This is a genomic window from Streptomyces sp. NPDC001714, from assembly GCF_042892755.1.
Lineage (GTDB): Bacteria > Actinomycetota > Actinomycetes > Streptomycetales > Streptomycetaceae > Streptomyces.
In genome coordinates this window covers 1-55,352 of the sequence record NZ_JBIAUL010000032.1, presented here as the reverse complement: position 1 = coordinate 55,352, position 55,352 = coordinate 1, and the positions used below count along the sequence as shown (strand labels likewise).

At 71.6% G+C, this 55,352-nt stretch carries 54 protein-coding genes and 5 pseudogenes (1 of these 59 running past the window's edge); 38 read left to right on the top strand and 21 right to left on the bottom strand.

Annotated features, from left to right (window positions below; all coding sequences use genetic code 11):
• Together ACFY0P_RS47190 and ACFY0P_RS47185 are read left to right on the top strand one after the other, a co-directional pair.
• Positions 1-191, top strand: the 3' portion of a protein-coding gene (locus ACFY0P_RS47190) for an ATP-binding protein (protein WP_388928647.1). The gene continues 2,344 nt to the left of window position 1, outside the view; the window shows 191 of its 2,535 coding nt (coding positions 2,345-2,535); its start codon lies off the left edge, out of view; it ends in the stop codon at positions 189-191.
• 174 nt (positions 192-365) lie between these two features.
• A complete protein-coding gene (locus ACFY0P_RS47185) occupies positions 366-2,189 on the top strand; it encodes a potassium channel family protein (protein WP_388928645.1) in 1,824 nt (607 codons plus the stop codon).
• Here the strand turns inward: ACFY0P_RS47185 and ACFY0P_RS47180 are convergent.
• A complete protein-coding gene (locus ACFY0P_RS47180) occupies positions 2,167-2,685 on the bottom strand; it encodes a hypothetical protein (RefSeq protein ID WP_388928643.1) in 519 nt (172 codons plus the stop codon). The genes ACFY0P_RS47185 and ACFY0P_RS47180 overlap by 23 nt on opposite strands.
• A 314-nt stretch (positions 2,686-2,999) precedes the next feature.
• Here ACFY0P_RS47180 and ACFY0P_RS47175 point away from each other — a divergent pair, with 314 nt between their 5' ends.
• The 7 genes from ACFY0P_RS47175 (at position 3,000) to ACFY0P_RS47145 (ending at position 12,913) form a co-directional block, all read left to right on the top strand.
• Entirely contained in the window at positions 3,000-4,841 is a 1,842-nt protein-coding gene (locus tag ACFY0P_RS47175; RefSeq protein ID WP_388928641.1) for an APC family permease, read from the top strand.
• A gap of 243 nt (positions 4,842-5,084) precedes the next feature.
• Positions 5,085-5,174, top strand: a complete 90-nt coding sequence (kdpF, locus tag ACFY0P_RS47170; protein WP_016434100.1) for a K(+)-transporting ATPase subunit F — start codon at positions 5,085-5,087, stop codon at positions 5,172-5,174.
• Between the two features lie 7 nt (positions 5,175-5,181).
• Positions 5,182-6,882, top strand: coding sequence for a potassium-transporting ATPase subunit KdpA (gene kdpA, locus ACFY0P_RS47165; RefSeq protein WP_388928639.1), 1,701 nt, complete (start codon positions 5,182-5,184; stop codon positions 6,880-6,882).
• Between the two features lie 29 nt (positions 6,883-6,911).
• A complete protein-coding gene (gene kdpB / locus ACFY0P_RS47160; protein ID WP_388928683.1) occupies positions 6,912-9,005 on the top strand; it encodes a potassium-transporting ATPase subunit KdpB in 2,094 nt (697 codons plus the stop codon).
• A gap of 5 nt (positions 9,006-9,010) precedes the next feature.
• Positions 9,011-9,679 (top strand): potassium-transporting ATPase subunit C, encoded by a 669-nt coding sequence (locus ACFY0P_RS47155; RefSeq protein ID WP_388928637.1) that lies wholly within the window; start codon positions 9,011-9,013, stop codon positions 9,677-9,679.
• A gap of 8 nt (positions 9,680-9,687) precedes the next feature.
• Entirely contained in the window at positions 9,688-10,371 is a 684-nt protein-coding gene (locus ACFY0P_RS47150) for a response regulator (protein ID WP_388928635.1), read from the top strand.
• Between the two features lies 1 nt (position 10,372).
• Entirely contained in the window at positions 10,373-12,913 is a 2,541-nt protein-coding gene (locus ACFY0P_RS47145) for an ATP-binding protein (RefSeq protein WP_388928633.1), read from the top strand.
• Positions 12,914-12,939: 26 nt separating this feature from the next.
• Here ACFY0P_RS47145 and ACFY0P_RS47140 read toward each other — a convergent pair whose 3' ends face one another.
• On the bottom strand, positions 12,940-13,473 hold the full coding sequence (locus tag ACFY0P_RS47140) for a universal stress protein (protein ID WP_388928631.1): 534 nt from the start codon (positions 13,471-13,473) through the stop codon (positions 12,940-12,942).
• A 347-nt stretch (positions 13,474-13,820) separates the two neighbouring features.
• Here ACFY0P_RS47140 and ACFY0P_RS47135 point away from each other — a divergent pair, with 347 nt between their 5' ends.
• From ACFY0P_RS47135 to ACFY0P_RS47100, 8 genes and pseudogenes are all read left to right on the top strand, one after another.
• Positions 13,821-14,168: an SAV_915 family protein gene (locus tag ACFY0P_RS47135; protein ID WP_388928629.1), complete on the top strand. Its 348-nt coding sequence runs from the start codon at positions 13,821-13,823 to the stop codon at positions 14,166-14,168.
• 47 nt (positions 14,169-14,215) lie between these two features.
• Positions 14,216-14,359 (top strand): annotated as a pseudogene (locus ACFY0P_RS47130) (diaminopimelate decarboxylase); the annotation flags it as partial.
• Positions 14,360-14,439: 80 nt separating this feature from the next.
• Positions 14,440-16,257, top strand: a complete 1,818-nt coding sequence (locus ACFY0P_RS47125; protein WP_388928627.1) for an APC family permease — start codon at positions 14,440-14,442, stop codon at positions 16,255-16,257.
• 114 nt (positions 16,258-16,371) lie between these two features.
• Positions 16,372-17,889, top strand: coding sequence for a glycoside hydrolase family 43 protein (locus tag ACFY0P_RS47120; RefSeq protein ID WP_388928681.1), 1,518 nt, complete (start codon positions 16,372-16,374; stop codon positions 17,887-17,889).
• A gap of 148 nt (positions 17,890-18,037) precedes the next feature.
• The gene (locus ACFY0P_RS47115) at positions 18,038-19,333 is read left to right on the top strand and encodes an extracellular solute-binding protein (protein ID WP_388928625.1); all 1,296 of its coding nucleotides are present in this window, start codon (positions 18,038-18,040) and stop codon (positions 19,331-19,333) included.
• Between the two features lie 8 nt (positions 19,334-19,341).
• Complete coding sequence (locus ACFY0P_RS47110) at positions 19,342-20,337, top strand: carbohydrate ABC transporter permease (protein WP_388928623.1); 996 nt, start codon at positions 19,342-19,344, stop codon at positions 20,335-20,337.
• Positions 20,334-21,170, top strand: coding sequence for a carbohydrate ABC transporter permease (locus ACFY0P_RS47105; protein ID WP_388928621.1), 837 nt, complete (start codon positions 20,334-20,336; stop codon positions 21,168-21,170). Before ACFY0P_RS47110 ends, ACFY0P_RS47105 begins: the two co-directional genes overlap by 4 nt.
• Before the next feature lie 24 nt (positions 21,171-21,194).
• The gene (locus ACFY0P_RS47100; RefSeq protein ID WP_388928619.1) at positions 21,195-22,247 is read left to right on the top strand and encodes an endo-1,4-beta-xylanase; all 1,053 of its coding nucleotides are present in this window, start codon (positions 21,195-21,197) and stop codon (positions 22,245-22,247) included.
• A 108-nt stretch (positions 22,248-22,355) separates the two neighbouring features.
• On the opposite strand, the gene ACFY0P_RS47095 is transcribed toward ACFY0P_RS47100, so the two are convergent.
• Positions 22,356-22,562, bottom strand: coding sequence for a DUF5999 family protein (locus ACFY0P_RS47095; RefSeq protein ID WP_181807334.1), 207 nt, complete (start codon positions 22,560-22,562; stop codon positions 22,356-22,358).
• Positions 22,563-22,902: 340 nt separating this feature from the next.
• A complete protein-coding gene (locus ACFY0P_RS47090; protein WP_388928617.1) occupies positions 22,903-23,487 on the bottom strand; it encodes a hypothetical protein in 585 nt (194 codons plus the stop codon).
• 556 nt (positions 23,488-24,043) lie between these two features.
• Between ACFY0P_RS47090 and ACFY0P_RS47085 the strand changes: the two genes are divergently transcribed.
• Both ACFY0P_RS47085 and ACFY0P_RS47080 read left to right on the top strand, forming a co-directional pair.
• The gene (locus ACFY0P_RS47085; RefSeq protein WP_388928615.1) at positions 24,044-25,564 is read left to right on the top strand and encodes a glutamate--cysteine ligase; all 1,521 of its coding nucleotides are present in this window, start codon (positions 24,044-24,046) and stop codon (positions 25,562-25,564) included.
• 256 nt (positions 25,565-25,820) lie between these two features.
• The gene (locus ACFY0P_RS47080; protein ID WP_388928613.1) at positions 25,821-26,621 is read left to right on the top strand and encodes a CPBP family intramembrane glutamic endopeptidase; all 801 of its coding nucleotides are present in this window, start codon (positions 25,821-25,823) and stop codon (positions 26,619-26,621) included.
• Here the strand turns inward: ACFY0P_RS47080 and ACFY0P_RS47075 are convergent.
• Positions 26,611-27,423, bottom strand: a complete 813-nt coding sequence (locus ACFY0P_RS47075; protein WP_388928611.1) for a PhzF family phenazine biosynthesis protein — start codon at positions 27,421-27,423, stop codon at positions 26,611-26,613. The two genes, ACFY0P_RS47080 and ACFY0P_RS47075, sit on opposite strands and share 11 nt — an antisense overlap.
• A 565-nt stretch (positions 27,424-27,988) precedes the next feature.
• Positions 27,989-29,437, bottom strand: coding sequence for an argininosuccinate synthase (gene argG / locus ACFY0P_RS47070; RefSeq protein ID WP_388928609.1), 1,449 nt, complete (start codon positions 29,435-29,437; stop codon positions 27,989-27,991).
• A 214-nt stretch (positions 29,438-29,651) separates the two neighbouring features.
• Between argG and ACFY0P_RS47065 the strand changes: the two genes are divergently transcribed.
• Positions 29,652-30,287: a PadR family transcriptional regulator gene (locus ACFY0P_RS47065; RefSeq protein WP_388928607.1), complete on the top strand. Its 636-nt coding sequence runs from the start codon at positions 29,652-29,654 to the stop codon at positions 30,285-30,287.
• Positions 30,288-30,392: 105 nt separating this feature from the next.
• On the opposite strand, the gene ACFY0P_RS47060 is transcribed toward ACFY0P_RS47065, so the two are convergent.
• Together ACFY0P_RS47060 and ACFY0P_RS47055 are read right to left on the bottom strand one after the other, a co-directional pair.
• A complete protein-coding gene (locus ACFY0P_RS47060) occupies positions 30,393-30,821 on the bottom strand; it encodes an SRPBCC family protein (RefSeq protein ID WP_046727218.1) in 429 nt (142 codons plus the stop codon).
• Positions 30,822-30,899: 78 nt separating this feature from the next.
• Positions 30,900-31,151 (bottom strand): hypothetical protein, encoded by a 252-nt coding sequence (locus ACFY0P_RS47055; protein ID WP_388928687.1) that lies wholly within the window; start codon positions 31,149-31,151, stop codon positions 30,900-30,902.
• Between the two features lie 200 nt (positions 31,152-31,351).
• Between ACFY0P_RS47055 and ACFY0P_RS47050 the strand changes: the two genes are divergently transcribed.
• Positions 31,352-31,966: a Clp protease N-terminal domain-containing protein gene (locus tag ACFY0P_RS47050; RefSeq protein ID WP_388928605.1), complete on the top strand. Its 615-nt coding sequence runs from the start codon at positions 31,352-31,354 to the stop codon at positions 31,964-31,966.
• Positions 31,967-32,012: 46 nt separating this feature from the next.
• Complete coding sequence (locus ACFY0P_RS47045) at positions 32,013-32,987, top strand: DMT family transporter (RefSeq protein WP_388928603.1); 975 nt, start codon at positions 32,013-32,015, stop codon at positions 32,985-32,987.
• 56 nt (positions 32,988-33,043) lie between these two features.
• Here the strand turns inward: ACFY0P_RS47045 and ACFY0P_RS47040 are convergent, their stop codons facing one another.
• Positions 33,044-33,733 carry a pyridoxamine 5'-phosphate oxidase family protein gene (locus ACFY0P_RS47040; protein ID WP_388928602.1) on the bottom strand — a complete coding sequence of 230 codons (690 nt, stop codon included), beginning with the start codon at positions 33,731-33,733 and terminating at the stop codon, positions 33,044-33,046.
• Positions 33,734-33,769: 36 nt separating this feature from the next.
• Here ACFY0P_RS47040 and ACFY0P_RS47035 point away from each other — a divergent pair, with 36 nt between their 5' ends.
• Positions 33,770-35,098, top strand: coding sequence for an aminotransferase class I/II-fold pyridoxal phosphate-dependent enzyme (locus ACFY0P_RS47035; protein WP_388928600.1), 1,329 nt, complete (start codon positions 33,770-33,772; stop codon positions 35,096-35,098).
• Between the two features lie 105 nt (positions 35,099-35,203).
• Here the strand turns inward: ACFY0P_RS47035 and ACFY0P_RS47030 are convergent.
• Positions 35,204-35,533 (bottom strand): annotated as a pseudogene (locus ACFY0P_RS47030) (EamA family transporter); the annotation flags it as partial.
• A gap of 81 nt (positions 35,534-35,614) precedes the next feature.
• Between ACFY0P_RS47030 and ACFY0P_RS47025 the strand changes: the two are divergent.
• Entirely contained in the window at positions 35,615-36,517 is a 903-nt protein-coding gene (locus ACFY0P_RS47025; RefSeq protein WP_388928598.1) for a LysR family transcriptional regulator, read from the top strand.
• A gap of 33 nt (positions 36,518-36,550) precedes the next feature.
• Here ACFY0P_RS47025 and ACFY0P_RS47020 read toward each other — a convergent pair whose 3' ends face one another.
• Positions 36,551-37,018, bottom strand: coding sequence for a pyridoxamine 5'-phosphate oxidase family protein (locus tag ACFY0P_RS47020; RefSeq protein WP_388928596.1), 468 nt, complete (start codon positions 37,016-37,018; stop codon positions 36,551-36,553).
• An 81-nt stretch (positions 37,019-37,099) separates the two neighbouring features.
• On the opposite strand from ACFY0P_RS47020, the gene ACFY0P_RS47015 reads away from it, so the two are divergent.
• Entirely contained in the window at positions 37,100-37,747 is a 648-nt protein-coding gene (locus ACFY0P_RS47015; RefSeq protein ID WP_388928594.1) for a cysteine hydrolase, read from the top strand.
• A 3-nt stretch (positions 37,748-37,750) separates the two neighbouring features.
• On the opposite strand, the gene ACFY0P_RS47010 is transcribed toward ACFY0P_RS47015, so the two are convergent.
• The gene (locus ACFY0P_RS47010; protein WP_388928592.1) at positions 37,751-38,230 is read right to left on the bottom strand and encodes a Rieske (2Fe-2S) protein; all 480 of its coding nucleotides are present in this window, start codon (positions 38,228-38,230) and stop codon (positions 37,751-37,753) included.
• Positions 38,231-38,537: 307 nt separating this feature from the next.
• A pseudogene (locus tag ACFY0P_RS47005) lies at positions 38,538-38,691 on the bottom strand (XRE family transcriptional regulator); the annotation flags it as partial.
• A 260-nt stretch (positions 38,692-38,951) separates the two neighbouring features.
• Here ACFY0P_RS47005 and ACFY0P_RS47000 point away from each other — a divergent pair.
• The 7 genes from ACFY0P_RS47000 to ACFY0P_RS46970 all read left to right on the top strand — a co-directional run bounded on the left by ACFY0P_RS47000 (position 38,952) and on the right by ACFY0P_RS46970 (position 45,140).
• Positions 38,952-39,716: a HipA family kinase gene (locus ACFY0P_RS47000; RefSeq protein WP_388928591.1), complete on the top strand. Its 765-nt coding sequence runs from the start codon at positions 38,952-38,954 to the stop codon at positions 39,714-39,716.
• Positions 39,713-40,162, top strand: a complete 450-nt coding sequence (locus ACFY0P_RS46995) for a DUF3037 domain-containing protein (RefSeq protein WP_388928589.1) — start codon at positions 39,713-39,715, stop codon at positions 40,160-40,162. The genes ACFY0P_RS47000 and ACFY0P_RS46995 overlap by 4 nt, the downstream gene beginning before the upstream one ends.
• 137 nt (positions 40,163-40,299) lie before the next feature.
• A complete protein-coding gene (gene fabG / locus ACFY0P_RS46990; RefSeq protein WP_089105586.1) occupies positions 40,300-41,061 on the top strand; it encodes a 3-oxoacyl-ACP reductase FabG in 762 nt (253 codons plus the stop codon).
• A gap of 31 nt (positions 41,062-41,092) precedes the next feature.
• A complete protein-coding gene (locus tag ACFY0P_RS46985) occupies positions 41,093-41,854 on the top strand; it encodes an SDR family oxidoreductase (protein WP_388928587.1) in 762 nt (253 codons plus the stop codon).
• A 211-nt stretch (positions 41,855-42,065) separates the two neighbouring features.
• Positions 42,066-43,643 carry an ABC transporter substrate-binding protein gene (locus tag ACFY0P_RS46980; RefSeq protein ID WP_388928585.1) on the top strand — a complete coding sequence of 526 codons (1,578 nt, stop codon included), beginning with the start codon at positions 42,066-42,068 and terminating at the stop codon, positions 43,641-43,643.
• Positions 43,644-43,736: 93 nt separating this feature from the next.
• Positions 43,737-44,423, top strand: a complete 687-nt coding sequence (gene ung / locus ACFY0P_RS46975; protein ID WP_388928679.1) for a uracil-DNA glycosylase — start codon at positions 43,737-43,739, stop codon at positions 44,421-44,423.
• 216 nt (positions 44,424-44,639) lie between these two features.
• Positions 44,640-45,140, top strand: a complete 501-nt coding sequence (locus tag ACFY0P_RS46970) for a hypothetical protein (RefSeq protein ID WP_388928583.1) — start codon at positions 44,640-44,642, stop codon at positions 45,138-45,140.
• Positions 45,141-45,155: 15 nt separating this feature from the next.
• On the opposite strand, the gene ACFY0P_RS46965 is transcribed toward ACFY0P_RS46970, so the two are convergent.
• Positions 45,156-45,629: a hypothetical protein gene (locus ACFY0P_RS46965; protein WP_388928581.1), complete on the bottom strand. Its 474-nt coding sequence runs from the start codon at positions 45,627-45,629 to the stop codon at positions 45,156-45,158.
• A gap of 112 nt (positions 45,630-45,741) precedes the next feature.
• Entirely contained in the window at positions 45,742-46,254 is a 513-nt protein-coding gene (locus ACFY0P_RS46960; RefSeq protein WP_388928579.1) for a DinB family protein, read from the bottom strand.
• Between the two features lie 107 nt (positions 46,255-46,361).
• On the opposite strand from ACFY0P_RS46960, the gene ACFY0P_RS46955 reads away from it, so the two are divergent.
• The gene (locus tag ACFY0P_RS46955) at positions 46,362-47,273 is read left to right on the top strand and encodes a Gfo/Idh/MocA family protein (protein WP_388928577.1); all 912 of its coding nucleotides are present in this window, start codon (positions 46,362-46,364) and stop codon (positions 47,271-47,273) included.
• On the opposite strand, the gene lnt is transcribed toward ACFY0P_RS46955, so the two are convergent.
• Positions 47,191-48,765, bottom strand: coding sequence for an apolipoprotein N-acyltransferase (gene lnt, locus ACFY0P_RS46950; RefSeq protein WP_388928575.1), 1,575 nt, complete (start codon positions 48,763-48,765; stop codon positions 47,191-47,193). The genes ACFY0P_RS46955 and lnt overlap by 83 nt on opposite strands.
• Positions 48,766-48,841: 76 nt before the next feature.
• A complete protein-coding gene (locus tag ACFY0P_RS46945) occupies positions 48,842-49,327 on the bottom strand; it encodes a nuclear transport factor 2 family protein (protein WP_388928573.1) in 486 nt (161 codons plus the stop codon).
• A gap of 308 nt (positions 49,328-49,635) precedes the next feature.
• On the opposite strand from ACFY0P_RS46945, the gene ACFY0P_RS46940 reads away from it, so the two are divergent.
• From ACFY0P_RS46940 to ACFY0P_RS46930, 3 genes are all read left to right on the top strand, one after another.
• A complete protein-coding gene (locus ACFY0P_RS46940) occupies positions 49,636-50,199 on the top strand; it encodes a dihydrofolate reductase family protein (RefSeq protein WP_388928571.1) in 564 nt (187 codons plus the stop codon).
• Between the two features lie 177 nt (positions 50,200-50,376).
• Positions 50,377-50,658 (top strand): hypothetical protein, encoded by a 282-nt coding sequence (locus ACFY0P_RS46935; protein ID WP_388928569.1) that lies wholly within the window; start codon positions 50,377-50,379, stop codon positions 50,656-50,658.
• A 73-nt stretch (positions 50,659-50,731) separates the two neighbouring features.
• Complete coding sequence (locus ACFY0P_RS46930) at positions 50,732-51,472, top strand: SDR family oxidoreductase (protein WP_388928567.1); 741 nt, start codon at positions 50,732-50,734, stop codon at positions 51,470-51,472.
• A gap of 12 nt (positions 51,473-51,484) precedes the next feature.
• Here ACFY0P_RS46930 and ACFY0P_RS46925 read toward each other — a convergent pair whose 3' ends face one another.
• Both ACFY0P_RS46925 and ACFY0P_RS46920 read right to left on the bottom strand, forming a co-directional pair.
• On the bottom strand, positions 51,485-51,664 hold the full coding sequence (locus ACFY0P_RS46925; RefSeq protein ID WP_089105573.1) for a hypothetical protein: 180 nt from the start codon (positions 51,662-51,664) through the stop codon (positions 51,485-51,487).
• Between the two features lie 281 nt (positions 51,665-51,945).
• Entirely contained in the window at positions 51,946-52,770 is an 825-nt protein-coding gene (locus tag ACFY0P_RS46920) for a helix-turn-helix domain-containing protein (protein ID WP_388928565.1), read from the bottom strand.
• 133 nt (positions 52,771-52,903) lie between these two features.
• On the opposite strand from ACFY0P_RS46920, the gene ACFY0P_RS46915 reads away from it, so the two are divergent.
• Positions 52,904-53,611 (top strand): alpha/beta fold hydrolase, encoded by a 708-nt coding sequence (locus ACFY0P_RS46915; protein WP_388928563.1) that lies wholly within the window; start codon positions 52,904-52,906, stop codon positions 53,609-53,611.
• A 54-nt stretch (positions 53,612-53,665) separates the two neighbouring features.
• Positions 53,666-54,061 (top strand): DUF4440 domain-containing protein, encoded by a 396-nt coding sequence (locus ACFY0P_RS46910; protein ID WP_388928561.1) that lies wholly within the window; start codon positions 53,666-53,668, stop codon positions 54,059-54,061.
• 275 nt (positions 54,062-54,336) lie between these two features.
• Here the strand turns inward: ACFY0P_RS46910 and ACFY0P_RS46905 are convergent.
• Both ACFY0P_RS46905 and ACFY0P_RS46900 read right to left on the bottom strand, forming a co-directional pair.
• Positions 54,337-54,474: pseudogene (locus tag ACFY0P_RS46905) on the bottom strand (undecaprenyl-diphosphatase); the annotation flags it as partial.
• Positions 54,475-54,676: 202 nt separating this feature from the next.
• Positions 54,677-55,039: pseudogene (locus ACFY0P_RS46900) on the bottom strand (helix-turn-helix domain-containing protein); the annotation flags it as partial.
• Positions 55,040-55,352: the final 313 nt, after the last annotated feature.

Below are 55,352 nucleotides of genomic sequence, written 5' to 3'. Positions count from 1 at the left end.
TCGGCGACACCGACAACACCACCGGCCTCGGCCTCGGCCTCGCCCTCGCCCGCGGGCTCACCGAGGCGATGGAGGGCACCCTGACCCCGGAGGACACCCCGGGCGGCGGACTGACCATGGTGGTTTCGCTGCCCCTGGCCGACCGGGTCCAGCCCTTCCGGACACCGCAGCACGCGGGCGGTGCCACATGAGCGGCACACACCCGTGGACACGGGCCGGGGCGGACCGTTGTTGACATGCTCTTGACGGACATTTGAACGGAGTCGCGGGGGCCGGCCGGAACTGCCTTCGTGGCCGGTGCCGTTCAGGCTGATGTGACGTCAACCGTGCTCGTACCAGCGGCATCCGGCGAGAGAACCGGCCACATGGTGATCTGTGGCGACGACGGACTCGCGCACCGGCTCGCCCTCGAACTGGACGCCGTGTGCGGCGAGGTCGTCACGGTGGTCCTGCCGTCCGCCGACGACGAGCACGGCGCCCGGGTCGCCGCCCTGCACAGGGATCCGACGTCCGCCGTCCACCTGCACATCTCGGCACGACCGGACGAGGCCACTTTGCGCGCGGCCGGCGTGGCACGGGCCGCCGCGCTCGCCCTGACCTACCGCGACGACCAGGTCAACGTCACCGCGGCCCTGGTCGCCCGCGCGGTCAACCCCTCCGTACGGCTGGTCGTGCGGATGTTCAACCGGGAGCGCGGCAGCCATCTGGAACGGCTCCTCGACCGGGCGGCGGGCCTGTGCGACGCCCCCGCGTCGGACGCCTCCACCACCGTGCTCTCCGACGCCGACACCGCCGTACCGGAACTGGTCGCGGCGGCCGCCGTGGGGCACGGGCACACCCTCCAGGTCGAGGGCAAGGTCTTCCGCGGTGTCGTACGGCCCGCGGGCACCCCGACGCACGCCACCGACCTCGCCACCCTCGCCGTGCTGTCCGGCGCGCACGAGGACGACCCGGCCAGCCAGGACAGCGCCGAGACGGCCGGCGAGGACGGCACCCTGCTGCTGCCGGACGACCGGACGGCGTACCACCGGCAGTTCACCCACGGGCGGCTGATGCTGGAGGAGGTCGTCCACCTCGACACGGCCGAACCGGTCCGCCGCCCCTGGCGGTTCCGGCCGGTGCGCTGGCTGCGGGCCCGGTTCGCCCATCTGCCCTGGCGGGTCTTCCGCTCCCGGCAACTGGCGGCGGTCTACGGCTCGTTGGCCGCGGTGGTGGTCGCGCTGTCCACCGCCACCGCGCTCTTCGCGGACGAGCGTCCCTGGTGGAAGAACTTCTACCTGCCCCTGCTGGACATCTTCACGATGGGGGATCCGGCGACCGAGGAGTCGCCCGCCCGCCGCATACTCCAGCTCCTCGCCGGCTTCGTCGGACTGGCGGTGCTGCCGCTCGTGGTCGCCGCGACCATGAACGCCACCGAGGCGTTCCGCACCGCCTCCGTGAACCATCCGCCCGACGAGGACGTCACCGGCCACATCGTCCTGGTCGGCCTCGGGATGGTCGGCACCCGGGTGCTGGACCGGCTGCGCACCACAGGCCACCAGGTCGTGGCCATCGAGCGGGACCCACGTGCCCGGGGCGTCCCGCTCGCCCGGGAACTCGGCGTCCCGCTGGTCCTGGAGGACGCGACCGCCCCGGGCGTCCTCGAACTCGCCCGGGTCCGGCAGTGCGGCTCCCTGCTCGTCCTCACCCGCGACGACGGCCAGAACCTCGACATCGTCATGGCCGTCCGGGAGGCCAACCCAGAGGTACGGGTGGTCACTCGGCTGTACGACGACGCCTTCGCCGCGACCGTCCAGCGCACGCTGCGCGCGTCCTACCCGGACGCGCTCACCCGGAGCAGAAGCGTTTCGGCGCTGGCCGCGCCGTCGTTCGCCGCCGCGATGATGGGGCGTCACGTGCTGGGGGTGATGCCCGTGGAGCGGGGGTCGCTGCTGTTCACCTGCGTGGACGTGGCCGGGCACCCGGAGCTGGAAGGCCGCTCGGTGCACCAGGCGTTCCGGCGGCGGGAGTGGCGGGTACTGGCGGTGGGGCCGGCCGGCGGGGCCGCCCCGGGAGAGCCGGCCTTCGACTGGCGGCCGGCGCAGGGGCGGGTGCTGGAGGCGGGCGACCGGGTGGTGATGGCCACCACGCGGCGGGGGCTCGACGTGCTGATGACCGGGGTGGGGGCTACTCCAGGCCCGACGCCCTGAAGACGCCCAGCGCGTTCTCGCGCTCGACCTGTTCGCCGAGGCGGCACAGGGCGGTCGAGCCGCAGAGCAGGGTGCCGGCCGCGGCGGCCTTGCGGGCGCCCGCGGCTACGCGCAGCCACAGGTCGGGGTTGTCGACGAGCACCTGGGGGTCGATCTCCAGCCGCTCGCCGAAGGCGTCCCGGAGCAGCAGCCGGGGGGAGACGCCGTCCAGGCGACGGACCGAGACCAGGCGGTCGGTGCGGACCCTGCGGGTGCGCAGCAGCCGGCGTGAGGTGAGCCAGCCGTCGCCGGCGCGGACCCTGGCGGGGCAGAGGACGCCGAAGAGCAGCAGGGCGAGGGTGGTCCAGAGGGTGCCGCGCCACCAGGTGAGCGTCCCTGATCCCCAGTCGATCAGGAGGAGCAGGGCGAGGAGGGCGCCTGCGCAACGGGCCGATGCGTAGACGTCTTTGGACCAGCGGTGGTCCTCGGAGGGGCAGGCTTCTTCGCCGAGCTGCATGGGGTGAAGGTAGGGAGCGGCAGGCAGTGGCGTCAGTAGGTGGGGTATGTCCTTGATGGGACTCTGACGGTTGTGGGTCGCTGCGGGCCGGTGGGGGCTTGTCGCGCAGTTCCTCCCCCAGCCTTCGGCCGGGGGTACCCCCAGCGCCCCTTTCAGGGGCGTTGCCGTCAAGGGCGCGTCAAGGTCGAGGCCTCCCGCGCGAAGAACGCGCAAGGGATTGTCGGAGCTGGCCGGGGCGGGACGGAACCTGGTCGCGTCGCGCGCGGTACTCCGTGCGCGAGACGTATGTCCCGTTCGTCGAGGAGCACCCTCCCATGTCCGTACTGACCGCCGAACCGGGGGCCGTGCCCGCCGGTGAGGAGCCGTCCGATGCCGGGGAACGGCATCGCCTCACCGCCGTCACCGGCCTGGCCGCGCTGTCGCTGGACGCGATGGCGTCGGTGGCGTACGGGCCGGAGGCCATCGTGCTGGTGCTGGCGGCCGCCGGTGCGCACGGGCTCGGCTTCACGCTGCCCGTCACGCTCGCCATCGCGGCCCTGCTGGCGGTGCTCGTCGCCTCGTACCGGCAGGTCATCGCGGCCTTTCCGGACGGGGGAGGGTCCTATGCCGTGGCCCGGACGCACCTCGGGGCGCGGACCAGCCTGGTCGCCGCCGCCTCCCTGGTGCTCGACTACGTGCTGAACGTCGCCGTCGCCGTCACCGCCGGGGTCGCCGCCCTCACCTCCGCCTTCCCGGCGCTGTACCCGCACCGGCTGGTGCTGTGCCTGGCCGTGCTGGTGCTGGTCACCGGGGTGAACCTGCGGGGCATCGTGGAGTCGGCGAAGGCCTTCATCGTGCCGACGGTCGCGTTCGTCGGGTCGGTCTTCGTGGTGATCGTGGTCGGGCTCTTCCGGTCCGCGCCGGCCAGTACGGTCACCGCCGCCGGACATGCCTCGGTGCTCGCCGACAACGCCTCCAGCGTGGGCGCCCTGCTCCTGCTGAAGGCTTTCGCCTCCGGGTGTGCCGCCCTCACCGGCGTCGAGGCCATCGCCAACGCGGTGCCCTCCTTCCGGGTGCCCCGTGTCAAGCGGGCCCAGCACGCCGAGGTGGCCCTGGGCGCGGTGCTGGGTGCGATGCTGATCGGGCTCTCGGTGCTGATCTCCCGGTTCCATCTGCAGCCGGTGCAGGGCGTGACCGTCCTGGCCCAGCTGGCCGACGCCTCGCTCGGCCACACCTGGGGCTTCTACGTCATCCAGTTCGCCACGATGATCCTGCTGGCGTTGTCCGCGAACACCAGCTTCGGCGGGCTGCCGGTGCTGCTGAAGCTGCTCGCCCGGGACAACTACCTGCCGCACGTGTTCGCGCTGAAGGCCGACCGGCAGGTGCACCGGCACGGTGTGCTCGCCCTGGCCGTGGTCTCGGCCGCACTGCTGGTGTTCTCCGGCGGCGACACCGACACGCTGGTGCCGATGTTCGCCATCGGTGTCTTCGTCGGCTTCACCGTCGCCCAGGTGGGGATGGTGAGGCACTGGCGGCTGCAGCGGGGGACCGGCTGGCGGGGGAAGGCGCTGCTCAACGGGTTCGGGGCGGTCCTGACGGGGGTCGCCACCGTCGTCGTCACCGCGAGCAAGTTCTCCGCGGGCGCCTGGCTGGTCGTGGTCATGCTGCCGTTGCTGGTCGGCGCCTTCGTCGCCGTGCACCGTGCCTACGGGCGGATCGGGGAGCGGCTCGGGCTCGGGCGGATCCCGGAGCCTCCGCACCGGGAGCGGTCGGTGGTGATCGTGCCGGTGTCGTCGCTGTCCCGGCTCACCTCCCAGGCGCTCTCCGCGGCCGCCTCCCTCGGCGACGAGGTGCGTGCCGTCACCGTCTGCCATCCCGGCCCGGAGGACCGGGCCCAGCTGCACGCCCTGGAGCGCGCCTGGGCCGAGTGGGACCCCGGGGTGCCGCTGGTCCGGCTGAGCTGCGAGCGGCGCACCCTGGGCCGTCCCATCGCCGCCTACGTCCGTGAGGTGACCGCGGCCGAGCCGGCCACCCAGGTGACCGTGCTGATCCCGGAGACCGAGCCGGAGCGGCTCTGGCAGCGGCTGCTGCAGAACCAGCGCGGTGCCGTCGTCGCGCATGCCGTGCGCCGGGAGACCGACGCGGTGATCTGCCGGCTGCGGTTCCGCCTGTTCTGACCCCTTGCCCGCTTTCCGACCTGCGCGATCGTCCCCTCGTAAGAGTCCCGTCAATGGCGCGTTCATGGCCGTAAGGGAGCCGTCAACGGCGGTCGTATCCGGCCATCGAGGCGGTTTGCTCTAACCGTCCACGTCCGTTCCGAACCTCATCCAGGAGTTCACGATGGCCGATCTGGCCTTCGTCGTCACCGTGCTCGCGGGTTTCGCGCTGGTGGCCCTCGTCGCCAAGGGGGTGACGAAGCTGTGACCGCCGAGAACATCGTCGGCCTCGTCGTGGCCGTCGCCCTGCTGGGCTATCTCGTCCTCGCCCTGATCTTCCCGGAGAGGTTCTGAGACACCCATGGGTCCCGTAACCGCCGCCGTGCTCCAGCTCGTCGCGCTCATAGGCGCGCTGGCGCTGTGCTACATCCCCTTCGGCAACTACATGGCCAAGGTCTACACCTCCGACCGGCACTGGCGGGTCGAGAAGTGGATCTACAAGGGGATCGGCGCCAACCCCGACACCGAGATGCGCTGGCCCGCCTATCTGCGCGGGGTCCTCGCCTTCTCCTTGATCGGCGTCCTCTTCCTCTATCTCCTCCAGCGGCTCCAGGGCATCCTGCCCGGCTCGCTCGGCTTCTCCTCGGTCAACCCGGCGCAGTCGTTCAACACGGCCGTCTCCTTCGTGACCAACACGAACTGGCAGTCGTACTACGGCGAGCAGACCATGGGGCACGTCGTGCAGACCGCCGGTCTGGCCGTGCAGAACTTCGTCTCCGCCGCCGTCGGCATCGCCGTCGCCGTGGCGCTGGTCCGCGGGTTCGCGCTCCCCCACTCTCGGCTTCGCTCGAGCGGGGGGACCCCCATGCGCACCGGTGAGATCGGCAACTTCTGGGCCGACCTGGTACGCGGCACGATCCGGATCCTGGTCCCGTTCGCCGCGATCTCCGCCGTCATCCTGGTCGCCTGCGGGGTCATCCAGAACTTCTCCGGCATCCATGAGGTCGGGCAGTTCATGGGCGGTTCGCAGCAGTGGAACGGCGGGGCCGTGGCCTCCCAGGAGGCCATCAAGGAGCTGGGCACCAACGGCGGCGGTTACTTCAACGCCAACTCCGCCCACCCCTTCGAGAACCCGACGCCCTTCACCAACCTCTTCGAGATCTTCCTGATCCTGCTGATCCCGTTCGCGCTGACCCGCACCTTCGGTGTGATGGTCGGCTCGGTGAAGCAGGGCTATGCGATCCTCGCCACGATGTTCACCATCTGGCTGGGCTTCGTGGCCCTGATGATGTGGACCGAGTTCGCGCACCACGGCCCGGCGCTCCAGCTCGCGGGCGGTGCCTACGAGGGCAAGGAGGTCCGCTTCGGGATCGGCGGCTCGTCGATCTTCGCGGTGTCGACCACGCTCACCTCGACCGGTGCGGTGGACTCCTTCCACTCTTCGTTCACTGGGCTCGGCGGCGGTATCACCATGCTCAGCATGATGCTGGGCGAGATCGCGCCCGGCGGCACCGGCTCCGGCCTCTACGGCATCCTGATCATGGCGATCATCGCGGTGTTCATCGCCGGCCTGATGGTCGGCCGTACGCCCGAGTACCTGGGCAAGAAGATCGGTGCCCGCGAGATCAAGCTGTCGGCGATCTACATCCTGATCACCCCGGCGCTCGCGCTCGTCTTCACCGCGGCCTCCATGGCCCTGCCGACCCCGCCGCACTCCATGCTCAACCCGGGTGCGCACGGATTCTCCGAGGTGCTGTACGCCTTCACCTCGGCGGCCAACAACAACGGCTCGGCCTTCGCCGGCCTGAACGCGAACACCGACTGGTACAACACCATGACCGGACTCGCGATGCTGTTCGGCCGCTTCCTGCCCATGGTGTTCGTGCTGGCGCTGGCCGGCTCGCTCGCCGAGCAGAAGCCCGTCCCGGCCACGGCCGGCACCCTGCGCACCGAGAAGCCGCTCTTCACCGGCCTGCTCGTCGGCGCGATCCTGATCATCACCGGTCTGACCTACTTCCCGGCCCTGGCGCTGGGGCCGCTCGCCGAGGGGCTGGCGTCGTGACCACCCGAACGGAAGCCCACGAGGACAGCATGTCCACTCCCACCCTTGCGCCCCACCAGGACGCGCCCACCGGGCACAAGCCCGCCGAAGGACGTGTCGGCGCGGGCCTGTTCGACCCCAAGCAGCTGTTCAGGTCCCTCCCCGAGGCCTGCCGCAAGCTCGACCCGCGGGTGATGGTCAAGTCGCCCGTGATGTTCGTGGTGTGGGTCGGCTCGATCCTGACCACCGTCTTCTCCTTCAAGGACCCGGGCGACTGGTTCGGCTGGACCATCAGCGCCTGGCTGTGGCTCACCGTGATCTTCGCCAACCTCGCGGAGGCGGTCGCCGAGGGCCGCGGCAAGGCCCAGGCCGACACCCTGCGCAAGGCCAAGACCGACACCGTCGCCCGGCGGCTGACCGGCTCCACCGAGGAGCGGGTGCCCGGCACCGAGCTGAGGATCGGTGACCTGGTCGTCTGCGAGGCCGGCGACATCATCCCCGGTGACGGTGACGTCATCGAGGGCGTCGCCTCCGTCGACGAGTCGGCGATCACCGGTGAGTCGGCCCCGGTCATCCGCGAGTCCGGCGGTGACCGCAGCGCCGTGACCGGCGGTACGAAGGTGCTGTCCGACCGGATCGTCATCAAGATCACGACGAAGCCGGGCGAGACCTTCATCGACCGGATGATCAGCCTCGTGGAGGGCGCGGCCCGGCAGAAGACGCCGAACGAGATCGCGCTGAACATCCTGCTCGCCTCGCTGACCATCGTCTTCCTGCTGGCCGTCGCCACCCTGCCGCCGTTCGCGGACTACGCGGGCACCCACCTGACGATGGTCGTGCTGGTCGCCCTCCTGGTCTGCCTCATCCCGACCACCATCGGCGCGCTGCTCTCCGCGATCGGCATCGCCGGCATGGACCGGCTGGTGCAGCGCAACGTGCTCGCCATGTCCGGACGCGCGGTCGAGGCCGCCGGCGACGTCTCCACCCTGCTGCTCGACAAGACCGGCACCATCACCCTCGGCAACCGGCAGGCCTCCGAGTTCGTGCCCGTCCGCGGGGTCACCGAGCCCGAGGTGGCCGACGCCGCCCAGCTGTCGTCGCTGGCCGACGAGACCCCCGAGGGCCGCTCCGTCGTCGTCCTCGCCAAGGAGAAGTACGGGCTGCGCGAGCGGCACCAGGGCGAGCTGGCGCACGCCGAGTGGATCGCCTTCACCGCCCAGACCCGCATGTCCGGTGTGGACGTGGACGGCCGGAAGATCCGCAAGGGCGCGGCCGGTTCGGTCATCGCCTGGGTCCGTGAGCAGGGCGGCACCGTCGCCGAGGACGCGGACACCCTCGCGGGCGCCATCTCCGAGTCCGGCGGGACCCCGCTGCTCGTCGCGGTCGACGACGCCGAGGGCGCCCGGGTCCTGGGCGTCATCCACCTCAAGGACGTCGTCAAGGAGGGCATGCGCGAGCGGTTCGAGGAACTGCGCCGCATGGGCATCAAGACCGTCATGATCACGGGTGACAACCCGCTGACCGCGCGGGCGATCGCCGAGGAGGCGGGCGTCGACGACTTCCTCGCCGAGGCCACCCCCGAGGACAAGATGGCCCTCATCAAGCGGGAGCAGGCCGGCGGCAAGCTGGTCGCGATGACCGGTGACGGCACCAACGACGCCCCCGCGCTGGCCCAGGCGGACGTCGGCGTGGCGATGAACACCGGTACGTCGGCCGCCAAGGAGGCCGGCAACATGGTCGACCTCGACTCCAACCCGACCAAGCTCATCGAGATCGTCGAGATCGGCAAGCAGTTGCTGATCACGCGCGGTGCGCTGACCACGTTCTCCATCGCCAACGACGTCGCGAAGTACTTCGCGATCATCCCGGCCATGTTCGCCGTGGTCTACCCGGGCCTGGACAAGCTCAACATCATGCACCTGTCCTCGCCCAGCTCCGCGATCCTGTCCGCGGTCGTCTTCAACGCGCTGATCATCATCGCGCTGGTGCCGCTCTCCCTGAAGGGCGTGCAGTACCGGCCGGTGAGCGCGGACAGGATGCTCCGCCGCAACCTCGGGATCTACGGCCTCGGCGGTCTGATCGCGCCCTTCATCGGCATCAAGATCATCGACCTGCTCATCTCTCTCATCCCCGGAATCGGTTGATGACCATGAACAACTCCGTAACCAACACCGCCCGGTTGCTCTGGGCGGGCCTGCGGGCCCTCCTGGTGCTGACCCTGGTGACGGGCGTCGTCTACCCGCTGGTCGTCACCGGCATCGCCCAGGCCGCGTTCCACGACAAGGCGAACGGCTCCGAGATCAACTCGGACGGCAAGGTCGTCGGCTCGTCCCTGATCGGGCAGTCGTACAACCTGCCGCTGAAGAAGGGCCAGCAGACCCCGGACGCCGCCCTGCAGTGGTTCCAGGGACGCCCGGCCAACGGACTCGGCAGCAACAGCATCAACACCCGGTACAAGTTGATCCTTTCGGGCGCGACCAACCTCGCCGCCGACAACAAGGTGCTGATCCAGCAGGTGAAGGACGCCAAGGCCGCGGTGGTGAAGGACAATTCGGTGCCCGGCTACACCGTCAAGCCGTCGGACGTTCCCCCAGACGCCGTCACCTCCTCGGGCTCCGGCCTGGACCCGGACATCTCCCCGGCCTATGCCGAGCTCCAGGTCCACCGGGTCGCCGAGAAGAACGGCCTGTCCGCCACCCAGGTGGAGAAGCTGGTCGAGGACCACACCACGGGCCGCACCCTCGGCTTCATCGGCGAGCCCCGGGTGAACGTCCTCGAACTCAACATCGCACTGAAGGACCTGACCAAGGGCAGTTGAGGGAACCGATGACCCGAGTGCTGGTCGTGGAAGACGACCCCCAGCTCGTACGGGCACTCGTGATCAACATGCAGGCACGCCAGTACGGAGTGGACGCGGCGCCCGACGGCGCCACGGCCCTCCGGCTGGCGGCCGCGCGTCAGCCGGACGTGGTGATGCTCGACCTCGGACTGCCCGACATGGACGGGGTCGACGTCATCAAGGCGCTGCGTGGCTGGACCCGCGTACCGATCCTGGTGCTGTCCGCGCGGCAGGCCTCCGACGAGAAGGTCGCCGCGCTGGACGCGGGCGCCGACGACTACATCACCAAACCGTTCAGCATGGACGAACTCCTCGCCCGGCTGCGGGCCGCGGTCCGCCGCACCGAGGACACACCGCTCGCCCCCGAGACCACCCTGGTGGAGACGGCCGACTTCACCATCGACCTGCTCGCCAAGAAGGCGGTGCGGGCGGGCCACGACGTACGGCTCACCCCCACCGAGTGGCATCTGCTGGAGATACTGGTCACCAACCCCGGCCGGCTCGTCACACAGAAGTACCTGCTGCGCGAGGTGTGGGGCGTGTCGCAGAGCAACAAGACCAACTACCTGCGGGTCTACATGGCCCAGCTCCGCCGCAAACTCGAGGCGGACCCCTCGCACCCCCGGTACCTGATCACCGAGCCCGGCATGGGCTACCGCTTCGAAGGATGACATGGCACGCGGCAGGCTTCGGATCTACCTCGGCGCGGCACCCGGCGTGGGCAAGACCTACGCCATGCTCTCCGAGGCCCACCGCCGGATCGAGCGCGGCACCGACTGCGTCGTCGCGTTCGTCGAGCACCACGACCGCCCGCGCACCGAGGTGATGCTGCACGGCCTGGAGGAGATCCCGCGCAGGGAACTGGAGTACCGGGGCGCGGTGTTCACGGAGATGGACGTCGACGCCGTCCTGGCCCGCCGCCCCCAGGTCGCCCTCGTCGACGAACTCCCGCACACCAACATCCCGGGCTCCCGCAACGCCAAGCGCTGGCAGGACGTGGAGGAGTTGCTGGCGGCCGGGATCGACGTCGTCTCGACGGTGAACATCCAGCATCTGGAGTCGCTGGGCGATGTCGTGGAGTCCATCACCGGGGTACGGCAGCAGGAGACCGTGCCCGACGAGGTGGTACGGCGGGCCGACCAGATCGAGCTGGTCGACATGTCGCCGCAGGCCCTGCGCCGCCGCATGGCGCACGGCAACATCTACCTGCCGGACAAGGTCGACGCGGCCCTCTCCAACTACTTCCGGCCGGGCAACCTCACCGCCCTGCGCGAACTCGCCCTGCTCTGGGTCGCGGACCGGGTCGACGAGTACCTGAACGAGTACCGCAGCGAGCACCGCGTCTCGAAGATCTGGGGTTCACGGGAGCGGATCGTGGTCGGCCTGACCGGCGGCCCGGAGGGACGGACCCTCATCCGGCGGGCGGCGCGGCTGGCCGAGAAGGGCGCGGGCGGCGAGGTGCTCGCCGTCTACATCTCCCGCAGCGACGGCCTCAACTCCGCCTCCCCGAAGGAACTCGCCGTCCAGCGCACCCTCGTCGAGGACCTCGGCGGCACCTACCACCACGTCGTGGGCGACGACGTCCCGGCCGCGCTGCTCGACTTCGCACGCGGGGTCAACGCCACCCAGATCGTCCTCGGCGTCTCCCGGCGCCGCAGCTGGCAGTACGTCTTCGGCCCTGGCGTCGGCGCCACGGTCGCCCGGGACTCCGGACCCGACCTCGACGTCCACCTCATCACCCACGACGAGGCCGGCAAGGGGCGGCTCCCGCTGGGCCGTTCGGCACGGCTCGGCCGGTCCCGGCTCATCTGGGGCTGGCTGACCGGTGTCCTCGGCCCGATCCTGCTCACCTGGCTGCTGACCTCCGCCGCACCGGAGGTGGGCCTGGCCAACGACATGCTGCTGTTCCTCGCCCTGACGGTCGCCGCGGCCCTGCTCGGCGGCCTGCTCCCGGCGCTGACCTCGGCGGTGGTCGGCTCCCTGCTGCTCAACTGGTTCTTCACCCCGCCCGTCCACACCCTCACCATCGCCGACCCGAAGAACATCGTCGCCATCGCGATCTTCGTCGGGGTCGCGGTGTCGGTGGCCTCGGTGGTGGACCTGGCGGCCCGGCGCACCCAGCAGGCGACCCGGCTGCGTGCCGAGTCGGAGATCCTGTCCTTCCTCGCGGGGAGCGTGCTGCGCGGCGAGACCAGCCTGGAGGCGCTCCTGGAACGGGTGCGGGAGACCTTCGGCATGGAGTCGGTGGCGCTCCTGGAGCGGGCGGACGACGTGGCGCCCTGGACGTGCGCCGGCAGCGTCGGACCGCAGCCCTGCCAGTCGCCTGAGCGGGCGGACGTCGACGTGCCGGTCGGCGACCACATGACCCTCGCCCTGTCAGGCCGGGTGCTGCCGGCCTCCGACCGGCGGGTGCTGGCCGCGTTCGCCGCCCAGGCCGCCGTCGTGCTCGACCGGCAGCGGCTCCAGCAGGAGGCGGACCAGGCCAAGGAGCTGGCGGAGGGCAACCGCATCCGCACGGCCCTGCTGGCCGCCGTCAGCCACGACCTGCGCACCCCGCTGGCCGGCATAAAGGCCTCGGTGTCGTCGCTGCGTTCGGACGACGTCGAGTGGTCCGAGCAGGACCGGGCGGAGCTCCTGGAGGCCATAGAGGCGGGCGCCGACCGGCTCGACCACCTCGTCGGCAACCTCCTCGACATGTCCCGCCTGCAGACCGGCACGGTCACGCCCATCGTCCGCGAGGCCGACCTGGACGAGGTGGTGCCGATGGCGCTCGGTGGGGTCCCCGAGGACAGCGTCGAGCTGGACATCCCGGAGACGCTGCCCATGGTCCACGTCGACAAGGGGCTGCTCGAGCGGGTCGTCGCCAACGTGGTCGAGAACGCCGTCAAGTACAGCTCCGCGGCAACTCCCGTGCTGGTGAAGGCCAGTTCCCTGGCCGAGCGGGTGGAGGTGCGCGTCGTGGACCGCGGCCCCGGTGTCCCGGACGAGGCCAAGGAGCGCATCTTCGAACCGTTCCAGCGCTACGGCGACTCACCGCGCGGGGCGGGGGTGGGGCTCGGCCTCGCCGTGGCCCGGGGCTTCGCCGAGGCGATGGGCGGCACGCTGACCGCCGAGGACACCCCCGGCGGCGGCCTCACCATGGTGCTGACCCTGCCGACCGCACCGGGCCGCAGACCGGGGCGGCCTGACCTGCCGGCGGCCGTGACGTCGTAGCGCGGCGACCGCCACCGGGCTCGGTGCTACGACAACTGCCGTGAGTCCAGCGGCAGATGCCAGCTGTTGCGGCGGTGCGCGGAGGCCAGCGTCTCCTCCAGCGGGGAGGGCGGCACGGCCAGGACCGGGCAGTGCGCGTGGGACAGGCAGTAGCGGGCCACCCGGCCCGAGAAGGCCCGATGCCAGCCGCGTCGGCCCGCGCCGACGACCAGCACGTCCTCCTCCCGGTCCGCCACTTCCACCAGGGACCGCCCGGGGGTGCCGCGTATCACGAGTCCGTGCAGCGGGGTGCCGGGCCCGGCGTCGCCGAAGACCTCTTCCAGCACGTCGCGCAGCCGCTGCCGGGCCATTCGCTGCCACTCCTCGACCATCAGCATCGAGGCCGGCGAGCGCCGCGTCGCCAACTCGCCGCCCGGTGGCTCCCAGACGAGCACCGGCCACAGTTCGGCATCCCGGCGCCGGGCCTCCGTGGCGGCCCGGGACAGGGCCGTGACGCTGCCCAGCGAACCGCTCACGCCGACCACGACCCGAGCGGGCGCGCAGGCGTCGTAACCGGACATGACTCCACCGTTCTTCCGTAGGTGTCCCGGGGCGTTCCCAGGCCGGACGGGTACCCCGATCCGGTTCCATGACACTGCGTCGAACGGGTGATGGCCAGGGGCCGGGGCACTTCTTGGCACGCCTCTGACGGGTGCTGTCAGGGCCACTGTGCCGGCCGTTGTGACGGCTGCCACCAGCACCGAAGGGTGCTCCGTCAGCGTCCCGTCAACGTCACCGCGATCACCGTCAGCGTCCCGTCACGAGGCATCGGAGAGGTGCCGGAAGCGGGCATAGCGTCTTGGGCAAGCCCCGGCCGGCCTCCCCGCCTCCGGGGGCACCAGCTTCTTCCCGTGCCAGGAGGCATGCCATGCCAGAACTCTTGTGCGGTGACGACCCGGAGCCTTCCGATCGCTCCCCGGCCGGACCCCTGTTCGTACCGGTCCGGCCGGGACCCGCGGGATGCGTGGCCCTGCTCTTCCGCACCCCGCTCGGCGAGCGCACCGCCGTCGGTTTCACGTCGGCCCGCGGACTCGCCGCCACCCTCGGCCCCGACCAGGCCTGGATCCGGCTCGCCGAACCCGCGCTGCGCGCCCTGGCCGCACCGCTCGGCGTCACCACCGTCACGGTAGACCCGCAGTTGTCGGCCCCGGCCCCCGCGCCGGTGGCGCCGCTCCCGCCCGCCGCCGTGTCCCTGCGGATCGTCCGCACCGCCTGAGCCGTGTGAACCGCCTGATTCGTCCGAGTCTGAGAGGGGAGCGGTCGATGACCACCCTGCACGAACCCGTCCTCACCACCACGCCCGCCGATCTGTCGGTGTGGCCCGCCTCCACCACCGAGCCCCGGCCCGGCGACCTCGCCGTCGGCGGGGTCCCGCTCGCCGAGGTCGCCACTCACGCCGGCCGCCCGCCCGGGCAATCCCACGGGCGCGCGGACATGGCACAGAGGACACTGTTGCCGACCGTCCCACCGGCCGTGATGAGGTACCGATGGCGTATGGCCTGGCACGCCGTGAGCTGAGACCGAGGGTCCCGCTGCGCCCGGGGGAGGGCGACAAGCACCGCCTGACCAGCCTGGAAGGGCTGGCCGCGCTGTCCCTGGACGCGCTCAGCTCGGTGGCGTACGGCCCCGAGGCGATCGTGCTGGCCCTGGTGGTCGCCGGCACCGGGGCGCTCACCGCCACCCTGCCCATCACCCTCGCGATCACCTTCCTGCTCGCGGCGCTCGTCGTGTCGTACGGGCAGGTCATCGCCGTTCACCCGGACGGCGGCGGTGCCTACGCCGTCGCCAAGTCCGACCTCGGTGCCACCGCGAGCCTGCTGGCCGCCGCCAGCCTGGTCGTCGACTACGTGCTCACCGTCGCGGTCAGCCTCGCCGCCGGCGCCGACGCGCTCGTCTCCGCCTTCCCGGCCCTCGCCCACGACAAGCTGCTCGTCTGCCTGCTCGGCCTGGCCCTGCTGACGGCCGTCAACCTGCGCGGTGTCACCGAGAGCGCCCGGGTGCTGATGCTGCCCACGCTCCTGTTCATCGTCGCGATCCTCGGTGTCGTCCTGCTCGGCCTGCTGCGTGGGCACCCGGTCGCCGTCGTCGGCACCGACCGGCCCGTGCACGCGACCGAGGCACTGAGCGCGCTGGTGATCCTCAAGGCGTTCTCGTCCGGCTGCTCGGCCCTGACCGGTGTGGAGGCCATCGCCAACGCCGTACCGACCTTCCGCACCCCCAGCGTCAGGCGCGCCCAGCGCACCGAACTGATGCTCGGTGCGCTCCTCGGGATCATGCTGATCGGGCTGGCCGTCCTGATCCACCGCGACCATGTGGCCCCGCGCGGCGGGGTGACGGTCCTCGCCCAGCTCACCGCGGGCGCCTACGGCACCGGCTGGCCCTACTACGCCACCAACCTCGTCGTCACCCTCGTCCTCGGGCTCGCCGCCAACACCAGCTTCGGCGGACTGCCGGTGCTGATGAGCCTGCTCGCCCGCGACCACCGGCTGCCCCACCTCTTCGGCCTGCGTGCCGAACGCCCGGTCTACCGCTACGGCGTGGTCGCCCTCGCCCTGCTCGCCGCGCTGCTGCTGCTCGCCACGGACGCCGACACCCACCGCCTGCTCCCGCTCTTCGCCATCGGCGTCTTCATCGGCTTCACCCTCAGCCAGACCGGCCTGGTCCGGCACTGGGCGACCCAGCGCCCGGCCGGCTGGAAGCGCCGCGCACTCATCAACGGCACCGGTGCCGTGCTCACCACCCTGGCCGGGGTCATCCTGCTGTTCACCAAGTTCCTCTCCGGCGCCTGGGTGGTCGTGATCGCCGTACCGCTGATGATGCTGCTGTTCGCCCGCATCCAGCGCTACTACACCGAGGTGGGCGAGGAACTGGGCCTCGGCCGCATCCCGGAACCGCCGGCCCGGCGCACCGCGAGTCTGGTGATCGTGCCGATCGGCGAGGTCAGCAAGCTCGCCCGGCACGCCCTCGGCGCCGCCCTCGCCCTCGGCGACGAGGTGGTCGCGGTCGCGGTGCACGGCGACCCGGACAGGTCACGGGCGCTGGAGGAGGCCTGGGCGCGCTGGAACCCGGGCGTGCGCCTCGACATCATCGACAGCCCGCACCGCTCGCTGGTGCAGCCGGTCGTCGACTACGTGCAGCGGGCGGCGGCGGACGGTCGCCAAGTGGCCGTGCTCATCCCCGAGGTGGAACCCCGGCACCGGCGCTACGAGATACTGCAGAACCAGCGCGGCCTGCTCCTCGCCACCGTCCTGCGGGCCCGCACCGACGTCGTGGTGTGCATGCTGCCGTACCGGTTGAAGCTCTGACCGCCGCCTTGTCGGGCCCTGGGCGGGCTCCTACAGTGCGCTCCGTAATGTTCGCCGACCTCGCCGAAAGTTTCGGCGCGGCTTGGGAGGGGCACACACATGCGGGACGCGCACATGCGCACCTACGGCAACCCGGTCATCCCCGGCTTCCACCCCGACCCGAGCGTGTGCCGGGTCGGGGCGGACTACTACCTCGTCTGCTCCAGCTTCGAGTACTTCCCCGGCGTCCCGCTCTTCCACAGCCGGGACCTGGTGCACTGGCGCCAGCTCGGCAACGTCCTCGACCGGCCCGGGCAGTTGACCCTGCCCGACGGCACCCCGGCCTCGGGCGGCGTGTACGCCCCGACGATCCGGCACCACGACGGACTCTTCCACGTCGTCACCACCAACGTCAGTGCCGGCGGCAACTTCCTCGTCACCGCCGCGCGGCCCGAGGGGCCCTGGTCCGACCCGGTGTGGATCGACGTCCCCGGCATCGACCCCGACCTCGCCTGGGACGAGAACGGCGACTGCTGGTGTGCCGTGGCCGGGGTCGCGGTGGCCAGGATCGACACCCGGAGCGGGAAGGTGCTGGAGGGGCCGCTGCCGGCGTGGTCCGGGACGGGGCTGCGGGACCCGGAGGCACCGCACCTGTACCGGGTCGGGGAGTGGTGGTACCTGCTGGTCGCCGAGGGCGGCACCGCCCTCGGGCACGGGGTGTCCGTGGCCCGCGCCCGCTCGCCGCGCGGGCCCTGGGAAGCGGCGCCCGGCAATCCGCTGGTCTCCCATCGGGGCACCCGGGAGCCGATCCAGAGCACCGGGCACGCGGACCTCGTCCAGGCGGCCGACGGCAGTTGGTGGGCGGTGCTGCTCGGCACCCGGCCGCGCGGCTGGTTCCCCGAGTTCCACGTGCTCGGCCGGGAGACCTTCCTGGCCCCGGTGGAGTGGGTGGACGGCTGGCCCCGCATGGGGCGGGTACGGAAGCGGCACGAGGCTCCGGCCGCCTGGCACCCGGTCGAACAGCCGCCCGCACGGGACGACTTCACGGCCCCCGGCCTCGCGCCGCACTGGATCTCCCCGCGCAGCCGGCCGGACGGATCCTGGTCGCTGACCGAGCGCCCCGGCCGGCTGACGCTCACGGCCACCGGGGACAGCCTCGACCGCGCCGGGCACACCTTCGTCGGCCGGCGCCAGCAGCACGCCGACTGCCGGGCCGCCGCCCTGCTCGAACCGGGGCCGGGACGCGCGGGCCTGTCGGTCCGCATCGACGAGGCCCACCACTACGACCTGGAGGTGAGCGGGGGAGTCGCGAGCGCGCTCGTCCGGATCGGGCCGGTGCGGCAACGGATCGCCGAACGCGCGGTGCCGCCGGGGCCGTTGACCCTGGTGATCGAGGTCCGTACGGCCCCGGTTCCGCCGCCCACCGGCACCGCGCCCGGGGAGGACGGGGGCGCGACCGGGGTCCGCCCCGCCGGGCCCGACGCCGTGACCCTTTCGATCGAAACGTCCGACGGTGTCGTTCGGCTGGCCGAACTCGACGGCCGTTATCTCTCCACCGAGGTGGCGGGCGGGTTCACCGGCCGGGTCATCGGCATGTACGTCACGGAGGGGCGGGCCGCCTTCGACTGGTTCGAATACGTGCCGATGAGCTGATGCGCGACACCTTGACGCTCCTGATCCGCCTTTCTAGAGTCCCCGTTCGGAACGTTCGGTGGAAACGCCGAATGTTTCGAAAACCGCGGCCCCAGAGCACCACCGAACCAGGACGGCGTCGGTCGTCCCGTACCCCAAGGAGCGCATCATGGGCGACCCGGCACTGTCCCGGCGCGGATTCCTGGCGGCCACCGCGGCAGCCGGTCTGGGCATGACCGCCCTCAGCGGCTGCGGCTCGGGCGACGGCGGGTCCTCGTCGTCGGGGAAGGTCACGGTCGAGTGGTGGAACATCTCCACCACCCAGCCGACCAAGAACGTCTGGGCGGGCCTGGCCAGGAAGTTCGAGGCTCAGAACCCGCACGTGAAGCTGAAGATCGTGCAGTTGGAGAACGACGCCTACAAATCCAAGATGACGGCGCTCATAGCCTCCGGCAAACTCCCGGACATCTTCCACACCTGGGGCGGCGGGGTCCTCAAGCAGCAGGTCGACGCCGGCCTCGTCGAGGACCTCACCGACGGCACCAAGCCCTGGGCGGACGGGATGCTGTCGGTCGCCAAGCAGCCGTACCTCATCGACCAGAAGCTGTACGGCATTCCGTTCGACATCGGCATGATCGGCTTCTGGTACAACAAGGCGCACTTCAAGAAGGCGGGGATCAGCGAACCTCCCACCACGTGGAGCGGATTCCTCGACGCCGTGCGGAAGCTCAAGGCCGCCGGCATCACCCCGCTCGCCCTCGCGGGCAAGGAGAGCTGGACAGGTATGTACTACTGGGCGTACCTGGCGATGCGCACGGCCGGTCTCGACGCCCTCCAGAAGGCGGACGAGGACAAGGACTTCACCGGCACCGGGTTCGTCGAGGCCGGACAGCACCTGAAGGACCTCGTCGATCTCCAGCCGTTCCAGAAGGGCTTCCTCGGCGCGGCCTACTCGGCGCCCACCGGCCAGGCGGCCGCCGTCGGCAACGGCAAGGCGGCCATGGAGCTGATGGGCCAGTGGGCCCCGGTGGTGGAGGCGGACGCGGGCAAGGGCCTCGGCTCGGACCTCGGCTTCTTCCCGTTCCCCGCGGTCGACGGCGGCAAGGGTGCCATCACCGAGGTCTTCGGCGGTGGCGGCGGGCATGCCCTGCGCAAGGGTGCTCCGAAGGAAGCCGTCGACTTCCTGAAGTTCTTCGCCTCCGAGACCACCGACCTGGTGCTCGTCGAGAAGACCAATACCCTCCCGGTGGTCCCCGGCGCTGAGAAGGCGCTGAGCGACCCCAACACCAAGGCGGTACAGGCGCAGTTGAAGGCCGCCACCGGATTCCAGCTCTACCTCGACCAGGCGTACGCGCCCGCCGTCGGCCAGCAGATCAACGACAGCGTGGCCGGGCTGATCGCCGGCTCCAAGTCGCCGGAACAGGTCACCCAGGCGATCACCAAGACCGCGAAGGAAGAGCAGTAGGCCGCCCGATGACCTCGACCTACCTGCCCGGCACGCGGTCGGGACCGGACGCCGCGCCGCAGCCGCTGCCGACCTCAAGCCGGGCCCGCTCCCGGCGCCGGCTGCTGCACTGGCTCACCGCGATGGGCTTCCAGCTGCCCGCCCTGGCACTGTTCGGCGTCCTCGTCCTGCTGCCGATCCTGTTCGCGCTGTACGCCGCGTTCTTCCGCTGGGGCGGCTTCGGCATGCCCTCCGACTACATCGGCACCGACAACTTCACCCGGCTCTTCCAGGACGACGTCTTCCTCGGCGACCTGTGGCGCTGCCTGCTCCTGGTCGTCCTCTCGCTGGCGCTGCAACTGCCGTTCGCGCTCGCCATGGCGGTCCTGCTCAACCAGCGGATCCGCGGCCGGGCCGTCTACCGGATGCTGTTCTTCGCCCCGTACGTGCTCTCCGAGGCGATCACCGGCGTGTTGTTCGGCATGATCTTCGCGCCCGACGAGGGGCTCGCCGACCACATCCTGAGCGACATCGGCCTCGGCGCGCTCGGCGGGAAGTGGTTCTCCGAGCCCTCCACCGTCATGGCCACCCTCTTCCTGGTCATGACCTGGAAGTACTTCGGCTTCCACATGATGCTCTACCTGGCCGGACTCCAGTCCATCCCGGCCGAGCTGACCGAGGCCGCGACCGTCGACGGCGCCTCGCCCTGGCAGCGCTTCCGGCACGTCACCCTGCCGCTGCTCGCGCCCACCCTGCGGATCAGCGTCTTCCTGTCGGTGATCGGCTCCATCCAGCTCTTCGACCTGGTGTGGGTGGTCACCGCGGGCGGCCCCGACCACCACTCGGAGACCATGGCCGTGACCATGTTCCAGTACGGCTTCAAGCGCTACCAGGTCGGCTACGCCAGCGCGATCAGCGTCGCCATGTTCGCCGTCAGCCTCGTCTTCGGCCTCGCCTACCAGCGGTTCGTGCTCCGCCGCGACCTGGCGGGCGCCACCACGAACATGAGGGGAGACGGCGCATGAGCAGCAGCCGCCGGACAGCCGTACGGAACCTGCCCCTGCACGTGATCCTCGTCGTGGTCGGCGCGGTGATGGTGGTACCCCTGCTGTACGCCCTGCTCTCCGGGTTCAAGACGACCAGCGAGCTGTCCCGCAACCCGGTCGGGCTGCCCGAGTCCTGGATCACCTCCAACTACACCGGCATCCTCGGCTCCGGCGCGTTCTGGCGGCTGATCGGCAACAGCACGCTGATCGCGATCGCCACCACCGTGCTCGTGGTCGCGGTGTCGGCGCTGGCGGCCTTCTCCTTCGCGCGGTTCGCGTTCCGCGGGCGGGAGGTCCTGTTCACCGTGTTCACGATGGGCCTGATGTTCCCCTTCGCGGTGGCCGCCCTGCCCCTCTTCCTGCTGCTGCGCTCGATGAACCTGCTGGACAACCCGCTCGGCGTGATCCTGCCGCAGGCCGCGTTCGGGCTGCCGATGACCATCATCATCCTGCGCGGTTTCTTCCGGGAGATCCCCGGCGAACTGGAGGAGGCGGCCACCCTCGACGGCTGTGGGCCGTTCGGTTTCTTCTGGCGGATCCTGCTGCCCATGGCCCGGCCGGCGCTCGGCACGGTCTCCGTGCTCGCGGTCGTCACCAGCTGGAACAACTTCTTCCTGCCGCTGCTGGTCTTCACCGACTCCACCTGGTGGACCATCCCCATCGGTGTGCAGCAGTTCCAGGGCCAGTACTCCACCGACACCGCCCGGGTCTTCGCCTACCTGGTCCTCGCCATGGTTCCCGCCCTGGCCTTCTACTCGGTCGCCGAGCGCCAGCTCGTCGGCGGCCTCACCGCCGGCGCCACCAAGGGCTGATCCCTGATTGATTGGAGTCGCACGATGTCCCGCACACGTCTCAGACTCGCCGGTGCCCTCGCGGCCGTACTCGTGGCGGCCGGAGTCGCCACCGGCCCCGCCGCCCAGGCCCACGACCGGCAGCCCACCCTCGCCGAACTGGCCCAGCGCCACGGCCGCTACTTCGGCAGCGCCACCGACAACCCGGAACTCACCGACACCGCCTACACGAAGCTGCTCGGCAGTGAGTTCGACATGATCACGCCCGGCAACGGCATGAAGTGGTACGCCACCGAGCCCCAGCAGGGCGTCTTCGACTGGACCAACGGCGACCAGATCGTGAACCTCGCCCGCCGGAACCACCAGCAGGTCCGCGCCCACACCCTGGTCTGGCACAGCCAGCTGCCCGACTGGCTCACCTCACGCGAGTGGACGGCCGCCGAGCTGCGGGCGGTCCTGAAGAAGCACATCCAGACCGAGGTACGGCACTACCGGGGCAGGGTCTACTCCTGGGACGTCGTCAACGAGGCCTTCAACGAGGACGGCAGCTACCGCGAGACCCTCTGGTACAAGACGCTCGGCCCCGGCTACATCGCGGACGCGCTGCGCTGGGCCCACCAGGCCGACCCGCACGCCAGGCTCTACCTGAACGACTACAACATCGAGGGCCTCGGCGCGAAGAGCGACGCCTACTACGCCCTCGCCCAGGAGCTGAAGGCCGAGGGCGTCCCGCTGGACGGCATCGGTTTCCAGGCCCACCTCGCCCTCCAGTACGGCTATCCGACCACCCTGGAGGACAACCTCCGGCGCTTCTCCCGCCTCGGCCTGGACACCGCGCTCACCGAGGTGGACGTGCGGATGCAGTTGCCGGCCACCGACGAGAAACTGGCCGAGCAGGCGACCTGGTACGCCGATCTGACCAAGGCGTGTCTCGCGGTGCGCAGGTGCGTGGGCATCACCGTCTGGGACTACACGGACAAGTATTCGTGGATCCCCGCGTTCTTCCCGGGCGAGGGCGCGGCCCTGCCCTGGGACGAGCAACTCACTCCCAAACCGGCCTACTTCGCGCTACGCACAGCGCTCGGCCACAGAGGGTAACCGGCCCTGAACGCACGTCGGGGCCGGTGCGCACCGTGTGTGTGCGTCCGGCCCCTGCTGGTCACCGGGCGGAGCGGCGGGGCCGCCCGGGGTGGTGCGCTGGGTCTCTCAGGCGGCGGTCACCACGCGGCCGGCGCCGAGCGGGCGGTGCGGCGCGATGATCTGGCCGTCGGGCAGGAGCTCACCGGTGTCCTCGAAGAGCAGAACGCCGTTGCACAGCAGGCTCCACCCCTGCTCCGGGTGGTGCGCCATGAGGCGGGCGGACTCCCGGTCGGCGGATTCGGCTGTCGGACACGGCGGCTGGTGCTGGCACATGGATAGGGTCTCTCGCTCGGTCGTGGTCATGTCGTCCCCCGTGGTGATGAGTCGGTCGGAAACCAGTGTTGCCTTCCTGGCGTTGCTCCGCAGGGATTTCGCTGCACCGCTTCTCACAGGTTGGAGACGCGTCACCCGCGCGGACGGTTCATCTCGACCGGGTTGCCAATTCGGATGGTTTCGTATGGCCGGATGGGGCTAGTCCGGACGGTGGGCCCGTGCGGGGTGAGGGCTATTACGGCTCTTAGGAGCGGCGAATTGCTCGTACGAGCGGAACGAAAAAGAAAACGCCCGTACCCCGCCACTCGTCCGGGAGCGGCGGGGTACGGCGGTGACGGGTTCAGGCGGGCGTGATGAGCAGGGGTGCCGGGGTGATCCGGTGGGTCAGCACCGGGAGGAGTTCGGCGACCAGGTGCGGCCGGTGCGCCGCGATGCCGGGCGGGGCGGGTGCCAGCGGCACGAGCAGGTCGGTGGCGGCCGGGTGCCCCTCGGCGCCGTCCGCCGCGCAGTCGCCGTGCAGCCACAGGGTGAGCATGTAGAGGCCCGGAAGGGACAACAGGCGCGGCTGGTACGTCTGTTGCAGGGCTTCGGCCTGGTGCAGGGCGCGCTCGGTGGAGGTGATGTAGGGGCCCTCGAAGAAGTGCGAGAAGGCCCAGCCGTCCGGGGTGAGCATCGTGTCGGCCGCGGCCACCGCCCGGTCGCCGCAGCGGATCAGGAAGCGCCAGCCGGCCAGCCGGGTGGCGGACACGCCCTCCGGGGTGATCCGGTCCAGTACGTGCACGGGAAGGGGGAGTTCGGGGGTCGCGGGTCCCTGGGCGGTGCGCAGGGAGGGGGTCCGGGCCTCGCGGACCGCGGTGGGGGAACCGAGGGCGGTGAGGACGGAACGCAGTGCGGGCGCGGGGGCGGGAGGGACTTGCAGCGGCATGGTGGGTCGCCTCTCATTCGACAGGCGCGGCGGCGCGAGGGCAGGGGCGGACGGCGCTGTCAGCTCACAGGAAGTCAGAGAGGCGGGGGCCCGGTTCGGTGACGAGAGGTGCGGGCGTTGCCTGCCGCACGTCGCTCAGGCGGCAGGAACCAGACCGCGGGCGCCAGCCTTCTGCCTTGTTCGCGGAGTTTATACGACGCCTGTTCAGGTGGTGTTTCACCGGGATGTCTCTGAGAAGAGAACAAGGCGCAATTCGGCCGTTGATTCGTGCGGAATCCTCCCGATTCCCAGCCCGTCGGAACGCCGCTGACCTCGGATTACGAGGCTGTCGCGGTCGGCCGGATGTCGTCGGCGTTTTTCACGAGGGGAACGGGGAACCCGAAGTTGCATGCGGCGTCATGCCTCGTGAATGTGCCGCGGGACACATTCCAACAGAGTAGCGGGTGGAGGTGGAGCGCGCGACGTTATCGATCGCTTCCGCTGGGCATCATCCCACCTGGACTCGGGACACCGGCGGCCGGAAGCCCGGCCCGCCCATTCGAGGAGGGACGCTTCGATGGGGGAGAAGGTCGTGGCGGGCCGGTTCGACCTGTCCGATCGCCGGCACTACCGCGAAAAGCTCCAGGACTGCCTGACGGGGCTGGAGCGGCTGCTGGTGGAGAAGCGGTTCGACCGCCCCAAGAACCTCATGGGCGTCGAGATCGAATTGAATCTGGCCGGCGCCGACGGCATGCCGAGAATGTTGAACGGACAGGTTCTGGAACGTATCGCGAGCCGTGATTTCCAAACAGAACTCGCCATGTTCAATCTGGAAGTGAACATAGCTCCACACCGGCTCGAAGGCCGGGTTTTCGACCGGCTCGCGGAGGAACTCCGCACCTCGCTGGCGTATGCCGACCGCAAGGCGGGCGAGGTGGACGCCGGGATCGTGATGACCGGCATCCTGCCCACCCTGGAGCGGGACGACCTGGTCTCCGCGAACCTCTCCGAGGTGGACCGCTACACCCTGCTCAACGACCAGATCGTGGCCGCCCGCGGCGAGGACTTCCTGCTCGACATCGAGGGCGTCGAACACCTCGTGTGCACGTCCAAGTCGATCGTCCCGGAGGCCGCCTGCACCTCCGTGCAGCTGCACCTCCAGGTCACCCCGGCCCGCTTCGCCGACGTGTGGAACGCGGCGCAGGCGGCGGTCGCCGCGCAGATCGCCGTGGGCGCGAACTCCCCCTTCCTGTTCGGCCGCGAACTGTGGCGGGAGTCCCGCCCCCCGCTGTTCCTCCAGGCCACCGACACCCGCCCGCCGGAACTCCAGGCACAGGGCGTCCGGCCGCGCACCTGGTTCGGCGAACGCTGGATCAGCTCGGCGTACGAGCTCTTCGAGGAGAACCTGCGCTTCTTCCCGGCCCTCCTCCCGATCTGCGACGAGGAGGACCCGCTGGCCGTCCTCGACGCGGGCGGGGTGCCGAAGCTCGCGGAACTCGTCCTGCACAACGGCACGGTGTACCGCTGGAACCGGCCGGTCTACGGCATCGCCGACGGCGTCCCCCATCTGCGCGTCGAGAACCGTGTGCTGCCGGCCGGGCCCACCGTCACCGACGTCGTCGCCAACGCGGCGTTCTACTACGGTCTGGTCCGCGCCCTCGCGGAGGAGTCCCGTCCGGTGTGGACACGGCTGCCGTTCGCCGCGGCCGAGGCGAACTTCGACGCCGCGTGCCGCCACGGCATCGACGCGCGTCTGGTCTGGCCGCGCCGGGCGCGGTACGGCGGCGGTACGGCGGAGGTGGACGCGGTCACCCTGGTCCGCGACGAGCTGTTGCCGCTGGCGCACGCGGGGCTGGCCGCGTGGGGGGTGGAGCCCGCCGACCGGGACCTCTACCTCGGCGTGATCGAGGAGCGGTGCCGCAGGCGGGTCAACGGGGCGTCCTGGCAGTCGGCGACGTTCCACCGGGCACTGGAGCAGGGGCTGCCGAGGGATGCGGCGCTGGCGGCGATGACGCGGCGCTATGCGGAGCTGATGAACGACGGGGATCCGGTGCACACCTGGCCGGTGGGGTTACTGGAGCCGGTGCCGCTGGGGTGAGGCCGACGGGGGCGCCCCGTGGGGGTGCGGTGCGTTGCGGGGTGCCGCGCCGTGGGGGTGCGGTGCGTTGCCGGGTGCCGCGCCATCGGGGGCTGGCCGCGCCCACGCGGCGGAGCCGCACCTCCGACACAGCCTGGCGTCCCTTACAGGGCGCTGCGGCGGGGGTCGGCTGCGTCCGCTCCGGGTTGATCGGGCAAGCTGTGATGTCCCGTGGTGAAGACGACCGTGGGGAGGGTTTGCTCGACTGGAGGCAGGAGTGCAGGTGGAGGCGGATCAGGTGGCCGGTGCTTATCCACCGGAGCGGCCCTCGCAGCGGATGTTCAGGGACGAGACGCTGCTCGTTCTGGGGCTTTCGCTCGGTGCGAGCGGAGTGTCCGCCCTGATCAGCTTCATCGGATCGGTCACCAAACCCGGCGGCCTCAAGGACCAGGCGGCGACCCTCAACGCGTCGGCCGCGCCCGGCCGCCCCTGGCTGGACCTGGCCTGGCAGCTCTTCGGCATCGCGACGGCGCTCGTCCCCGTGCTCCTCGTCGCCCACCTCCTCCTGCGCGAGGGCGCGAGCCTGCGCACGCTCGGCTTCGACCGCACCCGCCCCTGGCCCGACCTCGGGCGCGGCGCGGCGATCGCCTCGGTGATCGGCAGCGCCGGGATCGCCTTCTACCTGGCCGCACGCGGCCTCGGCTTCAACCTCACGGTGGTCCCGGAGGCGCTGCCCGACGTGTGGTGGAAGTACCCCGTGCTGATCCTCTCCGCGATGCAGAACGCGATCCTCGAAGAGGTCATCGTCGTCGGCTATCTGCTGCGCCGCCTCTACCAGTTGGGCTGGACCGCCGGGACGGCGCTGGTCGCCAGTTCCGTCCTGCGCGGCTCGTACCACCTCTACCAGGGGATCGGTGGCTTCGTCGGCAACATGGTGATGGGCGTGGTGTTCGTCTACCTGTACCGGCGGTGGGGCCGGGTGGGCCCCCTGGTGGTGGCGCACAGCCTCCTCGACATCGGTGCGTTCGTCGGCTACGCGCTGCTCGCCGGCAAGGTGGGCTGGCTGCCTACGGCGTGAGCAGCTCACCGTCGATGACGGTGATCGCACGCCCGGTCAGCAGGGTGCGGTCACCGCGCAGCGACGTCCGGACGAGCCCGGTACGCCGGGAGGCCTGCAGCCCCGTCAGATCGTCCCTGCCGAGCCGCCCGGCCCAGTGCGGCGCGAGAGCGGTGTGGGCACTCCCGGTCACCGGGTCCTCGTCGATCCCGACGTTCGGGAAGAAGCAGCGGGAGACGTAGTCGTATCCCTTGGCCGGGTCCTCGGCGCGGGCGGTGGCGATGATCCCGCGCGTGGAGTAGGCGGCGAGGGCCTTGTGGTCGGGGGAGAGGCCGAGCACGGTCTTCTCGTCGGCGAGTTCGAGGAGCAGGTCGCCGATGTTCGGCCCGGTGTCGAAGCAGGCGACGGGTTCGGCGCCGAGCGCGCCTGCGACCCCGTCGGGCACCTCGACCCGGGTGAGCGGGGCGGTGGGAAAGTCGAGGGTGACCGCCCCGTCCCCGCCCGGCGTCGCGACCAGCACCCCGCTCCGGCTGGCGAACCGCACGGGCCCCACGTGCGCTCCCGTGGTGTGCAGCACATGTGCGGTGGCCAGGGTGGCATGCCCGCACATCGCGACCTCCGTGACGGGCGTGAACCACCGCAACGCCCAGTCCGCGTCCCCGCCCTCGGGCAGCGGGTGCGCGAACGCGGTCTCGGCGTGGTTCACCTCCATGGCGACGTTCTGCATCCACGCGTCGTCAGGAAAGGAATCAAGCAGCACGACCCCGGCCGGGTTCCCGGAGAACGCCCGCTCGGCAAAGGCATCGACGATTCGAATCCGCATGCCCCAGACGCTAGGGCGTCCACACCACGGCCGACCAAGGCCAATCCCGGAGCCCTGGCCCGATTTCCACCAGGTGCAGCCAACGGGGGACCGGGGTGTCGCTCACCGGCGCCGCACCGGTTCACGACGGCGGGCGCGCCCCTCGGGGGTGCGGGGAACTGCGCGAGCAACCACGGCGGTGCCGCACCCGACCACGACGGCGGGCGCGCCCTCGGGGGTGCGGGGAACTGCGCGAGCAACCACGGCGGTGCCGCACCCGACCACGACGGCGGGCGCGCCCCTCGGGGGTGCGGGGAACTGCGCGAGCAACCACGACGGTGCCGCACCGGTTCACGACGGCGGGCGCGCCCTCGGGGGTGCGGGGAACTGCGCGAGCAACCACGACGGTGCCGCACCCGACCACGACGGCGGGCGCGCCCCTCAGGGGCGCGGGGAACTGCGCGAGAACGCACGGCGGCGCCGCACCCGACCACGACGGGTCGTCCCGCGGCGCTGACGCCCAAGCGCCCCTCGGCAAGGAGAAAGGGCCGACCCGTCACCGAGTCGGCCCTCCTGAGCGGAACGCTCAGTCCGTGCCGAGTTCCATCGCCGCCCGGTCCAGCAGCTCGTCCGCGTCCGGCGCAGCCTCCCCGCGGGACGCGATCGCCTCGGCGCCGCCTTCCGGCATGCTGCCGATCAGCCCGGTCGCCGCCGCCTGCGCCGCGCCGATCGCCGGGTTGGAGGAGCCGATCAGCCCCAGCCCCGCGTACTGCTCCAGCTTCGCGCGGGAGTCGGCGATGTCGAGGTTGCGCATGGTCAGCTGACCGATCCGGTCCACCGGGCCGAACGCCGCGTCCTCGGTGCGCTCCATCGACAGCTTGTCGGGGTGGTAGCTGAACGCCGGCCCCGTCGTGTCGAGGATCGAGTAGTCCTCGCCGCGCCGCAGCCGCAGCGTCACCTCACCGGTGACGGCCGCGCCGACCCACCGCTGCAGCGACTCGCGGATCATCAGCGCCTGCGGGTCCAGCCACCGGCCCTCGTACATGAGCCGGCCCAGCCGCCGTCCCTCGTTGTGGTACTGCGCGACCGTGTCCTCGTTGTGGATCGCGTTGACCAGCCGCTCGTACGCGGCGTGCAGCAGCGCCATGCCCGGCGCCTCGTAGATGCCCCGGCTCTTGGCCTCGATGATCCGGTTCTCGATCTGGTCGGACATGCCGAGCCCGTGCCGGCCGCCGATCGCGTTGGCCTCCATGACCAGCTCGACGGCGGTCTCGAAGTCCTTGCCGTTGATGGTGACGGGGCGGCCCTGGTCGAAGCCGATCGTGACGTCCTCGGGGAGGATCTCGACCTCGGGGTCCCAGAACCGCACGCCCATGATCGGCTCGACGGTCTCGATGCCGTTGTCCAGGTGCTCCAGGGTCTTCGCCTCGTGCGTGGCGCCCCAGATGTTGGCGTCGGTGGAGTACGCCTTCTCGGTGCTGTCCCGGTACGGGAGCCCGTGGGCCACCAGCCACTCGGACATCTCCTTGCGGCCGCCGAGCTCGGTCACGAAGTCCGCGTCCAGCCAGGGCTTGTAGATCCGCAGGTGCGGGTTGGCGAGCAGGCCGTACCGGTAGAACCGCTCGATGTCGTTGCCCTTGAAGGTCGACCCGTCGCCCCAGATCTGGACGTCGTCCTCCAGCATGGCCCGCACCAGCAGCGTGCCGGTGACGGCACGGCCGAGCGGCGTGGTGTTGAAGTACGCCCGCCCGCCCGAGCGGATGTGGAACGCACCGCAGGTGAGCGCGGCGAGGCCCTCCTCGACCAGCGCGGCCCGGCAGTCGACCAGGCGCGCGATCTCGGCGCCGTAGGTGTGCGCACGACCGGGCACCGAGGCGATGTCGGGCTCGTCGTACTGACCGATGTCGGCGGTGTAGGTGCACGGGACGGCGCCCTTGTCGCGCATCCACGCGACGGCGACCGAGGTGTCGAGCCCGCCGGAGAAGGCGATGCCGACGCGCTCGCCGGCGGGAAGGGAGGTGAGGACCTTGGACATAGGAAGATTATGCATGAGGACGCATGGTCATGCAACGTGCCCGTTCCGGCCGCCGATGGGCGATGCGGGCCGGCGAGCCGGTCGGCGAGATCTTCGAGTCATTCGTCGGCCCGCCGATCGCTCGAGTCGGGGCTTGTCATGCGAACGCTTCCGATATATCGTCGAGGCATCGCGAAAGATACGCGACAGATCAACGATGGATGGAGTGATTGCTATGCGTTCCCACGGATTCGAGCGTGGACATGGTCAGGGCGGCCCTCACCCGCACGGGCGGGGCGGCTTCGGTGGACGTGACGGCCGGCGTGCGGCGTTCGGGCCCTTCGGCCCGGGAGGCCCCGGCTTCGGTCCCGGCGGCCCCGGTTTCGGACCGGGGCACTGGGGGCCGCGAGGACGCGGTGGTCCCAGGGGGAGGGCGCGGCGCGGTGACGTACGGGCCTCGATCCTGGCCCTGCTGAAGGACCGCCCGATGCACGGTTACGAGATGATCCAGGAGATCGCCGAACGTAGCGGCGGCGCGTGGAAGCCCAGCCCCGGCTCGGTCTACCCCACCCTGCAGCTGCTGGAGGACGAGGGCCTGATCGCCAGCGAGAGCGAGGGCGGCAAGAAGCTGTTCTCCCTCACGGACAGCGGCCGTACGGCCGCGGACGAGGGCCCCGACGCCCCCTGGGAAGAGGCTTCCCGCGGGGTCGACTTCGAGGCCCTCAACGAGATCCGTCAGGCCGGCTTCGGTCTGATGGAGGCCTTCGGGCAGGTCTGGAAGACCGGCAGCAAGGAGCAGCGCGAGAAGGCGCTGGCCGTCATCAACGAGACCCGCAAGAAGCTGTACCTCATCCTCGCGGACGAGGACTGACCCTCGGCGTGAGGTGAGACCGGGCGCCCCGCGGAGTGATCCGCGGGGCGCCCGGTCGTGTCTGCCCTGCCGTCTCCGGCGGCCCGTGCCGCCGGGCCGGGCGGCTCAGGCCACCAGGCCGCCCAGCTTGCGCAGCGACTCGTTGAGGGCGGCCGTCGCCGAGTCCTTGAGCTTGCCCGCCATCAGCGACACGGCCGCGCCCGTGAACTCGCCGTCGATCCGTACCCCCGTCGCGTCCCCGTCCGGCGTCAGCGTGTAGCGCGTGGCCACGGTCACCGCCATCGGGCCCTTGCCGCGGATCGCCAGCACCCGCGCCGGCTCCAGTTCCTCGATGGTCCACTCGACCTCCGCAGGGAAGCCCATCAGCTTCATGTTCTCCTGGAAGGTCCCGCCCACCGCCAGGGTCTCGGGGCCGCCCTTGGGAAAGTTGGTGTGCGTCGCGTTCCACTCGCCGTACGCCGGCCAGTCGGTGAGCTGTGCCCACACCTTCTCGGCCGGTGCCTGGATGCGTGCCTCCGCGCTGACTTCGGCCATCGGGCCACCCCTTCGTGTCGGGCTACGGTGTCGCGGAACGTAGCCGCAGGGCCTCGAACATTCAATACTGATGAACCGTCAGGAAATGTGCGGATCCGGGGCGGCCCCCTCGGTGCCGGTTCCGCCCCGGGCCGTTCGGCCGACCCGCCGTATCAGCGCCGCGTCGAACAGGTCCCAGGCGCGCGGGAACGCGCTCTCGTCGTGGCAGTGCCAGGCGTCCCAGAACAGGTCCGCGAGCAGCGCGTCCGCCGGGGCGTGGACCCGGTACACGTACTGCCTGCCGTCGACCGCGGGCAGGGCGACCAGCCAGCAACAGGACCCGCTCTCCACGTCGGTGGAAGACGTACGGCGGGTGCGCGACGGTTGCGTGCGGGGCGCGCGGCAAGGCGGCGCGCGCCCCGGTGGCCGGAATCAGCCTGATCTCATCCGTAAGGAGGAGATTCCGGCCATCCCCGTCCACTCTGCGTGGGACGCGGAAATGCTTCCCCCCGCCGATGACTCAGGTCCCTGGGATTGATGAGGTAAGGGGTGTGCAACCCCGTATTCCCCGCCAGCCCGCCCAGGACCGGGGCAGTATCCACGCGGAAGACGATGCCGGGCTCGGTGCCGGGCCGGCAGCGGTGGTCGCCGGTGCCCGCCGCCGGGCCGTGCGGGACGGGGACCGCCAGGTCGACACCGCCCATCTGCTGCACTCGCTGATCGAGTACGACCCCGAGGTGCGCGCCGCCATCGGTGACGCCCCGCAACTCGCCCGTCTGCTGGGCTACCTCGTGCAGCGCAGCATCGGTTACGGCCTGCGCTGGCAGAGCGGGATCGAGGACTCCGGCGCGCTGCCGGCCCTTCCGCGCACGGCGGAACGAGCCGAGGGCAAGGGCGACGGCGCCTGGTCGCCGGTGGCCGCGGCCGCCCTGGAGTACGCCCGCAGCCGCGCCCGGCGTCGTGGCGCGGCCCACTGCGACGGCATCGACCTGCTCGCGGGCCTGGTCCTCGACCCGGAGTCCCGGGCCGTGGAGGTGCTGGAGCGAGCCGGGGTGGCCGTCCGTGAACTGGCCGTGCGGATAGACGGGGACGGGGCGGTCGGCGCGGCCGGGGCGGCCGACGTGGTCCGGGACGCCGAGGCGGAACACCGCACGTCCAGCCGTTGAGACAGGTGTCATAGGGGGTGACGCTCATGTCGCCCCCTGGCATCATGTGCCGGTGCGCACCACTGACAGCAGCCATGGAAAGGGCCTCGGGCTCTCCCTCGCCCTCGGGTCGGCGCTCGCCTTCGGCGGCTCCGGCGTCGCGGCCAAGCCCCTGATCGAGGCCGGGCTGGCGCCGCTGGACGTGGTGTGGCTGCGGGTGGCGGGCGCGGCCCTGGTGATGCTGCCGCTCGCCGTCCGCCACCGTGACCTGACGCGCCGCAGGCCGGCGCTGCTCGCCGGGTTCGGCCTGCTCGCCGTGGCCGGCGTCCAGGCCTGCTACTTCGCCGCCATCTCCCGGATACCGGTGGGTGTGGCGCTGCTCGTGGAGTACCTCGCTCCCGCGCTGGTGCTCGGCTGGGTCCGGTTCGTGCAGCGGCGGCCGGTCACCCGCGCCGCCGCGCTCGGTGTCGTCCTCGCGGCGGGCGGCCTCGCCTGCGTGGTGGAGGTGTGGGCGGGGCTGCGGTTCGACGCGCTGGGCCTGGTGCTGGCACTGGGGGCGGCATGCTGCCAGGTGGGGTACTTCGTGCTCGCCGACCACGGTGGGGGCGAGGGGGCGGATCCGCTGGGGGTGATCGCCTACGGACTGCTGGTCGGGGCGGGCCTGCTCACCGTGGTGGCCCGGCCGTGGGAGATGGACTGGTCGGTGCTGGGCGGCTCCGCGCGGATGAACGGGACGGCCGTGCCGGCGGTGGTCCTGCTGGGGTGGATCGTGCTGGTCGCGACGGTCGTCGCGTACGTCACGGGTGTGGTGTCGGTACGGCGGTTGTCTCCGCAGGTGGCGGGGGTGGTGGCCTGCCTGGAGGCGGTGGTGGCGACCGTGCTGGCGTGGGTGCTGCTGGGGGAGAGGCTGTCGGCGCCGCAGCTGGTGGGGGGAGCCGTGGTCCTGCTGGGCGCGTTCATCGCGCAGTCGTCCACGCCTGCCAAGGGCTCCGCCGAGCCCTTGGCGCGTGGTGAGGGTGTGGTGCGGGAGCCGGCTGTCTGAGCGTCGTCGGCCGCCGGTCGGGGGTGGCCCCGCGCCCCCGGAGCGGGCGTCACGCGTCAGCGGGTCTTCAGGTACGGCGGCACCGGAACGTCCGCCGACAGGTCGCCGTTCGCGACCGGAGCGTCGTACCCCTTGCGCAGCGGCAGCACGCCGGCCCAGTGCGGGAGGTCCATGTCCTCCGGCTCGTCGTTCGCGCCGCCCGTGCGGGTCTTGGCGGAGACCTCGTTCAGGTCGAGGCGGATCACCGCGGTCGCGGCCAGTTCCTTCTTGTCGGCGGGGCGGGAGTCGGCGGCCCGGCCCGGCACCACGTGGTCGACCAGGGCGTCCAGGGCGCGGCGCTTCTCCTCGGGGTCGGTGACCTGGTGGGCGATGCCGTGCACCACCACGGAGCGGTAGTTGACCGAGTGGTGGAAGGCCGAGCGGGCCAGCACGAGGCCGTCGACATGGGTGACCGTCACGCACACCGCGAGGCCGGGGTCGGCCTGGCCGGTCATCCGCAGCGGACGCGAGCCCGTCGAGCCGTGCAGGTACAGCACCTCGCCGACCCGGCCGTACAGCGTCGGCAGCACCACCGGCGCGCCGTCGCGCACGAAGCCGAGGTGGCAGAGGTAGCCCTCGTCGAGGATCGCGTGCACCAGTTCCCTGTCGTACGACGCCCGCTCGGCGGACCGGGTGGGAACGGTGCGGTCGGTCTTGGCGTAGGCGGCGGGCTGGGCCGGTACGGTCCCCTGCGCGGCGGTCTCCATTGCGCATCTCCATTGCACTAGTGCATAATCTGCTTTGTGCTAGGAGAATATCCGATCGAAGGACGCGGCGCAGCGGAGATTGCGGCCAGCGTCGAGCGCGCGGTGGCTTCCGGGGAGCTGGAGCCGGGGCAACTCCTGCCCCCGATGCGGGAGTTGGCGAGCACCCTCGGGGTGAATCCCAACACGGTCGCGGCCGCGTACCGCACCCTGCGCGAGCGCGGGGTCATCGAGACCGACGGCCGGCGGGGCAGCCGGGTCCGGCCGAAGCCGGCCACCACCGGACGGGACCAGCTCCCCGACGTCCCGGCCGGGGTGCGCGACCTGTCCTCCGGCAACCCCGACCCCGCGCTGCTGCCCGCCCTCGCGCCGGTCCTGGCGGCGGTGGCGGCCGAGTGCGACCGCGACCCGGTCCTCTACGGCGCCGACCCCGTCGAGCCGGAGCTGGAGCGGATGGCGCGCGCCGAGCTGGCCGCCGACGGCGTGCCCGACGGGCCGCTCACCGTCACCTCGGGCTCCCTGGACGCCGCCGAACGCGTCCTGCTGGCGCACCTCAAGCCCGGCGACCCGGTCGCCGTCGAGGACCCCGGCTGGGGCCGCACCCTCGATCTGATCCCCGCGCTGGGGCTGCGCACCGTCCCGGTGGCCGTCGACGACGAGGGGCCGCGTGCCGACGCCCTGCGCCGGGCCCTGGAGTCCGGGGCCCGCGCCCTGATCGTCACGGCCCGGGCGCACAACCCCACCGGCGCCGCGGTGAGCGCCGCACGCGCGCGTGCCCTGCGGGCCGTCCTGCGCGCCCACCCGCACACCCTGCTGATCGAGGACGACCACGGCCACGGCATCGTCGACCTCCCCCTGCACCCCCTGGCGGGCGTCACCCTGCACTGGGCCTTCGTCCGCTCGGTCGCCAAGGCCTACGGCCCCGACCTGCGCCTGGCCACCCTGACCGGCGACGAGGTGACGGTCGACCGGGTGCGGGGGCGCCAGCGTCTGGGCCCGGGCTGGGTGAGCCGCCTGCTGCAGCGCACGGTGGTCCGGATGTGGACCGACGGCGCGGTGAACGGCCCGGAGGTGGCGGCGGCGTACCGGGCCCGCCGCGACCTCCTCGTCGACGCGCTCGCGGACCACGGCGTCGAGGCGCACGGCCGCAGCGGCATGAACGTCTGGGTCCCGGTCCCGGACGAGACGGGCGCGGTGTCCCGGCTGCTGCACGAAGGGTGGGCGGTCGCCCCGGGCGCCCGCTATCGCCTCGCGACCCCACCGGGCATCCGCGTCACCGTCTCGACGCTGACACCCGAGGAGGCCGGTCCGCTGGCGGCGGCGGTGGCGAGGGCGGTGACACCGGCGAGGGGGCGCGTCCAGGCCTGAGCGCTCCACCGGCCATGCCGTTCGTTCACCGCGGGCCGGTGGGGGCCGGCCGCGCGGTTCCTCCCCCAGCCTTCGGCCGGGGGTGCCCCCAGCGCCCCCTGCGGGGCGCTGCCGTACTTGGGTGAGGGCCGCTCCCGCGAGGACGATCACCGTCCCCACCGGCGTGCTCCACCGCAGCGACTCGCCCAGCACCGCGACCCCCGCCGCGGCGGCGATGACCGGGATGAAGTACGGGACCATCTGCGCGGTGGTCGGCCCCACCTCCGGCACCAGCCCGTACTGGACGAGTACCGCCAGCCCCGTCCCCAGCGCGCCCAGTGCCGCGATCGCCAGCAACGGAACCAGTGCGAAGCGCGTCGGGAAGGACGTGAACAACGGTGTCACCACGGCCAGTTGCACCGTCGCCGGCAACAGCTGCGCGCCGGTCGTCGCCAGGGCTCATGCCCTTCACGATGCGGGAGGCAACCTCGTAGCACAATCGAGATTTCTCACCCGGTACCTCTTAGAATCGCTTACATGTTGAATCTGGAGCGCCTGCGCACCCTCGACGCCCTCGCCCGGCACGGCTCGGTCAGCGCCGCCGCCGAGGCCCTGCACGTCACGACGTCGGCCGTGTCGCAGCAGATGGGCAAGCTGGAGCGCGAGGTGGACCAGCAGCTCCTCGCGAAGAACGGCCGGGGCATCCGGCTCACCGACGCCGGGCGGCTGCTCGCCGAGCACGCGGGCCGGATCCTCTCCCAGGTCGAGCTGGCCCAGTCCGACCTGGAGGCACACCGGGGCCAGGTCGTCGGCGAACTCCGGCTGTCCGCGTTCCCGACGGCCGCCCGCGGCCTGTTCCCGACCGCACTGGCCGCCCTGCGCGCCCGGCACCCCGCGCTGCGCGTCCGCTCCAGTGAACTGGAACCGGAGAACGGCATCGCCGGAGTCGTCCGCGGCGACCTCGACCTCGCCGTCGTCCTGGACTGGTACAACAAGCCGATGCCCCTGCCCGACGGCCTGGTCAAGGCACCTCTGCTGGACGACCCCGCCGAGGTGGCACTGCCGGTGGGGCACCGGCTCGCCGACCGCGAGGAGGTGGACCTGGGCGAGTTCGCCGAGGACGAGTGGATCACCTGGGGCAAGGGCGAGTTCTGCCACGAATGGCTGATGTTCACGCTGCGCTCGCGCGGCATCGAGCCCGTCGTCGGGCACCGGGCGGCCGAAACGCACACCCAACTCAACCTGGTCGCCGCCGGGTTGGGCGTCTGCATCGCCCCGCTGCTGGGCCGCCACCCGGTGCCGGAGGGCGTGGTCATGGTGCCGCTGAAGCAGCGGGTGCGCCGCCATGTGTACGTCGTCTGGCGGGCCGACGCCGACCGCCGCCCTTCGATCCGGGCGGCGGTGCAGGCGCTGCGCGGCGCGGCCGAGGCGATCGCCTGAGCCTGCTGCCTGCCGCGTGACTCCTGAACGCCCCTACGCCGTGCCCAGCTTGCGGAAGTCCCAGGAGGCGATCTTCGTCGGGGTGAGCCGGGCCCAGGCGTGCCGGCCGTCGTGCGGCATCTCGTCCAGGCCGAAGTTCTTGCGGGCGAACACCGTCTCGATGTAGTCGAGTTCGGCCACCAGTTCGCCGGTGCGCGGGACCTCGCCCACGAACTCGACCGTCCCTCTCAGCTCGACGCCGCGCAACTGGTCGTACTCCTCACCGGAGTCGACCACGACCGCCACCCGCGGGTCGCGGCTGAGGTCCTTCCAGCGCTGGCTGCGCACCACCGAGTAGAGCCACAGGGACGTGCCGTCCCAGGCGAACCACAGGGCGCTGACGTGCGGGGCGCCGGACGCCGAGACGGTCGCGACCCGGCAGGTGCGCTGTGTGGTGAGGAACTCGTCCAGCTCACCGGGCGTCATCATGATCTTCCGGCCCCGGCGCTGAGTGACGGTCATGCGGCCCCCTCTTCTCTTCTTCCGTTCCCGCGCGATGGCGGTTAGTGTCACCCGCCCCGCACCAAGGCGGAAGGGGGCGTCATGCCGTCGTCGTACGAACGGCTCGCGGAACTCCTCGACCCGGTGAGCACCGTGCTGCTCACCGTCGAGTGCCAGCAGGGCGTGGTGGGCCCGGACAGCGCGCTGCCCGAACTCGCCCGTGAGGCTCGGACGTCGGGGGCGCTCAACAACATCGCCCGCCTTGTCGCCGCGGCGCACGACACCGGTGTGCAGGTGATCCACGCGATCGCCGAACGCCGCCCGGACGGCCGGGGCGCCAACCACAACGCCCGCCTGTTCCGTGCCGCCGAACGGCTGCCCGTCCGGCAGCTCTCCGGCACCACGGCGGTCCGCGTCGCGCCCCCCATCGAGGTCTCGGAGGAGGACCTCGTCGTACGACGGCTGCACGGCCTGTCGCCGATCCAGGGCACCGACGTCGACCCGCTGCTGCGCAACCTCGGCTGCCGCACCCTGATCGTCACCGGTGTCTCGGCGAACGTGGCCGTTCCCAATGCGGTGTTCGACGCGGTCAACCGGGGCTACACGGCCGTCGTCCCGGCCGATGCCATCGCGGGAGTGCCCTCCGAGTACACCCCCGCGATGGTCCGCAACACCCTCGCGTTGGTCGCCACGGTCGCGACCACGGACGAGGTGCTCGGCTGCCTCAAACAACCGCGTCGGCGGTCCTGAGGATCAGGCCAGCGAGATCTGGTCGCCGGAGACCGTGATGTTGGCCGCCGTCAGACCCGTGGTCGCCGGGCCCTGCTTCACGCTGCCGTCGGCTATGGCGAACTTGCTGCCGTGACAGGGGCAGACGATCTCGCCGTTGGCGATGCTGGTCACCGCGCAGCCGGCGTGCGGGCACTTCGTCGAGAACGCCTTGTACGTGCCCGACGTCGGCTGGGTGACGACCACGGCCTTGTCCTTGTAGATCGTGCCGCCGCCCTCGGGGATGTCCGTGGTCTTGGCGAGCGCGGTGCCGCCGGCCGAGCCGTTGCTGTCCTGGGTGGTGGAGCCACCCCCCGCGTTGCCGTTCGTGGTGGTCGAGCTCGAGGAGTCGTCGTCCGACGACCCGCAGGCGGTCAGCGCGGCGGCGAGCCCTGCCGCTCCGGCCGCCACCATCACGGTGCGGCGCGCCGGGTTGGCCGAGGGGTTGAGCGGTGCGCTGGTCATGTGAGGGGTTCCCTTCCGCGGAGCTTCTCGTTGATCCGTCCAGGGGTACGGTCTTCGGGCACCACCTGTTCAGACGGCATCCAGATAGTGACCACCTGGACATGAGGCTTCGGTAAAACAGCGCTGTCGGTTCGCTGTCGGTCTTGACCTGCGCCGTAGCGGGCAGGTCCGCCGCGGCACCGTCACACCGGGCGGAAGGGCACCGTGACCTGGCCGGCCGGCAGGGCACTCGGAGCCGTTCTCCCGGGCAGGCGGGAAGACCGTGAGGGAAAGCTTCTCGTCATGGACGTCCGCCAGTTTCAGGATCGCGGCCTTGTTCGAGCCACGGGTACCGGGTGACGCTCAGCCCGGCCAGCTGTGCCGGCTCCTCGCGGCGCAGCCCCGGGGGTGCGGCGTCGCGGCCCGGACCGGAAGCCTGCCGCCGCCGGGTCGGTCGCCTCCCGGCGGGCAAGGAGAAAGGCGCTCGGCCGACCGGGGTGAGCCGGTCCCGGCCGGGCGCTGAGCCGTCGACGGAGTCGGCACCTGCCTCGCGGCGACTCCCGTAGGTGGCCGGAGCGTTCTTCGCCCGCTGTCACGCTTGGTTACTATGCTCACTTCATGCCGGAGGCCGGAAGCAAGGGGCGCACCGACGCCGACGGGCTGCCGGGGAGGGCACGCCCGCCTTGCCCTGGTCAGCCCCGGTCGTCGACTGCACGGTTGAGAAGCTGGATGGCCTGGGAAAATGCTGCGAGAAGTCACCGCGACCCGCTACGTCACCCCCCTGCGCGAGGGCGGCTCGCTGCCGGGGCTCGTCGAGGCCGACGACTTCGGGATGTATGTCCTGAAGTTCACGGGCGCGGGGCAGGGCCGCAAGACGCTGGTCGCCGAGGTCGTCTGCGGTGAACTCGCGCGCCGGCTCGGGTTCCGGATGCCCCGGCTGGTCACCGTCGAACTGGATGCGGTGCTCGGGCTCGGCGAACCCGAGCAGCAGGTGCAGGACCTGCTGCGGGGCAGTGGCGGCACCAACCTCGGCATGGGCTTCCTGTCCGGCGCCCTCGGCTTCGACCCGCTCGCCTTCGCGGTGAGCCCCGAGGAGGCCGGGCGGATCGTCTGGTTCGACGCACTGGTCAACAACGTCGACCGCTCCTGGCGCAACCCCAACCTGCTGGTCCACCAGGGCGACCTGTGGCTCATCGACCACGGCGCCACCATGATCTGGCAGCACAACTGGCCGTCGGCCGAGGCGTCCGCCGCCCGCCCGTACGACGCCTCCGAGCACGCGCTGAGCGGGTTCGGCCCCGACGTCCGGGCGGCCGCCGCCGAGTTGGCGCCCCGGGTCACCGAGGACCTGCTCGCCGAGGTCACCGCCGAGATCCCGGACGTCTGGCTCGCCGCCGAGCCCGGCTTCGACACCCCCGACGACCTGCGGCGCACCTACGCGCGGCCGCTGCTCGCCCGGGCCGCCGTCATCCACGAGCGCATCACCGGCATCGAGGGGGCCAAGTGAGCGAGACCCACATCAACGTGGCCGGACATGTGACCGAGCGCCACATCACCCGGACCGGCCAGGGCGGCGACCGGGACGTCTTCGAGTACGCCCTGCTGCGCGTCGTACCCCGCGTCGAGCGCGGCGAGTGCATCAACGCCGGTGTGCTCGTGTACTGCCGGGCCAAGGGCTACGTCGGTGCCCGCACCCATCTCGACGAGGCCCGGCTGCTGGCCCTGGACCCGGACGCGGACGTGGCCGGGGTGCGGGCCGCGCTCGGGGCGGTGGAGGGGGTCTGCACGGGCGGTGCGGCGGCGGGGCACGCGGCCGGCGACGATCCGGGGCGGCGCTTCCGCTGGCTGGTCGCGCCCCGGTCCACCGTCGTACAGCCGGGTCCCGTGCACACCGGGCTCACCCGCGACCCGGTCGCCGAGACGGAGCGATTGCTGGACCTCCTGGTGAGGTAATGGATCACACTGCGCGGAGTGACGTTGACACCGCGTGCCAGGGCTTCTAGCGTCACGTCTGTCGAAGGTACTAAGCGGTCGCTCACCATTCGGCCGGATTCTCGATCAGGTGTTCTCAAGGGCGAGGAGAAACAGCAATGTCCAGCACTGAGCAGCGGGTGGCCGTCGTCACCGGTGCCGCGCGCGGCATCGGCGCCGCCACCGCCGTACGACTGGCCGCCGAGGGTCGCGCGGTCGCCGTGATCGACCTCGACGAGGCCGCCTGCAAGGACACCGTCGAGAAGATCACCGCCGCCGGCGGCAAGGCGATCGCGGTCGGCGCCGACGTCTCCGACGAGGCCCAGGTCGCCGCCGCGATCGCCCGGGTCGTCGAGGAGCTGGGCGCCCCGACCATCCTGGTCAACAACGCCGGCGTACTCCGCGACAACCTGCTGTTCAAGATGTCCGCGTCGGACTGGGACACGGTACTCAACGTGCACCTGCGCGGCTCCTTCCTGATGACCAAGGCCGTGCAGCAGCACATGGTCGAGGCGGGCTGGGGCCGGGTGGTCAACCTGTCCTCCTCCTCGGCGCTCGGCAACCGCGGTCAGGCCAACTACTCCGCGGCCAAGGCCGGTCTGCAGGGCTTCACCAAGACCCTCGCCATCGAGCTCGGCAAGTTCGGCATCACCGCCAACGCCGTCGCCCCCGGCTTCATCGCCACCGAGATGACCAAGGCCACCGCCGAGCGCGTCAAGATGGGCTTCGAGGAGTTCAAGGCCGCCGCGGCCACCCAGATCCCCGTGCAGCGCGTCGGCGAGCCCGAGGACATCGCCAACGCCATCGCCTTCTTCACGAACGAGGCCGCCGGCTTCGTCTCCGGCCAGGTGCTGTACGTGGCCGGCGGACCGCTCGACTAGAAGACCACCGGGGAACCTGGGGAACACTGACATGACTGAACTGCCCGAGCTGTCCGGCAAGGTCGCCGTCATCACCGGCGCGAGTCGCGGCATCGGCTACGGCATCGCCGAGGCGCTGATCGCCCGCGGCGACCGCGTGGCCATCACCGGCCGCAACGAGGACGCGCTCAAGGAAGCCGTCGAGAGCCTCGGCTCCGAACGCGTCATCGGCATCGCCGGCAAGGCGCACGACCTGGCCCACCAGAGCGAGGTCGTGGAGCGCACCATGGCGGCCTTCGGCCGCGTCGACTACCTGGTCAACAACGCCGGAACCAACCCGGTGTTCGGCCCGATCGCCGACGTCGACCTGGACGTGGCCCGCAAGGTGTTCGAGACCAACGTGGTCTCCGCCCTCGGCTTCGCCCAGAAGACCTGGCACGCCTGGCAGAAGGACAACGGCGGCGCCATCGTCAACATCGCCTCCGTCGCCGGTCTGTCGGCCTCGCCGTTCATCGGCGCGTACGGCATCAGCAAGGCCGCGATGATCAACCTGACCCAGCAGCTGGCGCACGAGTTCGCCCCCGGCGTCCGGGTCAACGCGATCGCCCCCGCGGTCGTCAAGACCAAGTTCGCGGAAGCGCTCTACGAGGGCCGGGAGGCGGAGGCCGCCGCGGGCTACCCGCTCAAGCGGCTCGGCGTGCCCTCCGACATCGGCGGCGCCGCCGCGTTCCTCACCTCGGAGCAGTCCGACTGGATCACCGGCCAGACGCTCGTCGTCGACGGCGGCATATTCCTGAACGCCGGCATGGCCTGACGGGCCGTCGGGCGTCGTTTTCGTCACAGACATTTGCCGCATCTGTGAGGAAGACGGCGCCCGGGCGGACGCACAAGATCCGCACAGCTGCATGACAACGTCGTCATAGCACATTCGATCAACGCCCGTGTTTCCGGGGTGCTTCAACGCGCGCAACGCTGCGGTATGGTCTGCCGCCGACCCCTGGTACGGCGGATCGAGGAGCGTGCGCGTGTTCAACCGGAACCGAGGTCTGCGAAGAGTCGCCACGGTCGCGTCCATCTCCCTGGTGGCCGGGTGTGGGGTGCTCTCCGGCAGCAGCGCGGGCAACAGCGGGCCGATCGTCGTCGGTACGACCAGCGCCCCCAGCACCCTTGACCCGGCGGGATCGTGGGACGGCTCCTGGGAGCTGTTCCGGAACATCTACCAGACACTCCTCGCCTACCCCGACGGCGCCACCACCCCCCAGCCGGATGCCGCGGAGAACTGCGCCTTCACGGACTCCGGCGACCGCACCTACCGCTGCGAACTGCGCTCCGGCCTGAAGTTCGCCGACGGCGACAAGCTCGACGCCCAGGCCGTCAAGTACTCCATCGACCGGATCCGGAGCATCAACGCGCCCAGCGGCCCGGCCGGACTGCTCGGCAGCCTCGACCGGGTGCAGGCGACCGGCGACCGCGAGGTGGTCTTCCACCTCAAGAAGGCGGACGCCACCTTCCCCTTCGTGCTCGCCACCCCGGCGATGTCGATCGTCGATCCCGACGACTACCCCGCCCACTCGCTGCGCAAGGACGACTCCGTGCACGGCTCCGGGCCGTACACCCTCAAGTCCTACGACGAGGGCAAGCGGGCCGAACTGGTCCGCAACGACGACTACCGGGGCTTCGCCGACCGGCAGAACGACGCGGTGACCATCCGCTACTTCCAGGACTCGGCCACCATGGTCAAGGCCCTGCGGTCCGGGGACATCGACGTCACCTACCGCGGTCTCGCCGCCTCCGACATCGTCGCCCTGGAGGCGCACCGCACCACCGACCTGCAGCTGATCGACGGCACCGGCACCGACATCAGCTACCTGGTGTTCAACCCCAAGGACCCGTGGGCCAGGCTGCCCTCCGTGCGCAAGGCCGTCGCCCAGCTCGTCGACCGCGCCACCATCGCCCACACCGTCTACAAGGACACCGTCGACCCGCTGTACTCCATGGTCCCGGCGGGCCTGACCGGCCACACCACCGGCTTCTTCGACGACTACGGCGACCCCAGCACCTCCAAGGCCCGCAAGATCCTCGCCGACGCGGGCATCACCCAGCGCGTCCCGCTCACCTTCTGGTACACCACCGACCGCTACGGCTCCGAGACCGGCCAGATGTTCCAGGAGCTCAAGCAGCAGCTGGAGGACTCCGGGCTGTTCACGATCACCCTCAGGAGCCGCCCCTGGAAGACCTACGTCGTCGGCTACCAGAAGGGCGAGTACCCGGTGTTCGGCCGCGGCTGGTTCCCGGACTTCCCCGACGCCGACAACTTCATCGCCCCCTTCGTCGGCGAGCAGAACGCCCTCGGCACGCCCTACCCGTCCCCCGTGATCACCGGCAAGCTGCTGCCGCACTCCCGCAGCGAGAGCGACCGCGGCGAGGTCGTCAAGGACTTCGAGGAGGCTCAGCAGATCCTCGTCAACGACGCCCGGCTGATACCGCTGTGGCAGGGGCGCCAGTACGTCGCGGCCAGTGACGACATCTCCGGCGGCGAAAAGGCGCTCGATCCGTCGACGATCATGATGATGTGGGAGCTGCACCGCAAGACCAGCTGGTGATACCGCCGTCCGGCACCGGTTGTCAGTGGTCGCCTGTAGGTTTTTCGGCATCAGCAGGATCTGCAAGTGACCGCAATTCGTGAGGACGTTGACGTGACCGACATCGCCATGCTGCCCGAGTCCTGGCGCGGGGTTCTGGGCGACGAGCTGGAGCAGCCCTACTTCAAGGAGCTGACCGAGTTCGTCGAGGAGGAGCGGGCGAAGGGCCCCGTCTACCCGCCGCGCGAGGAGGTCTTCGCCGCGCTGGACGCGACGCCGTTCGACCAGGTCAAGGTGTTCGTCCTCGGGCAGGACCCGTACCACGGCGAGGGCCAGGGCCACGGGCTGTGCTTCTCCGTCCGGCCCGGCGTGCGGATCCCGCCGTCCCTGCGGAACATCTACAAGGAGATGCGGGAGGAGCTGGGCTGGGAGTCCGTGCCGGACAACGGCTACCTGATGCCGTGGGCCCGGCAGGGCGTGCTGCTGCTCAACGCGGTCCTCACGGTCCGCGCCGGTGAGGCCAACTCGCACAAGAACAAGGGCTGGGAGAAGTTCACGGACGCGGTGATCCGTGCGGTCGCCGAGCGGCCCGACCCGGCGGTCTTCGTCCTCTGGGGCGGCTACGCGCAGAAGAAGGCCCGGCTGATCGACGAGACCCGGCACGTGGTGATCCAGGGCGCGCACCCGTCCCCGCTCTCCGCGAAGAAGTTCTTCGGCTCCCGCCCCTTCACCCACATCAACGAGGCGGTGGCGGCCCAGGGCCACGAGCCGATCGACTGGCGGATCCCGGACCTGGGCTGAGCGAAGAAGAGGGCGCCTCCCAGCCGACCGGGGACACGCGCCCCGTCAGGGGCGCGGGGGCACCCCCGGCCGAAGGCTGGGGGGAACTGCGCGACAAGCCCTCACCGGCGCGCAGCCGACCACCGGCCCGCGGTCCAACGGCGCCGCCTGCCGATCAAACCCGGCGGCGCCGTCTAGCGTCGGCAGCACACAACGGCTTACAGCCCGGAGGGCCCGGTGGCGGAGCGACAGGAGCGTACGGCACCCGATGCCGTGCTCACGCGGATCGGGCAGGTCGTGATGCTGCACCACGCCGGGGACCGTGAGGAGGCCCGCCGGCGCCTGCTCGACCTGTGGACGGAGATCGGTGAGCACGGCGAGCCGCTGCACCGCTGCACCCTGGCCCACTACCTGGCCGACACCCAGGACGACCCGTCCGACGAACTCGCCTGGGATCTGAGGGCGTTGTCGGCGGCGGACGAGGCGGAGGGAGCCGTGGGGCTGCGCGGCTTCTACCCCTCCCTGCATCTGAACCTCGCCGCCGACTACGTGAAGCTCGGCCGTAGCGAGGCCGCCCGCAGCCACCTGCACCGGGCCCGCGGCGCGGCCGCCGCACTCGGCGACGACGGGTACGGCGACGGGGTCCGGGCCGCGATCAGCCGCCTGGAGCTACGGCTCGACGACGACGGCGACCCGGGCTCCGACTCCTGGGGCCCACCACGGCAGCGGCCGAAATAGGGCCGCGTCGGCACCTCAACGCCCGTACGTCTGCTCGCAGATCCTTGCCTCCGGGCTGTCCGCGCGCCAGCCGCCGTACTGCTTGCCGAGGGCGCACACGTCCGGGGCCTTCGGGACGGAGCGGGGGAGGCCGGGGAGCTCTGCCTGCGGGGTGTGGGACCGGTGCGGGGCACGGGGGTGCGGGGTGGCGGCGCGCGGGGCCGCCGGGGTGCGGTGGCCGGCCGGGGGAGAAGGCGCGGGGGCGTGCGAGGCGGCCGGTGCGGCCCGGTGGGTCGGGCGGGGCGGTCCGACCATCTCCAGGGCCTCCTTGACCGGCGCCTGCACCACCCTCGGCTCGGCACTGCCGTCCGGGCGGGGCACCGACGGCAGCGAGGGTGCCGCACCCGGAGGCGGGCCGGGCACCGCCGGGCGCTGGACCGTTACACAGCCGGAGAGGGCCGAGACGGTCACGGTGACCAGGAGGGCTGCGGTGGTCGTCGTTCGATGCACCCGCGCAACTCTGCTGGGTCGGCGCGAGGGTTGACACCGTCGACAAGACTTTGGTGCCCCGCACGGGTGATCTCGTTCCCCGTACGAGGGGCGGGCGGGCGCCAGGCTGACGTCAGTCGCCGGTCGCGCCGTCGATCCGCTCCCGGATCAGGTCGGCGTGACCGTTGTGCCGGGCGTACTCCTCGATCATGTGGGTGTGGATCCAGCGCAGGCTGATCTGCTGCCCGGTGCGGCGGTGGAGGCCCTTGGAGAGATCGTCCAGACCGAAGCCGGCCGCGGCCTGCCGGGCGGCCTCGATCTCGGCCTGCCAGACCGCGTACGCCTCCTGCCAGGTGTCCGCCTCGGTGAGGTGGAACTCGGCGTCCGGGTCCTCGTCGCTCCAGTGGAGCGGCGGTGTCTCCTCGCCGAGGAGGACCCTGCGGTACCAGGACCGCTCCACGTCGGCCATGTGCCGTACCAGCCCCATCAGGGACAGCGGGGACGGCTCCACGGAGGCGGTCCGGAGCTGGGCGTCGGTCAGGCCCTCGCACTTCACCGCGAGGGTCTGCCGGTGGAACTCCAGCCAGCCCTCCAGCATGGTGCGTTCGTCGGCGTCCACGGCGGGCATACGGCGTTCGGTCGTCATGCCCGGCATCCTGGCCCACCCCGGCCGATCCCACCACGGATTATCGGCCCGTATGCTTCCCTTCAGACCCGCGCGGGCAACCGTGGGCAACCACTTGGGGAGCGTCAGTGAAGGTCGGCTGCATCGGACTCGGCGACATCGCACAGAAGGCGTACCTGCCGGTGCTGGCCGTGCAGCCGGGGCTCGAACTCCACCTCCAGACCCGCACCCCCGCCACCCTCGGCCGGATCGCCGACAGCCTCCACCTGCCCGAGGACCGCCGGCACGCCACCCTCGACGACCTCCTCGCGCAGGACCTCGACGCCGCCTTCGTCCACGCGGCCACGGTCGCCCACCCCGAGATCGTCACACGGCTGCTGGAGGCGGGCGTACCGACGTACGTCGACAAGCCCCTCGCCTACCGGCTCGAAGACTCCGCGCGCCTTGTCACGCTCGCCGAGGCGCGGAACGTGTCGCTGACCGTCGGCTTCAACCGGCGCCACGCCCCCGGCTACGTGCAGTGCGCCGACCACCCGCGCGAGCTCATCCTGATGCAGAAGAACCGCATCGGGCTGCCCGAGGAACCCCGGACGATGATCCTCGACGACTTCATCCACGTCGTCGACACCCTGCGCTTCCTCGCCCCCGGCCCGGTCGAGGACGTGACCGTGCGCGCCCGGGTCGCCGGCGGCCTGCTGCACCACGTCGTGCTCCAGCTCGCCGGGGACGGCTTCACGGCGCTGGGCGTGATGAACAGGCTCAGTGGCTCGGCGGAGGAGATCCTGGAGGTCTCCGGACAGGACACCAAGCGCCAGGTCCTCAACCTCGCCGAGGTGATCGACCACAAGGGCCAGCCGACGGTCCGGCGGCGCGGCGACTGGGTGCCGGTCGCCCGGCAGCGCGGCATCGAACAGGCCGTGCTCGCCTTCCTGGACGCCGTCCGCGCCGGGAAGGTGCTCAGCGCCCGGGACGCACTGGCGACTCATGAGCTGTGCGAGCAGGTGGTACGAGAGGTTCGGCGGCGCTCCGGCGCAGCCTGACCGTCCGCAGCCCCTCGGCCAGGCAGTAGGCGGCCAGCACCAGCAGCGCGCCGTCCACCGGCCAGTCGCCGTACCGCACGAACGGGGTGACCCCGTGGGCGATCGGCACCGCGTAGACCCGGGCGGTGCTCGCGTCGGTGCCGAGCCACGGGCCGATGCGCTCGCCGCCCGGGCCGTAGACGGCGGACACCCCGGTCAGCGTGGCGTGGACCATCGTGCGGCCGGTCTCGGCGGCCCGGAGCGCGGCCAGCGAGGCGTGCTGTTCGGGGGCCCAGCTGTCCTGGAAGGAAGAGGTCGACGTCTGGCCGATCAGCACCTGCGCGCCGTCCTGGGCGAGATGCCGGCTCATGTCGGGGAACGCGGTCTCGAAGCAGATCATCGGGCCGATCCGCAGCCCGTGGCCGACGTCCATCACCACCTGCTCGGTGCCGCGCCGCCGGTCCTCGCCGGCCGCCTTGCCGACCGACGTGGCCCAGCCGAGCAGCGAGCGGGCCGGTATGTACTCGCCGAACGGAACCAGCCGCATCTTGTCGTACCGGTCCCCGGTCGGGCCGTCGGCGCCGACGAGTATGGAGCTCTTGTAGATGCCGGGCCGGTCGGAGCGCCGGGCATCCACGTTGACCAGGATGTCCGCGCCGGTCTCGCGCGAGAGGGCGGCGATCCGCCGCGCCAGATCGGGCCGGTCCCCCAGGTCGTACCCGACACTGCTCTCGCCCCAGACGATCAGATCGGGATGCTGCCCGGCCAGCTGCCGGGTCAGCTGCTCCTCCCTGTCGAAGCGCCGGACGCCGCTGTCGGTGCCGTCGACGATGCCGGGCTGGACGACCGCGATCCGGACGTGACCGTCGACGTCCGGGCGCGGTGACCACACCCAGGCGGCCGAGGTCGCGGCGGCCGTGGCCACCAGCGAGGCCACCGCGGGCACCCGGGCCTCCCGCACGGATATCAGCACGGCGACCGCGACATTGACGGCCACCACCAGGAAGCTCAGCAGCCAGACCCCGCCGACCGAGGCCAGCCGCAGCGCCGGCGTCACCTGCCACTGGGTCGCGCCCAGCATGCCCCACGGCCCGCCGAGGCCCTGCCAGGACCGCACCAGCTCCACCATCAGCCAGCCCGAGGGCAGCACCAGCACCGCGGCCGCGGCCCGTCCCGGCGAGGGCACCCCGCCCAGCAGCCGGCGCGTCACCCAGCCCCAGGGCGCCCAGAACACGCTCAGCAGACCGGCGATCAGGAAGATGAAGACGTGCAGGCTCGGCAGCAGCCAGTGGTGCACGGCGACCATGAACCCGAACCCGCCGCACCAGCCGTCGTACGCCGCCCGCCGCCCGGTCGGCGCCGAGCGCGCCAGCAACAGCCACGGCACCAGCGCGACGTACGCGAACCACCACAGCGACGGCGCCGGAAAGGCCGGCACCGGCAAGGCGCCCGCCAGCGCACCGACGCAGGAACGCCGCCACGGGGAGGTGAGCCAGCGCTCGACGGTCCTCATCCATCGCCTCCTGCCTGCCGGTCCTTCCAGTGTGCGGGACCGGGCGGGACCTCCGACAGGGGGCAAGGGCGCGGACTCAGTCGGACACGGCCACCGCACGCGGGTCGGGGAGTCTGCGCCACCTCTCCTCGACGACCACCTGACGCAGCCGCCAGCCGTCCCGGGTGCGCAGCAGCGCGAACGAGTAGCGACCGCCGCACACGAAGTCCGGGGCGGTGGAGGTGCCGTCGCCGCCGGCGAAGCGCATGGGGTTGACGTAGTCGGCCTGCAGACGGGCGGTGTCGCCGGTGTCGTGCTCCAGGATCCCGAACCGCACCCGGCGGTTGACGATCAGATGCTGCCGCATCGAGAAGAGGGTCAGGTTCTCCGCGAGCCACCCGGCCACCTGCCCGGCATCGCCCTCTATCCCGCCGGCGGAGCGGTAGTCGGCCCGCCCGTCCGCCGTGAACAGCCTCCGGTACGCCGCCCAGTCACCGTCGTCGACGGCCACCGCGTACTCGGTGACCATCTCGTCCACGGCCAGCCGGTCCATCACGGTCGCGAGCTCCACACGCTGCGTCATCGGCTCAGTGTTGGGCACGGGGCGGGCGGAGCCAAGGGGCACGGACGATATTCGGTGATGTTCGAACCGGACCGCCCCCGACCCCGCCCCCATGAACAGTCAGTTCGTCGAACAGGGACCCGAGTTCCGTATCCCTGCCCGCCCTGCGAACTCCACGATCACCGTCCACCGGGCCCACCGCCCCGCCATCGGCGCCTCGGCGGTCGATCCCATCCGGGCCGGCCGGATCGGAGAATCCCGCGAGCCGCGACGAGTCCTGCGCGGTCCGGCGGTCGTACTGTCGAACCCGGTACCGAGGAGGGCTCCTGATGCGCGACGTGACCTACTCGATGAGCGTCTCGCTCGACGGCTACATCGTCGGGCCGGACGGCGGGTTCGACTGGACGGCGCCCGACGAGGAGGTCTTCCGCTTCGCCACCGACGAGGTGCGAGAGGCCGGCGTCCACCTGCTGGGGCGACGGCTGTACGAGACGATGCTGTACTGGGAGACCGCCGACCAGGATCCGTCGCTCGACTTCCCGACGCTCGCTTTCGCCACGATCTGGAAGCGGCTCCCCAAAGTGGTGTTCTCCACCACGCTGGCGGCGGTGCAGGGCAATGCCCGCCTGGCCTCCGGCGGCCTGGTGGAGGAGATCCGGCGGTTGCGGGCCGAGCCGGGGGAGGGGGACATCGCGATCGGCGGAGCGGCTCTCGCCGCCGAGGCGGCCGCCTCGGACCTGATCGACGAGTACCGGGTCAGGCTCTGCCCGGTGCTGGTCGGCGGCGGCATCCCGTACTTTCCGCAGCACGAGCGCCGGGTCGATCTCGAACTCGTCGAAACCCGCACCTTCGGCTCAGGAGTCGTCTACCTCCGCCACCGCGTGGCGCACTAGGTACCGTGCTCCCCGAAGGGGGGATCACCCGGTCGTCTCCGGTACGCCGGATGCCCCTGTCGGCTCCACCGCTGCGCCGGTCCCGGAGCCCTGGGTGGCCCCGGGTCGGTAACCGGGTCATCGGCGAGCGGGGGCGGCGCCGAACAACTGCTGCACGGCGAGCCGCACCCGGGCAACGTGCTCGCCACCAAGAGCGGCCTGCTGTTCGTCGACCTGGAGACGTGTTGCCGCGGACCCGTCGAATTCGACCTCGCCCACGCGCCCGAAGAAGTCGGCGCGCAGTATCCGGGAGCCGATCAGGACCTGCTGCGCGAGTGCCGGATCCTCGTGACGGCGATGGTGACCGCCTGGCGCTGGGACGCGGACGACCAGTTCGGGAACGGGCGTCGGCTGGGCATGGAGTGGCTCGGCCAGATCCGAGCAGCGCTCGGTCCCGACGGTCCGGACACCCACCGCTGAGAGCCGGTGCGGGCCGGTGCTCGCGCCTCCGTGGTCGTAAGATCGTCGTCCGGTCGGTCCGAGGAGGTTTTCGATGGCGCGTCCCGTCACAGTGGTCACCGGTGGCAGCCGGGGTATCGGCGCCGCGACCTGTCTGCGGCTCGGGGCCGACGGGCACGATGTGGTGATCGGTTACGTCCGGGACGGCGACGCCGCCGAGGCGGTCGCCGAGGGGGTGCGGAAGGGCGGGGCGCGCTGTGCCGTCGTCCGGGTGGACACGTCCGTGGAGGCCGACGTGGAGGGACTGTTCGACACGGCGGAGCGGGAACTGGGGGCCGTCACCGGGCTGGTGAACAACGCCGCCGTGACCGGGCCGTTCGGGCGGCTGGCCGACGCGGAGGCCGCGGATCTCCGCCGGGTGGTCGAGGTCAACCTGCTGGGCACGCTGCTGTGTTCGCGCCGTGCGGCCCGGTTGATGGCGGCCCGGGGGAGCGGTGCGATCGTGAACGTGTCCTCGGCGGCGGCCACCCTCGGCAGCCCCGGCGAATACGTCCACTACGCGGCGACCAAGGCTGCCGTCGACGCCCTCACCGTGGGCCTCGCCAAGGAACTCGGCCCCGACGGCGTGCGGGTCAACGCGGTGGCGCCCGGCGTGATCGAAACGGAGATCCACGCGGCGATGGGCGACCCCGGCCGGGCCGAACGGGTCGGTCACACCACGCCGTTGGGCCGCGCCGGCCGGCCCGAGGAGATCGCCGCCGCGATCGCCTGGCTGCTGTCCCCCGAGGCCTCCTACACGACCGGCACGGTGCTGCGCGTCTCCGGTGGCCGCTGACCCCTCAGCCGGTCAGGCCGCCTCGATGATCTGCTCGCGGATCGCCGCGGCCCACTCGACCACCAGCAGCTCGTACTCCGTCCGCTCCTGCGCCGACAGTGTTCCGCCCGCACGCAGCCACAGCGCGCGGATGTGCTCGTTGACCTCGGCAGCAGACCGCACGGAACCAGGGGTTCGGGAATCGGGGGACATGGGAAACAGCGTAGGGGCAAGAACTGACCGTGCGCTACCGGGCCACTACGCAGACCGTATGGGGTTGGTCACGGGCGATGCGGCGGGCGGGCGGCCACGCCTTGGCATTTGCCAGGCGACCGGTTCGGACACGGACCGGCCCGGGCGCCCCTGTGCAGGACTTCGCCCTTGCCGGAGCCGTGCGGCGGCCCCAAACCCCTGGAAAACCAAGGAAGTCGGGGGTTGGCCGAGATGCGGCGCCCGGCCGTCGTCGCCTCGTCGCTCCTCGTCGTCCCGCGTCTTCACGCCGTCGGCAGCGCAGAGGCGAGCAGCGCGAGCTTCTCGGCGCTGCTGCTCTCCGGGTCCGGGTGGTAGACGACGAGCGTCTGCCCCGCCGCGCCGCTGACGTTCAGCCGCTCCCGGTTCAGCCGCAGGCGGCCGAGCCGGGGGTGGTCGATGACCTTGGCCGCGCCGTCGCAGGCCGCCACGTCGTGACGGGCCCACAGGCGGCTGAAGTGCGGACTGGCGACGGAGAGTTCGCCGACGAGGTCGATCACGCGCGGGTCGTCCGTGTCGGTCCCGACGGAGCGGCGGAAGCCGGCGACCATGCCGGCGCCGGCCTCCTCCCAGCCGGGGTGGAGGGCCTGCTCGGCGGGGTCGAGGAAGATGTCCCGAAGCCGGTTCGCGCCGACCGAGAAGCGCGGTGACAGCGCGGTCGCCAGGGCGTTCACGGCGAGGACGTCGAAGTAGCGGCCCTCGACCAGCGCGGGGAGCGGGAGGGCGGTGACGAGCTGGGCCACGCCGGGCGGGACGGTCTCCTTCCGGGCGCGGCGCCGGCGCCGGCGGGGCCGGCCGGCGCCGAGGCTGAGCAGATACGCGGTCGCGTCCTCGTCCAGCCGCAGTACGCGTGCGAGGGACTCCAGGACCTGCACGGAGGGGTTGCGGTCGCGGCCCTGTTCCAGGCGGAGGTAGTAGTCGGCGCTGATGCCGGCCAGCATCGCGACCTCCTCCCGGCGCAGGCCCGGCACCCGCCGTACCCCCAGCACGGGGATGCCGACCTGCTCCGGCGTGACCAGCTCGCGGCGGGCACGCACATACGCGCCCAGCAGGTTCGGTTCGTCGGTCATCCCGCCACCGTAGCGCCGTCACCGTGCCCGTGCCTGGTCCTGTCACCCCCAGGATCACCGGGGCTCTGCCCCGTCCGGAGCCGGGCCGCAAGCGTGGTCGGTGACAGCGACGAGCAAGCCGAGGAGCGCGATCATGTCGACGTATCTGCTGGTGCACGGGGCCTGGCACAGCGGGGAGTGCTGGGAGCGGGTGGTTCCCCTGCTGGCGGCGGCGGGGCACCGGGTGTACGCACCCTCCCTGACCGGTCACGGCGAGAAGGCCGGTCTGCTCGGCCCGGACGTCGGCCTCGACACCCACGTGGCCGACGTCGCCGGGCTGATCAGGGACGAGGACCTCACCGACGTCGTCCTCGTCGGACACAGCTACGCGGGGCTGGTCGTCTCGTCCGCGGCCAACGAAGTCCCGGAACGCGTCGGGCACTTGGTCTATCTCGACGCAATGGTCCCGGAGCACGGCGAGACCGCGGCCGACATCCAGCCCGTGACCCGGACCCTGATCGACCGGGCCCGCGCGTCAGACAGCGGCTGGCGGGTCCCGCCGCTGCCCGAACTGCCGCCGCCCTACGGGCTGTTCGGGGTGACCGAGGCGGCGGACGTGGCATGGCTGCGTGGCCTGCTCTCCGACCAGTCGGTGCGCACCATGCAGCAGCCGGTGCGGCTGGACGATCCCGCCGTGCGCACGATCCCGCGGACCCACATCCACTGCGTGGCGAACGTCCCGGAGGGCATCGTCCGTCGTCCGGTCCCCGCGACCGAGCGGGTGTGGGAACTGCCCACCGGCCACGACTGCATGATCACCATGCCGGCCGAACTCACCGAGCTGCTGCTCAAGCTGGGCTGATCCCGAGCGGGATATTCGCTGGGCCCGGCGGCCGCGGGTCCGTAGGGTCGGCGTGTGGCGGACGAGAACCAGCAGACGGTGGACGAGAACCGGCGGGCGGTCCAGGCGGCCGTCGACGGGGAGCTGCGGCTCCTCGACCCCGAGGTGCGCGCCCGCCCGGAGCTCGTCCTGGAGCTGCTCGACCCGGAGTTCACCGAGGTCGGGGTGTCCGGCCGTCACTGGGACGCCACGTCGATCCTGACGGTGACCAGCGGCGGCTCGGTGTCCCCGGAGTCACCGGTCGAGGTGAGCGAGATGTCCGGGACCGTCCTGGCCCCGGGCATCGTGCACCTGACGTACTTCGCGGACAACCAGGGCCGCCGGGCCTGGCGCAGCTCCCTGTGGCGGCTCACGGAGACGGGCTGGCGCGTGTACTACCACCAGGGCACCCTGGCAGCCGGCAGCGGCTGACAACGGTCCGAAGGGGCGCGGGGCCGTATCCGTGTGCGGCTCCGCCGCGTGGGCGCGACCAGCCACGGCGCTGCCGCAGCCGACCGACGGGGCGCCGGCACGGTGTTTCCCACGGAGCGCCTGAGGAAGGCCCGGCGGAGTCCGCCGCGGTTCGGCAGCGCCCCGCAGGGGCGCCGGGGGTACCCCCGGCCGAACGCTGGGGGAGGAACTGCGCGACCGGCCACGACGGCGCCGCAGTCCACCGACGGCACATCGCGGCACTTCCAGCGGAGCGCCTAGCTCGCCGACTCCGCCGCGTGCGGGCTCAGTACGTCCGCCGAGACCAGGGCGATGATCACGATGCCGAGGGCGATGCGGTACCAGACGAACGGCATGAAGCTCTTGTTGGAGATCCACTTCATGAATGAGCAGATCGAGGAGGGCCCGGAGGGGACAACTGCGGTTTTCATATGCGGTTCTGCGACAGACTCACAGGGTGCCGCAGACGCGGACCCAAGTGGCTGCCTGGGGCGGGCATCTCCACCATCAGCAACAGACGATTGCCCGGGCGGTCTCGTCGTGGACGGCGCGCGGATGCGGCCGGGGCCCAGCGGTGGCTGGGCCCCGGCACCCCTAGCGCCGAGCCCCAGGTTCCACCAGCCCGTGGCGGACCAGGATCCGATACACCGTCATCCGCGACGGCACCGGGCTTACCGTCCCGGACCGCTCCAGCACATGAGCGATCCGCCGCGGACCCCACTTCGGATGCAGCCTGCGCAGCTCCAGCACTGCGGCCTCCACCCCGGCCGGCATCTGCCACGGATGCGATCTGGGCCGATGCGACCGGTCCGACAGCCCCGCCAGGCCGCCCTCCTCATACCGGCGCACCCAGGCATGCACCGACTGACGCGAGACCCCATACCGGGCCGCGACCTCCGTCTTCGATGCTCCAGCAGCCACTTCCATGACCGCGTGATAGCGCTGCTCAACCACGCTCAGCTCCACTAACACCGGCCCCGGCCCCCTCCGCGAAAGCCCTCACGGACAGCAAAGCCGAGGACGGAACCGTCAAGCATCAAGTGACGTCAACGCGTCAAGCATCAAGCGAAGTAGGACAGCCCAGGACGCCGGAGCTGTTCAGAGTTTCTTTACTTGATCAAGGCGGCCCGCCTACGGCGGGCCGCGGGGGCGGGGGGGCCCCGGGCCCCCCCCCCCCCCGGCGCCCCCCCCCCCCCCCCGGCCCCCCCCCCCCCCCCCCCCCGCCCCGCCCCGGCCGGCGCCCCCAGGCCGGACCAACAACACCCGTGCGCGG

What these genes read in the sequence shown, in the direction of transcription:
- ACFY0P_RS47065 (WP_388928607.1), top strand. Translation starts at nt 29,652, where the DNA reads ATGCGTTCCCACGGATTCGAGCGTGGACATGGTCAGGGCGGCCCTCAC.
- ACFY0P_RS47155 (WP_388928637.1), top strand. Translation starts at nt 9,011, where the DNA reads ATGAACAACTCCGTAACCAACACCGCCCGGTTGCTCTGGGCGGGCCTG.
- ACFY0P_RS47180 (WP_388928643.1), bottom strand. Translation starts at nt 2,685, where the DNA reads ATGCAGCTCGGCGAAGAAGCCTGCCCCTCCGAGGACCACCGCTGGTCC.
- ACFY0P_RS46960 (WP_388928579.1), bottom strand. Translation starts at nt 46,254, where the DNA reads ATGACGACCGAACGCCGTATGCCCGCCGTGGACGCCGACGAACGCACC.
- ACFY0P_RS47110 (WP_388928623.1), top strand. Translation starts at nt 19,342, where the DNA reads ATGACCTCGACCTACCTGCCCGGCACGCGGTCGGGACCGGACGCCGCG.
- ACFY0P_RS46985 (WP_388928587.1), top strand. Translation starts at nt 41,093, where the DNA reads ATGACTGAACTGCCCGAGCTGTCCGGCAAGGTCGCCGTCATCACCGGC.
- ACFY0P_RS47060 (WP_046727218.1), bottom strand. Translation starts at nt 30,821, where the DNA reads ATGGCCGAAGTCAGCGCGGAGGCACGCATCCAGGCACCGGCCGAGAAG.
- ACFY0P_RS47105 (WP_388928621.1), top strand. Translation starts at nt 20,334, where the DNA reads ATGAGCAGCAGCCGCCGGACAGCCGTACGGAACCTGCCCCTGCACGTG.
- kdpB (WP_388928683.1), top strand. Translation starts at nt 6,912, where the DNA reads ATGTCCACTCCCACCCTTGCGCCCCACCAGGACGCGCCCACCGGGCAC.
- ACFY0P_RS47120 (WP_388928681.1), top strand. Translation starts at nt 16,372, where the DNA reads ATGCGCACCTACGGCAACCCGGTCATCCCCGGCTTCCACCCCGACCCG.
- lnt (WP_388928575.1), bottom strand. Translation starts at nt 48,765, where the DNA reads ATGAGGACCGTCGAGCGCTGGCTCACCTCCCCGTGGCGGCGTTCCTGC.
- ACFY0P_RS47125 (WP_388928627.1), top strand. Translation starts at nt 14,440, where the DNA reads ATGGCGTATGGCCTGGCACGCCGTGAGCTGAGACCGAGGGTCCCGCTG.
- ACFY0P_RS46940 (WP_388928571.1), top strand. Translation starts at nt 49,636, where the DNA reads ATGCGCGACGTGACCTACTCGATGAGCGTCTCGCTCGACGGCTACATC.
- kdpA (WP_388928639.1), top strand. Translation starts at nt 5,182, where the DNA reads ATGGGTCCCGTAACCGCCGCCGTGCTCCAGCTCGTCGCGCTCATAGGC.
- ACFY0P_RS47040 (WP_388928602.1), bottom strand. Translation starts at nt 33,733, where the DNA reads ATGGAGACCGCCGCGCAGGGGACCGTACCGGCCCAGCCCGCCGCCTAC.
- ACFY0P_RS46945 (WP_388928573.1), bottom strand. Translation starts at nt 49,327, where the DNA reads ATGACGCAGCGTGTGGAGCTCGCGACCGTGATGGACCGGCTGGCCGTG.
- ACFY0P_RS47175 (WP_388928641.1), top strand. Translation starts at nt 3,000, where the DNA reads ATGTCCGTACTGACCGCCGAACCGGGGGCCGTGCCCGCCGGTGAGGAG.
- ACFY0P_RS47010 (WP_388928592.1), bottom strand. Translation starts at nt 38,230, where the DNA reads ATGACCAGCGCACCGCTCAACCCCTCGGCCAACCCGGCGCGCCGCACC.
- ACFY0P_RS47075 (WP_388928611.1), bottom strand. Translation starts at nt 27,423, where the DNA reads ATGCGGATTCGAATCGTCGATGCCTTTGCCGAGCGGGCGTTCTCCGGG.
- ACFY0P_RS47025 (WP_388928598.1), top strand. Translation starts at nt 35,615, where the DNA reads ATGTTGAATCTGGAGCGCCTGCGCACCCTCGACGCCCTCGCCCGGCAC.
- fabG (WP_089105586.1), top strand. Translation starts at nt 40,300, where the DNA reads ATGTCCAGCACTGAGCAGCGGGTGGCCGTCGTCACCGGTGCCGCGCGC.
- ACFY0P_RS47115 (WP_388928625.1), top strand. Translation starts at nt 18,038, where the DNA reads ATGGGCGACCCGGCACTGTCCCGGCGCGGATTCCTGGCGGCCACCGCG.
- ACFY0P_RS46930 (WP_388928567.1), top strand. Translation starts at nt 50,732, where the DNA reads ATGGCGCGTCCCGTCACAGTGGTCACCGGTGGCAGCCGGGGTATCGGC.
- ACFY0P_RS47000 (WP_388928591.1), top strand. Translation starts at nt 38,952, where the DNA reads ATGCTGCGAGAAGTCACCGCGACCCGCTACGTCACCCCCCTGCGCGAG.
- ACFY0P_RS47135 (WP_388928629.1), top strand. Translation starts at nt 13,821, where the DNA reads ATGCCAGAACTCTTGTGCGGTGACGACCCGGAGCCTTCCGATCGCTCC.
- ACFY0P_RS47185 (WP_388928645.1), top strand. Translation starts at nt 366, where the DNA reads ATGGTGATCTGTGGCGACGACGGACTCGCGCACCGGCTCGCCCTCGAA.
- ACFY0P_RS47145 (WP_388928633.1), top strand. Translation starts at nt 10,373, where the DNA reads ATGGCACGCGGCAGGCTTCGGATCTACCTCGGCGCGGCACCCGGCGTG.
- ACFY0P_RS46925 (WP_089105573.1), bottom strand. Translation starts at nt 51,664, where the DNA reads ATGTCCCCCGATTCCCGAACCCCTGGTTCCGTGCGGTCTGCTGCCGAG.
- ACFY0P_RS47095 (WP_181807334.1), bottom strand. Translation starts at nt 22,562, where the DNA reads ATGTGCCAGCACCAGCCGCCGTGTCCGACAGCCGAATCCGCCGACCGG.
- ACFY0P_RS47090 (WP_388928617.1), bottom strand. Translation starts at nt 23,487, where the DNA reads ATGCCGCTGCAAGTCCCTCCCGCCCCCGCGCCCGCACTGCGTTCCGTC.
- ACFY0P_RS47100 (WP_388928619.1), top strand. Translation starts at nt 21,195, where the DNA reads ATGTCCCGCACACGTCTCAGACTCGCCGGTGCCCTCGCGGCCGTACTC.
- argG (WP_388928609.1), bottom strand. Translation starts at nt 29,437, where the DNA reads ATGTCCAAGGTCCTCACCTCCCTTCCCGCCGGCGAGCGCGTCGGCATC.
- ACFY0P_RS46915 (WP_388928563.1), top strand. Translation starts at nt 52,904, where the DNA reads ATGTCGACGTATCTGCTGGTGCACGGGGCCTGGCACAGCGGGGAGTGC.
- ACFY0P_RS47140 (WP_388928631.1), bottom strand. Translation starts at nt 13,473, where the DNA reads ATGTCCGGTTACGACGCCTGCGCGCCCGCTCGGGTCGTGGTCGGCGTG.
- ACFY0P_RS47085 (WP_388928615.1), top strand. Translation starts at nt 24,044, where the DNA reads ATGGGGGAGAAGGTCGTGGCGGGCCGGTTCGACCTGTCCGATCGCCGG.
- ACFY0P_RS47020 (WP_388928596.1), bottom strand. Translation starts at nt 37,018, where the DNA reads ATGACCGTCACTCAGCGCCGGGGCCGGAAGATCATGATGACGCCCGGT.
- ACFY0P_RS46920 (WP_388928565.1), bottom strand. Translation starts at nt 52,770, where the DNA reads ATGACCGACGAACCGAACCTGCTGGGCGCGTATGTGCGTGCCCGCCGC.
- ACFY0P_RS47150 (WP_388928635.1), top strand. Translation starts at nt 9,688, where the DNA reads ATGACCCGAGTGCTGGTCGTGGAAGACGACCCCCAGCTCGTACGGGCA.
- ACFY0P_RS47015 (WP_388928594.1), top strand. Translation starts at nt 37,100, where the DNA reads ATGCCGTCGTCGTACGAACGGCTCGCGGAACTCCTCGACCCGGTGAGC.